Below are 57,671 nucleotides of genomic sequence, written 5' to 3' on the forward strand. Positions count from 1 at the left end.
GAATGCTTTACCTGACACAGAGGCATAAAGATCAACCAAGCCTTCTTTTGGTGTGCCTAAAAACTGATCTGCCCAACCATTGAATTTATGCAATGTTGCGAGTGGTGTTGAAAATCCAAACATTGAATCATCACTGCCCAAAACTTCTGCGCCTAATTTAAGGGTTATAGCATCAAAACTATATCCAGCTTGAATAGCCATATAACTTGCAGAATAGTCAGTGGCACCGCTTTCTGAATCTTGAGTAGCAAATTCTGCTGAATATGAAAACTTGTCTTTTTTACCGTTAAAACTCACCCCGAAAGTATCTAAGCTATTCGCTGTTCCTTCATCAACTTCTAAGAGATAGCTGTAAGCGGTTAGTTTGCCATAACTCGTTTTGTAGGCGAGGTTAAGTAAATGATCTTTTGCATCAAAATCTTTTTCATTTGAAAAAATACGATTACGTTTATTAATGTAGCTATAGCTCATTTTTAGATTGTCTAAGGCTGCATAAGTTAGGGTCGCTGCATCAAATGTTTGTCGATCTTGACGCCATCCCACATGGCCAACATAACGATGATTATCTAAGGTCAGTACTTGGCGACCTACTTTTGCGGTGAGTCCATCTTTTTTGTATTGCACATAAGCTTGGTCTACTTCAGTCGTTTCTGGATCGGCAATAACAGAATATTCCGTATTATTACCCACAGTATCGTTATAGTCGTCGACACCTAATTGGCGAGAGTCTTCTACTTCTAAAGCCGCTGAAAAACCGTTATAACTTGCACTGGTGTAATTTAGACGGGTTCTTAGCGTTAACGCTGAGGCATCTTTTTTTGCATTGTTTTGTTCAACTGCTTCATATCGCAGGTTTAAATCTATACTGGCTTTAGCTTTAGTCTCGCTATTTGCGGTTGCTGAAGTACTTGCACTGGCTAACAAAATCAGTGCAGTAATTTTTGAGAGTTTATGAACGGTTTGCATGGTTTATCCCTTAAAGTTTTTTAAATAATTTTTATAATTTTTTAATTTAGCCAAATGTATTAAGCAACACTGGACGTGTTTTGTTTTATTCCAGCTTTTTCAGTTGTTTTGGTTGATTCAGCTGTCGGAATCACTTCAACTTTTCTTTGTTTTTCATACAAAAAAGTTAAAACAGCTGAGCGCAAACGGTTATATTCAACATCTTCTGCTAGTGCTAAACGGTTTCTTGGATGAGGTAAGTTGACGTCTAATATTTCGCCTATTGTTGCGGCTGGCCCATTGGTCATCATGACAATGCGATCTGACAATAAAACAGCTTCATCTACGTCATGGGTGATCATTATTACGGTGTTGTTCAGCTTTTGCTGAATTTCCATTAATGAATCTTGCATATGAGCTCGCGTTAAAGCGTCGAGTGCACCAAAGGGTTCATCCATTAAAAGTACTTCGGGTTTCATTGCTAAGGCTCTGGCAATACCAATACGTTGTTTCATGCCACCTGAAATTTCATCAGGACGCTTGTCTTTTGCATGATCCATATGAACTAAACGTAAGTTATGCTCGATCCATTCTTTCATTTCGGCTGGAGACATCTTATTTTTAAAGACTTGCTTTACTGCTAACTCAATATTTTGATAGGCGGTTAACCAAGGTAATAATGAATGGTTTTGAAAAACAACCGCACGTTCAGGACCTGGCTCTGTTACTTCTTTGTTATTTAATAATACGCCGCCCAATGTTGCTCTGTGCAAGCAAGCAACAATATTTAATACGGTTGACTTACCACAACCTGAATGGCCGATAAGTGAAATGAATTCGCCTTTTTTAATTTGTAAGTCAACACCTTTTAACGCGGTAAAGTCGCCTTTAGGGGTTGGAAATACCATATCTACTTTGCTAATGTCTAAAATAATACTCATGTGATTTCCTTAATCCTATATTTGGCTAAAGTTGTGCGCTTGATTTGTCCCAAGACAATATTCTTTGAAGTTGCAGCATGGTTCTGTCAAGCAGGTAGCCAATAAGACCAATAGTTAACACTGCTGTCATAATGCGACTAAGTGATTGCGAGCTACCGTTTTGGAATTCATCCCAAACGAATTTCCCTAATCCTGGACTTTGTGACAGCATTTCAGCCGCAATAAGTACCATCCAAGCAATGCCTAATGACATTCTCATGCCAGTAAAAATCGCAGGAATTGAGGCGGGTAGAACAATCTTTTGAATATGTACGTGTTTAGGCAGGCTTAATACTTTACTAACATTCACCCAGTCTTGATTCATTGAAACCACACCAAAAGAGGTGTTGATAACCATGGGCCAAAGGCTACATAAGGTGACCGTGATTAATGAAGTGATAAATGATTTAGCAAACATAGGATCAGGAGATACATAAAGTGCACTGACGACCATGGTTACTATGGGTAACCAAGCCAAAGGAGATACGGGTTTGAAAATCTGTATTATGGGGTTAATTGCCGTGTTTAAAGTTTTACTTAAACCAATGGCAATACCTAATGGAATAGCAATAACAGCAGCCACTAAGAAGCCACTTATTACCGTCACTAAACTGGTCAATATCTGGTCTAAAAATGTTTCTTTACCGGTATAAATTCGTACTTTAGGTTGATAACTTGGATCTTTTGCCATGCGCACTTTATTTCGTTCGTCTTGGCGAATATAAAAAACGTCTGCTTTGTCGCGTTCGGCATTATGTTCATCAATTAAATTAACCACTTGAGTAGCTACTGCATGGGGTCCTGGGAACTTACCAAGTGAAGTATCAATGCTACTAGCCGTTAACGACCATAGCAGCATAAAACAGAAGATACCGGCCATAGGTAATATTAACGCTTGTACCTTTTCTGAAATAAAGGACATGATCATTTTGTTATTACTCATTGGCGCAATACCTAATGCTTTTTTACTAATTACAGCAGTCATTCTTTTCTCCTTGATACGCTACCTATCAATAGGCAGCGTATTACTACTTGCGAAAGTACGGGCTAAAATACGACAAGGTTCTAAAGTTTTTCACCGGCTTTTAGGCCAATTTTAAACTTGTTGATATAGGCGTTTGGCTCAGTACCGTCATAAACAATGTTGTCAATAAAGTGTTTTTGAGGAGCACGGAAACCGTCTTCACCAACTAAGTCTGAAAAGTCGCTTTTAGATAATATTTTGTCATCAACTAATGATTGCGCAGCAGCCATGTAAATATCAGGGCGATAAACTTTTGCAGCAATAGCTTTGTACCAACTATCAGGCATGTCATCGCTAATTTGTCCCCAACGACGCATTTGTGTTAAATACCAAATAGCATCTGAGTAGTATGGATAAGTGGCGTTGTAACGAAAAAATACATTGAAGTCAGGTACTGAACGCACATCGCCTTTTTCGTACTCGAAAGTCCCTGTCATACTATTTGCGATAACGTCGTAATCTGCTCCAACATAGTTCGATTGAGATAAAATTTTCACTGCTTCTGGACGGTTAGCATTATTGTTGTCGTCTAACCATTTAGCTGCACGAATTAGTGCGCGTGTTAAACGAATAGTGGTATTTGGGTATTTCTCAGCAAAGGCTTTAGTAATACCAAATACTTTTTCTGGGTTGTTCTTCCAAATTTCATAATCGGTAACAACTGGTACACCAATACCTTTAAATACCGCTTGTTGGTTCCAAGGTTCACCTACACAATAACCATAAATAGTGCCAGCTTCCATTGTGGCTGGCATTTGTGGCGGAGGCGTTACTGACAACAGCACTTGTGCGTCTATTTTTCCTGATGTATCACCTTTATGTGGGGCGTAGAATCCTGGGTGAATATCACCAGCCGCTAACCAATAACGTAACTCGTAGTTATGTGTCGACACTGGAAACACCATACCCATGTTGAAAGGTTTACCTTCATCAAGATACTTTTCTACCACAGGCTTTAAGGCATCAGCTTTAATCGGGTGAACAGGTCTTCCATCGGCTTGCTTAGGAATATTGACCTTCATTTGCTTCCAAATTTCATTAGAAACAGTAATCGCATTGCCATTTAAGTCCATTGAAAAAGGCGTGATAATTTCAGCTTTAGTCCCGTAACCAATAGTTGCTGCAATGGGTTGGCCAGCAAGCATGTGAGCACCATCTAATCGACCATCTATAACGCCATCAAGCAATACTTTCCAGTTAGCTTGTGATTCAATCGTGACGTATAAGCCTTCGTCTTCAAAAAAGCCTTTTTCATAAGCAATTGCTATAGGGGCCATATCAGTTAATTTAATAAAGCCAAATTTAAGTTCTTCTTTTTCTGGGTAGCCTAGCTCTGCTGCTTGTAAAGACGAAGTCAGTAGGGAGCCAGAAATACAGAGTCCTGCAATAACAGTACGGCATAATTTTTTACATTCATTTTTTAAAGTTGTTTTCAAAATACTTTTCTCCAAATAAAAAAGCCCACAGTACTTCGGATACACACCGAGTACTGTGGGCTTCAATGCCAAACTAACAATGACCACGTCGTTGCAGTGCGATTAGTTTTAACGAAATAAGTTTTTAGTCAATTCTCACTTTATGGTTAAAACAACCGCTGTTGATTGCATTAACATGAAAACGCTACTAACTGTAAAGCACAATTGATGCCATCTATTAATTACAATTAAAATCAGTGGCTTAACTTTTAATGTGTGTTTTTAATTAAATGATTTGCTCGATTTAATCAAAAATTGAGAAGTGTTTGCACTATTTTGGTGTCTCTATAGCGCTTTAATCAGATACTCCATTTTAGTGAAGGCTCTACTTATCCTTATATATTACAGCTTGATAAATATCTTCCCTATAGATCGAAGCAATGTCTACATCCGTCATTTGTTGTGTGTTGATGTGCCCATACGCTTGCATTAATTTGGTGATTTTTTCACCATAATGATGTGCTGGCCTATTAAATGTCGGATCACCTAAGGTCGCAAATTGTTGATAGCTTTTTACTTTACGTGGTGATGCATTGTTAAGGGTTAGGCAACTGCCCATTAATGAGGGCGCAATTACGTCGATATGTGTGTTTAAATACTTTGTATGACTCAAGAATCTCGCCGCTTCAAAGCGATTGGGAATACTTTCAAGCCATTGGCATGCTTCATATAAAGCAGATACTAAGGCGAATGTTGTTTCTGGGTGCTTAACTTGCCAATCAGACATTAACCCAAGCACCTTTTCAGGTGTGTCTTGCCATAAGTCAGAAGAAGTAACACCTGTGATGCCAACACCTTCTCGAACTGCTTTAGCATTCCAAGGGCTACCGACACAAAAGCCATCAAGATCGCCTGAATGCATAGATGGCACCATGTCTGAAGGAGGTACAATTAATAAATTAATATCTGATGGGCTGATACCACTATTTTTTAGCCACTCAATAAGTTGATAGTGGTGACAGCTATAAGGAAAAACGACAGCGAAGGTTAATTTTTTACCTTCTTTTTTTCGTTCATCTATTTCATGGCTAAGTATGTTGGCCGAAAACGGCATACTAATTTTATTCGTATCATGTTGTGATAATATTTTTTGATAGAGTTTAGTCGATAACGTGATGCCATTACCATTACGGCTCAATATCATTGGGGCAATCACGGTTGATTTTTGTCCGTGTAACCCTAAGTTACTGGCAATGGGCATAGGGGCTAACATTTGGGCGGCGTCAATAACTCCTGTATGCAATTTATCTCTTAATGTAGCCCAAGAGTTTTGTTTGGTTAGGTTAACGTTGAGTCCCCATTTTTCAAAAAATCCCATTTCATAAGCAATGACAAAGGGTGCACTATCTGTTAACGGCATATAGCCAAGGGTTATATTTTTTTTTTCAATATTAAACATGATTGATATTCTCTACTATTCTTTAAAACGCTTTTTAATTATCTAAAAAATGCTAGCAACAGAAAGGATGTTTTTGGCAACATCATCCATTTTCTGGCTATTATCCATCGCTACTTTTCGAATGAAGTGATAAGCGTCTATTTCAGAAAGCTGTTTTGTTTCCATTAACCAACGTTTAGCTTTATCGATGCTTTTCTGACTAGACAGTTTTTGTTTAGTCTCAGCAAGTTCTTGTTTTAGTGTCTGAAAAAGATCAAATCTAGCAATAGCAATATCAATAATTGATTTCACTCTTTTTTGGTTAACTTCCCCGACAACATAAGCACTAACCCCCGACCTTACCATCTGATTAATTGTAGTATTGGCACATTGTTGTTCTGAAAAAACTACGATAGGTTTTGGGGCGAATTGAGAAATTTTATTAAGATTTTCAAGCATATCTCTGTTTGGAGATTCTATATCAATAATGATAACGTCTGGGTTTAGCTGTTTAACATCTCTTAATAAAGGTACGCCAGAATGGGCAACATGATAGATATCATATTGCTCATTGATCAATACGTTCATTAATACCTTTGCTTTTGCATGGTTTATTTCGGCAAGCAATACTTTTAACCCTGAAGTACTATCTTGAGGTATCGTATTTTTATTAGGTAAAGACAAGGTGTTATTTTTCAATTTATTCAAATTAAAATCAATAATTAAGTATATTCACAATAGTAAAGCAGAATTCATACCAGTAATTTAATTATATTAACATCAAGTGTTTAGTTTTTTTTGTTTGGTTTTTTACACTTGTTTTATCAGTTTTTGATGCAGAGATGCACCAAAATAACATGTGTCAGGATTGAATTATTTTAAACACCTTAGTCTCTAGAATAGGGATAATTAACCTTCACGTATGCAGACTATTTCGTGGCACGTGCTAAGTTAGACATATTATGCTTAAATTTAACGATAGATAAATTGTAAAAATAAAATCCCAGCATAGTTACCTTAGCTAAGATTTTTATGAACATAAAGGGTTAAATACTTAACCAAATATTTCTAATTTACCGTCAGTAACACGTGTTTGATAAGTTTTAATGGCAAACGCATCATCATCTAAACATGCACCGGAATTTAAATAAAAACGTTGTTTTAATAAAGGTGATGCAACGTAAACCTCGCCCTTAGTTTCACCAATTAAACCGCGATATAAAACGTTGGCTTTACCAAAAGGGTCAAAGTTAGAAACAGCATAAATTTTGTCGTTACCTATTTGAAATAAAGCCACTTGCTCTTCGTTTGCTAACAAGGCACAAACACCTGAATTTTTAATTAAATCAGTGGTGGGGCAGATGGTTTGCCAGCTATTTTCTATTGTCATTTATTTCTCCTTCTTTATTCGTAAAGCTTGTTTATGCAGATGTTAAATCAACGGCTTGAATTTGAACGCCATATTTTTTCTCTTCACCCTGAGCTGGGCGGATTTGATCACGCTCAGTAACGAATTCTATGTTGTTATCGACGGTGTCAGAGTTAACAAACTGACGGAAACGTTTTAATTGGTCTTCACTTTCAATCGTTGTTTTCCACTCACATTGATAGGTATCAACGACATTTTGCATTTGGTTTTCTAATTCAGCATTAATTCCTAAGTGATCGTCTTTAACTATTTTTTCCATGTAGGCTAAACCGCCTTCTAGGTTTTCTAACCAGACAGAAGTACGGGTTAAACGATCCGCGGTACGGACATAAAACATTAAGTATCGATCAATATATTTCACTAAGGTTTGATCATCTAAATCAATAGCGAATAAGTCGCCATGGCGAGGCTTCATGCCGCCATTACCGCTGACGTATAAGTTCCAGCCGTTTTCAGTGGCGATAATACCAATGTCTTTACTTTGCGCTTCTGCACACTCGCGTGTACAGCCAGAGACAGCAAACTTAATTTTATGAGGAGAACGTAAACCTTTATAGCGATCTTCTAAGAAAATGGCCATTGCCATGCTGTCTTGTTGGCCATAACGACACCAAGTACTGCCGACACAAGATTTAACTGTTCGTAACGATTTACCGTAGGCGTGACCTGTTTCCATACCCGCATCAATTAAGCGTTTCCATATCGCCGGTAATTGGTCAACACGTGCGCCGAATAAATCGATACGTTGACCGCCAGTTACTTTGGTATATAGGTTATATTCTTTAGCGACTTCACCAATAACAATTAACTTATCTGGGGTTACTTCACCGCCGGGCATACGGGGAACGACAGAATAAGTACCATCTTTTTGCATATTACCTAAAAAGACATCGTTGGTGTCTTGTAGTGATACATGGTCGGGTTTTAATATGTAATCGTTCCACACCGAAGCGAGAATAGACGCGGTTGCCGGCTTACAAATTTCACAGCCTAAACCTGAACCATGTTTTTCTATTAACAGATCAAAGGTTTTAATTTGTTGTGCTTGCACAATGTGAAATAACTCAACCCGGCTGTAAGCAAAGTGTTCACAAAGGTCAGTGCTAATTTCAACACCGCGTTTTGCTAGTTCGTGATCTGTTACTTTTTTCAATAATGCCGCACAACCGCCACAACCGCTGCCGGCTTTTGTTGAAGACTTAACTTCACCGACATCAATTGCACCACAATCAAGAGCGGCAATAATGTCACCTTTAGTGACATTCAAACATGAACATATGGTTGCTGTATTGGGTAGGGCATCAACGCCTAAGGTGGGTTTTTCGCCTGAGCTGGGTAAAATTAAACCGTCGGGGTTTTCAGGTAACTCAATGCCATTGAGGGCGTATTGCAATAATGCATCATATTCGCTGGTATCACCGACTAACACCGCACCTAATAATTCTTTACCATTGGCACTGACGACTATTTTTTTATAAATTTGATCGGGTTGGTTTGAATAAACATAGCTTTTACAACCTTGAGTACGCGCATGCGCATCGCCAATTGACCCTACGTCTATGCCCATTAACTTCAATTTAGTGCTCATGTCAGCACCAGTAAATTGTTGCTCACCGCCAATAATATTATCGGCAGTCACCTTAGCCATAGTGTAACCTGGCGCGACTAAGCCGAAGATAAAGTTATTCCATAAAGCACACTCGCCAATAGCGTAAATGCTTTCGTCAGAGCTTTTACAATAGTTATCAATCACAATACCGCCACGTTCACCAAGCGCTAAATCAAATTCACGGGCTAAGTTATCATAGGGGCGAATACCTGCTGAGAATAAGATAACGTCAGTTTCTAAATGCGACCCGTCAGCAAAATTCATTCGGTGAACGCATTCTTCGCCGTCAACAATTTCGCTGGTAGCTTTTTGGGTATGTACTTGTACGCCAATGCCTTCGATCATTGAACGCAGTAAAGCGCCGCCGTCTTTGTCTAATTGCACACCCATCAATTGTGGCGCAAACTCAACCACGTGTGTTTCTAAGCCTAACTCTTTAAGTGCGTTAGCAGCCTCTAAACCAAGTAAACCACCACCGACCACAACCCCAACTTTACCAGTTTTGGCTGACGCTTGAATGTCTTCTAAATCTTGAATAGTACGGTAAACCAGACAATGGTCACGTTCTTTACCCGGAATAGGGGGAACAAAAGGGTATGAGCCTGTTGCCATGACTAACTTGTCGTAAGCGTATGTTTTTCCTGCTTCAGTGGTAACCACTTTCTTTGCTTTATCAATGTGAGTGACTTTTGCGTTAGTGAAAAATTTAACACCTATTTCGTTGTAGTATGCTGGCGTTGTCATTGCTAAATCATCAGCCGTTTTTCCAGAAAAATATTCTGATAAGTGAACACGGTCATAAGCTAAACGGTCTTCAGCTGATAATACTGTAATTTCATAGCCTGCATGTTTTGCCATTTCATCAACAAAGTGATGGCCAACCATGCCATTGCCAACGACAACGATTTTTTGAGCTTGTGTGTTCATTTATTACAATCCTACTTTTTTAAATTACCGCTGTACTAACGGAACTAGACAATAATTTTTTATTTGCAATAAATGAACCAGTTGATTTATATTAATAAATTCAGATAGATAGGGTTTAAGTCTTGGCTCGAAGTAGCATTTTTGCACTATGGTGAAGAGATTAGCGCACCAATGGTGTGCGCGATTATGATGTGCAGCAAGTTGGCGTACAAGATAAGTGACTGTCTACGAGTGCAGATCACTGAAAATAGCACAGGCTTAGATAACACACTTATATAATACTATGCTGAAAGAGACGGTTTACACTTTAGGAAAATTTTAGCTGTTTGACCACAATCCTATGAAGAAAATTGAATGACCTTAGGTAAAATTAGTGCCCTAATCAGAGTCATTAAAAAGGGGGCTTATTTGCACCTAGCTGTACAGATTTATATCACGCTTTGGGTGCAGAACAGAGGAAGACTAACGATAGATACAGATGAGTTGAGCCAAACCATCAAAATTGAAAATGAAATAAATGGCTATTTTAACGCCTAAATCAAGTGGGCTTCACCTATCTTAACAAGAAGATATACGGTCATTAACCAATGTCAGATGATGAAATACCCTATCGAGGCACTTTTTTATCTTGATATTATCGCTGCAAGTTTACTCTGCAACTTCACTCTTCAATTTCATAGTCATCATCATCGAAAACATCACGACACTTTTTATGCACTTTTTTACTTGCTTGCTTCTGATGGCCAGATGCATTTGTTCTGTCTCTAAAGTGTTTTGAATTAGCAAATTGACTTTGATGAGATAAATCAAATTCAGTTAATTCATTATTCAATGTGTTTTTATTACTCGATGGTGAAGTTGAGTAATTATTCATGATGTTCTCTTTTGTTGTTAACAAATACTATTGTTGGAATATTCGCTATTTTTATTAACAATTGATAGTTAAATATTTTTGTCAGTCTGATTACATAATTTTGTTAACCCATATTATTTTTATTACTTATTGATTTATATTCTTTTTATAATTATTGCTTGCAACAAATACTGGCATTCATTCCAAGTCATCAAATCGAATCGGCATATATTGGCAATTATTATGATTTTGAAACTTTTCATAAGGATGATCTAGATAAAAGCACTGCCCATCACCCAATGAGGGGCTTTTTTTCTATCTCATTGATATGTGGTAATAAGTACTAATGATATTTACCTGTTCATTGTTACTGATTACACAATAATATTTGTAGAAAGAGTTTGATTGGCATATCGGTGTATTAAATGGCAAAACAATATTTTCTTATCGTTGTTATAGAGTCAAACCATTGGTAAATATATCAGCATAATAAAAATAAAGTTGCTTCAGGCAGTGTTGAAACCTTAGCTACTGATGAAATGTATTAGCTCAAGCTTGAACTCTCACTCTTACCCTCACTTTGGCTTTATAGGTTTTTATCAAGACTGACAGCAGGAAAGCTACTAAAGCTGCCGTTCATCATAAAATTTATAATGCTAAATTTGTGCGCATACCAGCCACATTTAATTTACTACTGAACCCTTTTTGTAGGCAAGTTAGATACCTTTCACTGATAATTCAACAAACCTATGTGCGTTGGGTTTATGACTTGGCGAAACATACTGTCCACGTAGTTTCTTTGTTGTACGAGAGAAATTCAGGTTTTATAATCATTATTTATTAATCTGTTTTTATACGTCGCTATATTTAGAAAGTAAAATCAATATGTTGAATGTTAATGTTAATGTTAATATTAAGTTATTTATGTTAATTTAAATGAATATTCATTAGTTGGACATTCACCTTTGTTGAAAGTGGGACTTTATCCGTCTAATAAGCTAGGCCTACAAGGAGGGTTCAATTATGCCAAATAGAGCAATCATGGCTCCAAGAGACTTAATCTTGGATACTGTTGAAGCACAAAAAATAGCATTCTTTTTTGATCATATTCTTGTTTATGGCTTAGAGTGCGAAAAATTCACATCTGATCAATAGGCACAATTTGATAAAGATTTGGGCTGTCACAGAGAACAAGGCATTGCCTTAAACTGCGGTATATAAATACCTCAATTAATTAGCTTCCAAAATGCCGACGGCTAATCATGGAGACCACTTGGCGAACTTTCAAAAGATTGTTATTTATTTTTCCATTTCAAATGGGAATTAGCATCGCTAAAGAAGCTGAGAATGAAGCCCATGCAAATCAAATAGTCAGACATTATTCAAGCCAGATTATGTATAACGACACTCCAGTTGTAGCTCATGCAACACCCCTTAATTTAGAAAAAAGTGGACGCGGACCTAATACTATTGAACTTGTGCTTAAAAAGTGCCTTTATCACTGAAAAATTTACTTTGGGAATATTTTGTTCAATTTCGTAAGGATGAAGAAAATATGACGAAACTAAGAGGTTTAGGTTTATGGCTTCAAAATATTGTGAGTTCTGAGGATTCGGCAAGAATGATTTAAGTCGCTTGGTCGAACTATAAGTCGCTTAAAAGGACAAAAAACAGTTGGGTTTTGTTCCTTCGTCGCTTATTTTAGCCAACATTTTTTTGCCATTTAATGAGGCGTTATATTTGCCGACTAACTTAGCGTTATATTTATTAAGGATAGAGAAATGAAAGAAAAACCTATAATTTATGACAGATTTTCATGTGATAATTGTTCTAATAAAAGCAGTCTTGACTTCGATTTTACAATGGCTTTTCAGCCAATTATCAACTGTAAGACTAATCAAGTTTATGGGTATGAAGCATTGGTTCGTGGTTTAAATAATGAATCAGGACTTTCAATAATATCTAAAGTAAACGATGATAATCGTTATGTATTTGACCAACTTTGTCGAGTTAAGGCAATAGCTTTAGCATCCAAATTAAAACTTGAATCTATGCTTAGCATTAACTTTCTTCCAAATGCTATCTACAAACCCGAGCGTTGTATTCGTTCGACATTAGATGCAGCCAAGAAATACAATTTTCCAGTTGAAAGAATAATATTTGAGTTTACAGAAGTTGAAAAAATAGAAGATATTAATTTCGTTAAAAACATAGTCGAATATTATAATAAATTGGGATTTAAGACTGCAATTGATGATTTTGGCTCTGGTTACGCGGGCTTGGCGTTGTTAGCTGACTTCCAAACCAATATTGTAAAGCTTGATATGGAGCTTATTCGCAATATTGATACAGATTATGCTCGCCAATCAATAGTAAAAAACTGTTTAAATATGTTTTGTGATTTAAATATTACTCCACTAGCTGAGGGTATTGAGACTAAGGAAGAATTTATTTGCTTGCGAAATTTTGGTGTTGAATTAATGCAAGGTTATCTGTTTGCCAAACCTGGTTTTGAAAGACTGCCAAAAGTAAATTTTAATAAATTTTAATTTAGTGTATGAATTAGGCAAATATAAGTTGTTCAACCAGGACACATTACAGTTGGCCAGCTCCGTTGCTCGCAATTTTAACCAACAATTTATCGCCACTTAGTACAGGTTTGTTACCTGCTTCAACTAAACTTGTACCTAATATTGCACAAGTCACTGTTTGTCGTTAGACTTGTCTTATTAACTGTACAACTAGAAAAGAGGGTACTATGAGAATCGTATCTTTTACTGAAGCAAGAAATAGGCTTAAATCTGTACTTGATCATGTCGTAAACGACGCTGATTATACTGTCATTACACGTAGAGATTCTGAAGATGCTGTTGTTATGTCTATGGATCATTACAACAGCTTAATGGAAACTGTTCATTTATTAAAGTCACCGGCTAACGTAGCTCATCTAACTCGCTCTATTGAACAATTTAAATTAGCTCAAGTGATTGAGCGAGAAATATTAAATGACTAGGTTGTTAGCCTGGACTGATGATGCTTGGGCTGATTATGTGTATTGGCAAGGGCAAGATAAAAAAACGCTTAAAAGAATTAATAAGTTAATTACCGACACTAAGCGCTTTCCATTTGAGGGGATCGGAAAACCTGAACCGTTAAGAGAGAATTTATCAGGTTTTTGGTCTAGACGTGTGGATGAATCAAATCGTCTTGTATATGCCGCTAATGATAGTCACATTACCGTTATATCCTGCCGCTACCATTATTAATTATAACCAGCAGCTATTAGTTGCTTAAACGTAAAACGACAGTAGGCCATCGCTCCGTGATTATAGCCAACCATTATTTGCCTATTAATGGTCTATTATTTTAGCTTATGTTTAGCCGTCCAAATATGAGCTAACTCTAGAGCTATTGTTGCCGCGGCTAATGCGGTAACTTCACTATTATCATAGGCAGGAGCTACTTCAACCACATCCATACCAACCAGGTTAATACCCACTAAAGCGCGCAAAATTCTTAATACTTTATCTGTAGTTAAACCACCACATACCGGTGTACCTGTACCTGGGGCAAAGGCGGGATCTAAGCAGTCAATATCAAAGGTTAGGTAAACAGGCGTATTGCCCACTCTAGCTTTAATTAATGCTGTGATCTCCTCTACACTCATATCATTTGCCTGCATAGCATTAATCACAGAAAAACCATGGTCTTTCTCTTGGTAATTAGTGCGAATACCCACTTGAATAGATTTAGCTTTATCTATGAGTTTTTCTTTCGGCGCATGATAAAACATAGTGCCGTGATCATAACAGCTGCCATTGTTATAAGTATCCGTATGAGCATCAAAATGAATCAGTGCCAGCATGCCAAATTTTTTCGCATAGGCGCGTAGTATGGGCAGAGTAACAAAGTGATCTCCTCCTAACGATAAAACAGTTTTACCCGAGTCAAGTAACTGGCCTATAGCGGTTTCAACTTGCGCACAGAAGTGCGCAGAGTCTCCAGGAGAGAAAACCAAGTCGCCAGCATCCACTATGTTACAGTGTTTTAATAAGCTAAAAGGCCAAGGAAATCTCTTACCTTCCCAAGCTAAATTAACTGAAGCTTGTCTAATGGCAGTAGGGCCCATTCGAGCGCCTGAACGCCCGGTGGAGGCCATGTCATAAGGTAAGCCTAAAACAACAATATCAGCAGCTGACTCGACAGGGTTTTGCACTAAAGGCTGGCGTAAAAATGTCATGGCATTTGAATAAATAGACTCATCTACTTGATTGAAAATATTTTTCATTACACTGACTCTCTATAAATCTTCAAGATAGGTATAACCCTTTAAGCCGACTTCTAATTCATTAAAAATTTGTTCACCTTCAGTTGATGATAATCTAGCCTCGATAAGCTCAGAATAAGTTCGTTTAAATAATTCTGGGTCTAAATGGACATAACGCAACATATCTTCAACCGTATCACCTTCATTAATTTCAGTGATTTCTGCTACACCGTCGTCATTAATGAAGACAACAGCGCTGTGTGTGTCACCAAATAGATTATGCATATCACCTAAAATTTCTTGATAAGCACCGACTAAAAAGAAACCCAGTAAATAAGGTTCATCTTCTGTCCATGCCGGTACAGGTAATGTGCTTTCAATTCCTTGGCCGTCAACATAATGGTCAATAGCGCCATCTGAATCACAAGTAATGTCTAATAACACGGCTCTTTTTTCATGTGATTTCTCTAAGTTATTTAACGGTAAAACAGGAAAAACCTGATCTATGCCCCATGCATCGGGTAATGATTGAAATAAAGAAAAGTTAACAAAAAATTTATCTGCAAGCTTTTCAGTTAATCCATCAATTATCGGGCGATGGAAACGGTTTTTAGCATCCATTAATTTATTTAGTTCATAACAAATACGCAAGTTAGTTTGTTCTGCCCAAGCTCGCTGGGTTAAGTTTAATAATCCCATCGAAAATTGGCTGTGTACTTCAGCTAAATCACTTTGCGTGTCGTGATAAATCTCAATCAGTGCGCGATCATCATTACGGTCATTTAATTGCTTTAACGAACGCCACATATTATTTAACAAGATAGACTCGTCAAGTATAGGCGCTTTTATCTCTTCTGGTTCATAAGATTCCGCGCCAATGACATTAGAAATTAAGACCGCATGATGCGCGGTTAATGCTCTACCTGATTCTGAAATGATCATCGGCATAGGTTGCTGATAACTATTACAAATATCGCCAATGGTATGGACAATATTATTAGCATATTCGGCAACACTATAGTTCATTGAGTTATGTGATTGGCTGCGTGTACCATCATAGTCAATGGCCAAACCACCACCCACATCCATGCATAAAAGCCCAGCACCAAGATGACGAAGCTCACAATAAAAACGCGCAGCCTCACTAACACCTAATCTAACATCTCTTATATTGGCTATTTGCGAGCCTAAGTGAAAGTGAACCAGTTTTAACGCATCAAGCATGTTTTCTGCTTTAAGTATTTTAACCACGTTAAGTACTTGTGAAGCTGACAAACCAAACTTTGATTTTTCACCGCCACTGGCTTGCCACTTACCTTTACCTTGAGACGCTAAGCGAACGCGTATGCCCAATCTAGGTTCTACATTCAGTTTTTTCGCTTCGGCTAAAATCATCTCCAGTTCAGACATTTTCTCTAAAACAATATGAACTTTATGGCCTAACTTTTCGCCGATTAATGCCAAACGCACATACTCTCGGTCTTTGTAACCATTACAAACAATAACCGATGAAACTTTTTGAGCCATGGCCAAAACAGCCAACAGTTCTGCTTTACTACCTGCTTCAAGTCCTAATTGTGTGAATTCCTTGTTATTTTGGCTAGCCAAAATCTCATCAACCACTTCACGCTGTTGATTAACTTTAATAGGATAAACTAATAAATATTTTTGCTGATAATCATAGTCTTCTATTGCTTTATTAAAGGCTTCACACAAGCTGTGAATACGATGATGGATTATTTGTGGAAATCGCACTAAAGCAGGTAGCGTTAAGCCCTTACTTTCAATCATTTTGGCAATAGTACTTAATTCTACCGTATGATCTTGATGGTCAACTTTCGGCGCAACATATACATTTCCAGCATCATTTATACCGAAATAGCCCTGACTCCAATGACGCACGTTATAGTGTGTACGTGCGTGATCAAGATTATCTTTATTCATTCGTTCGTCTTCCTTTAGCCATCTTATTTAATAAGAAAATGGTAATTCATCATAGGTAATTTGCGCGAATTAGAATTTATGAGCAGTTTAATGTCCAACAAAAAAAATCGTTACAGATGAAAAATATTATTGATTAGTGACTTTTAACTAGGTTTTCAAGGCTACTCGAAGCGTTAGCGCTATAAAGTTAAGGTATATTTAGTCGATTTAAATCCAGTGTTTGAGCATGCGTAGCAATAGACTGGCGATATTAAGAGTAGTTTCTAATATTTTATTGCCGATAATTTAATCAAACTGATCTTGATTTATTAACCATACGTAACTTTAATGTAACAAACGCGTAGTCAAACCAGTAATCACTAAATAGGAAATATCATGTTAAATAAATTTATTGCAGTATTATCACTTATGGTTGCCAGCTTAGCTTTTATGCCTGCTGCTTTTGCAGGTCATCATAATGAAGGTGATCACGGTATGAAAAAAGACATTGTTGATGTGGCAGCTGAAAATGGTTCTTTCAACACCTTAGTTGCAGCAATTAAAGCGGCGGGGCTAGTCGACACGCTTAAAGGTGAAGGCCCTTTTACAGTATTTGCACCAACAGATGAAGCTTTTGCAAAGTTACCTGAAGGTACCCTTGAAATGCTGTTAGAACCAGAAAACAAAGATAAACTTGCTTCAATTTTGACTTACCATGTAGTTTCTGGAAAAGTCATGTCAACAGATGTCGTGAAAATAGACAGTGCAACTACTGTTCAAGGTCAAATGTTGATGGTTGAAGTTGCTGATGAAAATGTAATGATAAATAACGCAAAAGTTATCATGGCAGATGTAAAAGCAAGTAATGGCGTGATACATGTTATTGACACAGTATTAATGCCTAAGTAAACATAATTCTGCAGAGTATTAATTAATTTTTATATCTTGATACTCTGCAACCTCGCATAATTTTTAGCTATGATTACTTTAATTTTTCAAGGTGTTCATAATACAACAACTCTAGAACAATCGCTTGCAGAGCTTGAAAATCAACATTATACTAAAAATACGACTAATCAGTTACTAATCAGTGGCTTATAAATTAAAGTTCCATGTTTTTAGTACGCTTTTTAGTAGCCATTTTTTATAAACGCCAAGTGTTATTGAGTAATAAATATACCCCTTGGTATTAGAGGACTAAAGCGCTATGGTGCATTATATTGGTGCGTCGATATAGACATGTCTGTGTTATTCTGTCTTACTCTGTTGCAAAGTTTAATGTAAGCAGGTGCTTAAGTGTACAAGCCATTGATAACTGAGGTTAGTATTTTAGTGGTACATACTTTGCTTTGTTCTAATAAATAATGGTATTCGAGAAAAATAATGAAAAGTTTTGAAGTAAATTTTGATGGTTTAGTTGGCCCTACGCACAATTATGCTGGCTTATCTGAGGGCAATGTAGCTTCTTTATCGAATGCTACTGAGAGTTCAAACCCTAAAAGTGCTGCATTACAGGGTTTAAAAAAGATGAAAGCCTTGCATGATATGGGACTACATCAAGGCGTATTTGCCCCGCAAGAACGCCCTGATATTTACACCTTAAAAAGGCTAGGTTTTCAGGGTACAGACGCCCAAATTTTGGCAGCAGCATACAAGGCATCACCCACGCTACTCGCTGCTTGTTGCTCAGCATCAAGCATGTGGACGGCGAATGCGGCAACCGTATCTCCTTCGGCAGATACCTTGGATCAAAAACTACATTTTACCGCCGCTAATTTAGCCAATAAATTTCATCGCTCGTTAGAGCCCGAAACAACCAGCAATATCCTCAAAGCCATGTTCGTTGATGATAAGTACTTTCAGCATCACCAACACCTAAATGACAATGAACATTTTGGTGATGAAGGCGCAGCTAATCATACGCGTTTATGTCAGGGCTATGGTGAACAAGGCCTCGAAATATTTACCTATGGCCGTTCAGCCTTTAATCGTAACAAACCGGCACCTGCAAAGTTTCCTGCACGGCAAACCTTAGAAGCTAGTCAGGCAATAGCTAGATTACATGGCTTGTCGGCTGAGAATACCGTTTTTGTGCAGCAAAATCCTGAGGTAATCGATCAGGGCGTATTTCATAATGATGTGATTGCAGTAGGTAATCAAAATGTTTTTCTTTACCATGAGCAAGCCTATCTTAATACGGCGTTATTTAAAGAAGAGGTCATGGGTAAATTTGCTGGTGACAAGCTGCATTTCTTGGAAGTTTCTACAGAACAAGTTTCAATTAAAGACGCGGTAAATAGCTATCTTTTTAATACGCAAATAGTGACACTAAAAGATAATTCAATGGCTATTATTGCGCCAAAACATTGCCGTGATAATACCAGTGTTTATGATTATTTACAGTCTTTAACTAGGGGTGATAATCCGGTCAACCATGTTGAATTTTTTGACGTTAATGAAAGTATGAAAAATGGTGGTGGCCCTGCATGTTTACGTTTGAGAGTTGCCATGACAGAGCAGGAGCTAGGTGCGGTTAACCCCGACTGTTTGTTAACTAATGACTTGTATACGAAGCTAGTTGCTTGGGTCAATACTCATTATCGCGATAAATTGCTGATAGATGATTTAAGAGACCCACAATTGCTTATTGAGTCACGAACGGCATTAGATGAGCTTTCTCAGATATTATCGCTAGGATCAGTTTATCGTTTTCAACAATAAATAATGCCTGACAAAGTAAAGATCAAAAAGCCAGAAGGGCTATCCTCTTAGCCCAATCAACCACTACACTTTGTGGTTCCTTTCTTTTGTCATTTAGGTCTTTTTGGTACGTTTAGCTGAAGCTACAGCATCGTTATACCTAAGGTCCGCTGTAAGTTCATTGGCGACAGTGGAGTTCAAATTTTGGCTGTTAACTTTGATGCTGTATCTTACATTCTTCCATCATGTTTGTTTGAAACGCCAAAGCGGACATTCAAACAACCGAGATCAACACAAATTTAGAGTATGCAATCTATTGTTTTTCGTCCCACCCCTCAAAAAAAGAAAATTTTCTAATCAAAATATAGTTAAAGGTATGTCCAAATTAACTGTCCCACTACAATTGTCTTAGGTTTGAAATTCTAAGTATAACTCTCATAAAAATAATATAGACATGTACGGTGTTAAGAATAATATACTGTGCGATTGCGCCCTTCTTCTTTTGCTCGATAAAGCGCAATATCTGCTTGTTTTATTATCTCATCAATATTTTTACTTTCAGGGATAATATCGGTGCAGCCAATACTTACACTTAATGATAAACTCTCGCCAGTTGATAAAATAATCGATATAGATTCAATGCTATGACGAATAGTGTCTAAACGCTTTATGCCGTTTTCTTTCGTCACATTTTTCAATATTAAAGCAAACTCTTCACCGCCTACTCTGCCTAAAATATCGGTCTCTCGGGTGTTATTATTCATCAATCTCGCTATCTTCACTAACACTTCATCACCCATATCATGGCCGTAGGTGTCGTTGACTTTTTTAAAGTAATCAATATCTATAACAGCTAAAAAAAACGATGATTTCTGCTTGATTACCTCATAGAGTGCAAGCTTTGCTTTACTGTAAAACGAGCGACGATTAGCAAGTCCAGTTAAAGTGTCAGTCATTGCCATTTCAGTGAGGTTTTGTTCGTGATCTTTTCTTTCTGTAATATTACGTTCGATAGCGGCAAAGTGCGTAACTTTGCCATATGAGTTCTTTAATGGCACGATATTTAGTTCGATCCAATACTCGTTACCATGTTTATCGTAGTTATAGATTTCATCTACCACTTGTTCACCTTTACAAAGATGCTGATAGATTTTTTCTCTCATTTCACTGCTGGTTTTGGACCTTGTAACATCCGTGGTGTATTCCCCAAAGCCTCTTCTTCACTAAACTTAGTTAATGTAGAAAATGCCTTATTCACATAAATAATCTCTGGGCCACCATTACGAAGTTGTTCTGCTTTAGTGACCACGACAATATCATTAGCATTGTGAACAATTTGCTCAAACGGAATGACTTCTTTCTGATTACTAACGTTGGTAAAAGTCACAATAATTTGTGTAACCTCTCCATGTTTATTTAGATCAGGATATGCGTTACTGAGTAACCATGTGTAATCGTTTTTCTCTGGATTGTAAATACCAAATTCAAAGTTATCAATGGCAGTTTTGTTATGCAGCACTTGTACTGCTGGATATTTTTCAAGAGGAAGTGGTTCGTGAAAAATATCCACTAATAGCCATTGTGGATCAGAGACTAATTTCCCAATCGTTTGATGCTCTTTTAATCCCATAATTTTTAGCGCCAACGGATTAGCATACTCAATTTCTAAGTTTGGATTTAACACCGTTATACCAATAGGAAGTTTATCAAGCAATAACATAGTATTTAAGGTGTCGTTTACCATAGAAAACCTCTAGAAATAATTTATTTATCTTAAGTTAAAAGTTAACCTTAACACAATAAGAAACATTAACTGATCTATTGAGAGACCTTAGTAAGTTTCGACGATTGTTGTTATTTTTGTTGTAAATTGTAGTGATTAGACTATTCGGCAATAGTGGTTAAGCGGACTATTTATTAAGAGAGATTTGTGTCTAAATTAGGTCAGCTTGGTGGCATAAGTGATCGAAGAGGTTAAATCTAGTAAACACAACATTTAGTGGTCGGTTGGGCTAAGTGGATAGCTCTTAAAGCCAGCCGCTTTTTTGCGGATATATTGTTGGGCTTATGAGTCGACTATGAATTAACTTGATATTGTATTCTTAGGGCTAGTGATGATTTTAAAGTTGTCACTAGCGCAGGATAAACCTGATGAACATTGAAATAACTGCCCATCATTTTTTAGGTTTATACATGATGTTTTTAAATTAAGGTATCACTTTGTCTAGATAGCTAAATATTGGTATAAGGTCGTTTTTTAACGCTACTTGTATTTATGTAATATCTGCTTAGGAATATGACAATAATCATTGGGAAAGCGAGTTAATCTTTCTTGGTGTTCTTCATCGCTTTTCACATAATTAAGCAGCGGCAAAACTTCAACCACCATCTTATCGCTATCCTCATGGCGGGCAATATACTCGATAGCCATTTTGAGGTGACTAGTGTGTTGACTGTATATACCGGTGCGGTATTTTTTGCCAATATCTTTGCCTTGCTTATTGACGCTGTAAGGGTCAATAATTTCAAAAAAGTAACCTATTAACTCATCAAGATTAACAGCACTTGGGTAGAAGGTTACTTTCACACATTCTGCATAGCCATCATAACGACTTTTGGTGCAATTGGTTAAGCCATTAGCTCGACCTGCTTCTGTGGTAAAAATCCCAGGTAAGTGCTTCATAAATTCCTGCACACCCCAAAGGCAACCGCCGGCGAAATAAATAATTTCTTGCGTCCTGTTAGCCTGCTTATTATGTTGTTGTGTTTTTATCACTTGTTGGCCTTTATGAGCGGTGAATTAAGTTTTACGCGTTATGTTATTGATTATGGCAATAGCGAGTAAACTGTTATTACTTTTTTTAGTAGTATTTTTTTGAGCAATATATTTTCACTGCGCTGTTTGTTATGCATCCAGTTGTAAACCTTTATCAGTTGAGCATGGTTACCATGTGTAATATTTTATCCGCTAAGATATAATACTGATTCACGTAACGATTACTACCTTTCAAATAAACTCCAACTTTATCTTACGATATTTTCGTTTGGTTGTTCCCATATGTTTAATTCCATTGTTAGTACGAAGATGAGCAATGGCTCTTTCTGCTACTGGATTATATGGTTGGGTGAGTTGGGGAATACAAAAAAATCGTTTTTACTCATAGATCAAACAGTGTAAATAGAGAAGATTAACATGATTCGAGTTGTACCAATTGCTTTGCCCGTTTTATTATTTAGCCTATCAAGCTTTTCATCAGCAGCCGACGATACTCATGATTTAACTCATGATGTAAGTAATGACTTAAGCAACGATGCAAGTAAAAAAGTCAGTCATAATATTGAGCGAATTACGATTGAGGCTTCAACCACGGCTAATACTCAACCTGTGGGCACCTTTGGTTCGCCAGTTTCAAACCTAGAATATGATCCGCGCGTTGACCTACAGTCGCGCAATATGGCAGAAGCTCAAGCCGATGTAACTATTCGTGGTGGTATTTTCGAAAACACTGGCTTTAGGGTCGGCAGTGCGACCTTACTTGATCCGCAAACCGGACATTACTTTGCTGAAATTCCTATTGCTCAGGAAATGTTATCTAAGGCTAATATACTGACCGGTGCAGACAATGCTCTACTCGGTGTTAACAGCTCGGTAGGCACGGTTTCTCGCGACTGGACAGTCATAAAAACCGCAGGTAGTGCTTCAATTGGCGCAGGTAATAATAACTTCAATCTACAACGCGTACACAGTGGCGTTAGTATGGCATTGGCTGATTATACCGATTGGACTATCGGTGCTGAAGCTGAATATTCTCGCTCTGAAAGTGACGGTACAATAGAGAATGGCGACCACGACTTTCAACGTGCTTCTGGTCGTATTCAGTTAGTTGGACCATCATCACAGACTGATCTATTTTTTGGCTCTCAAGAAAAGTTCTTTGGCTGGCCAAATATGTACACGCCATTTAATGTTAATGAAACTGAAGACATTAAAACGCGATTATTAATACTTAATCATCAACAGCAGTATGCACAAGACAGCAGCTTTGAAATTTCCACTTATTTTCGTCGTAACAATGACCATTATGTTTTTTCGCGTGAAAACCCTGATGTATTTCAAGCCTTTCATGAAACTGAGGTTAAATCGATAGCAGTTTCTGGTCGCCATGCACAAACAGCATCATTTGCCCTGAATTACTCAAGCCAATTTATAGCAGACAGCATTGAATCAACTACGCTTGAAAATAACTTTACCTCTCGTCATTATTACAAACTCAGTATTTTGCCTGAATATCGAATGGATCTACAAGAGGATCAACAGTTAACTTTTCGTCTTGGTGCTGCTTTTGACGACACTAACCGCGACGATTCACAAGTGTCACTAATTGGTGATATAACCTGGAATATCATCAATGCGGATGACAGCTCACAAACACTTTATTTCTCTTATGCAGAAGCGAGTCAAGTGGCCGGTTATACTGCTATAGGGGGCAGTAATAAAGGTGGATTATTCAGAAGTAATTATGATCTTGAGCGAGAAACCACTAAAAACATTGAATTAGGTTTGGCATTAGATCGAGAAACTTGGCGTCTTGATGCGGCTATTTTTTATCGACAAGATGATGATTTAACCGATTGGACTTATAGCTTGAGTTCAAGCTCTGCACGTTCTGCAAATCCGGTCGATATCGATACGCTAGGTTTAGAGCTACTGGCGGTAAAGCGTTTCGATCATGCAGAAATTATCACTAGCTATACCTTCTTTGATAAATCTGAAAATTATGGTGCTGCGGATATCGATGCTAGCTTTTATGCCTTGAACTACCCAGATCACAGGGTAACCTTAGGGCTTATTTGGCACCCAACTAACATCGTTGAAGTTCGCGTTGATAACGAGTGGCGTAAACAAGAAGAAAATATTCTTAGAAACGGTGACGACGACGCTTTATTTACCCACCTAACGGTAAAGATTTCTCCTACGCAGTTTGACGGTTTAGATATTGTGCTTGCAGCAGATAATCTTTGGGATGAATCTTTTGAAGAAGTACCAGGTACGCCTGGACGCGGAGAACAATACACGCTTAGTGCTACTTACCACTGGTAACATGGTTAAATGTACTTGCATCGGCCCCAGCTAATTGGCTGGGGTCAAATTATTACTCAGTAGCATTTTAACAATAGTTAACTATTACAAAAGTTATTGAATAAACTAACCTTAATTATTAGAGACCTTGAATGATTTATCTCGTGATACCTACGCTGATTTGGGCTTTTTCTTTTGGTCTTATAGGCAACACACTCAAAGGTCTTGACCCACTGCAAATAGCAGATACCCGACTACTATTTGCGTTGATTGCTTTTCTACCCTTTATAAAACTAGCGAACACCAACCGGCAGGAAAAATGGCAACTGATAATGCTTGGCGCATTGCAATACGGTGTTATGTATACCTGTTATCTTTCCGCTTTTCGTTATATACCATCGCATTTAGTGGCGCTATTTAGCGTGTTTACACCACTTTATATCGTTATTATCAACGATCTTCGACAGCGTTGTTTTACACCTTGGTATTTAGTGGCGACACTACTTTCCGTTTTTGGCGCCGCGGTTATAAAAATGGACGATATAGACTCAAGCGAAATTTGGTTAGGCTTTTGCCTGATGCAAATAGCCAATATGGCTTTTGCTTTTGGCCAAGTTTATTATCGCGATTGGAAACAAGACAGACCAGATATTAGTGACAGCTCTGTATTTGGATTTTTATACCTAGGTGCGGCGGTTTTTACTAGCATAGCGACACTGTTAATTTCTTCGCAGCCTCCTATTCCATTAGACGCAACACCAACGCAGTGGTTGGTTTTAGTTTATATGGGCTTCATTGCCTCTGGGCTTGGTTTCTTCTTTTGGAATAAAGGCGCAACCCAAACCAGTGTCGGGGTATTAGCCACGTTTAACAATGCGGTTGTGCCACTGGCTATGTTTGCCTCCTTATTTATTTTTGGTGAAGCCAAGGGCGGATCACCAGAAGAACTGCTCAGGCTTGCCATAGGATCACTGTTAATTGTGGCAGCACTCTTGATCGCAAAACGAAAATAAATGCTAAATTCTAGGTGCTAGGTGCTAGGTGCTAGGTGCTAGGTGTTTGTGGGATATTTATCGCTAAGCTGCTTGAATATCCGTGCATCCTTCTATTATTGGGGGGTAAGTGATATGAGTTGTGTGAAAATAAGCATGAAATTAAGTATGAAATCAAGCCAACACTCACTGATAAAACCGCTAGGTTGTTAGCGCAAATTTAGGGTGAGTGTCAGAGTAAATTTTCAACTATCGCCCATCTATGCGTTAGGCTAAATTCGGCTGTTTTGTCGAAAAATTTGCCAACAAAATAATCGCTATATTTCAAATTAGCACCTGAAGCGTTAGATTCGATTTCAGGTGCTTTGAACCGACAGATTTTCAAGTAGTTAATGTATGCTATCGATAACCCACTGACCGGCTAAGCTTTGTTATGCTCGGTAATGCTATATAAATCATGACGTCTATCTCGCATAGTATGTACAGAGCCATGGCTATGTAACTGTTTTAACAGATCTAAATTTACGTCGACGATAACGGTCATTTCTGAATTGGGTGTTGCTTCCGCTTTAATACCTGTAGTGGGGAAAGCAAAGTCAGACGGGGTAAAGACGGCAGATTGCGCATATTGAATATCCATATTATTCACTTTTGGTAAATTACCTACTGCGCCAGCAATGGCGACATAGCACTCATTTTCAATCGCTCTTGCCATCGCACAGTGACGTACTCGGGTGTAACCATTTTGGGTGTCGGTTAAGAAGGGCACAAACAAAATATTCATCCCTTGATCGGCCAGTATTCTCGAGTACTCTGGAAATTCAACATCATAACAAATCATGATACCAATTTTGCCACAGTCAGTATCAAACACCTTAAGGTTTTTACCACCCACCATAGACCAGCTACGGACTTCTGCTGGCGTTAAATGAATTTTATCGTAACGTTCCCATGAGCCATCACGACGACACAAAAAACCTGAGTTATAAAGATTGCCGTCAACAAAAAACGGCATACTACCGGTAATAATATTAATATTGTAACTAATGGCAAATTCGATAAATTTATCGCGAATTTGTTCAGTATATTCTGCTAACCGGCGAATACTTTCAGTTAAGCGTAAGTGATTAAATTCAGCCATCAAAGGCGCATTAAACAATTCAGGAAACAAGACAAAATCACTTTTGTAATCTGAGACCGCATCGACATAAAATTCCATTTGTTCAAATAAATCATCAATGCTTTTCGTGGAACGCATTTGCCATTGCACTAAACCTAAACGCACTTCTGAGCGCGGGGCATTGATCAGTTTTACCGATTTAGTATAAAAAATATTGGGCCATTCCAGTAACGTGGCATATTCCATTGATTCCTTATCACCTGATAAGTAACCGGTGAGTAACTTGCGGACATAAAAGTCATTGGCAAGCTGAAAACTTAATACGGGATCATATAATTCTTTAATTTTAACTTTTTCAATGTACTGCTTTGCACTCATTTTGTCAGCATGTTGAGCATAGTTAGGCATACGCCCGCCCGCTACAATGGCGCGCAAATTCAAGTTTTCGCAAAGTTCTTTACGCGCGTCGTACAAGCGTCTAGCCAAGCGTAAACCACGATAACTAGGGTGAATAAAAACCTCAATACCATACAAAGAGTCACCTTTGGGATCATGATTATCAAAGGTCATGTCGCTGGTGATTTCAGCATAAGTATGGTCATCACCAAAATCAGCATATTCGATGATTAATGAAAAGGCGCAACCGACTACAATGCCATCAACAACCACACAGATTTGCCCATCTGGAAATTTAGTTAATAAGGCTTTAACCGTAGATTCATTCCAGGTGGCTAATGCTTTATTAAGGTAAACTGATTCACTCGCTTGTCGCAGCTCTGTCATATCTTGCAGAGTTAAATGACGGACGGTAACGCTATTTGCTTCCATTTATATTCCTAATCGATATTGGTCATAATCATTCCTTTCTCTCATCGTAGAGTGCAAAAAGACGATTATTTTGATTTTTATACCAAAAAACCAACTTATACAAGCATATTATAAAATATGTAGCACAGCCAAACATTAGCCCTGATAGCACTTAGTCACTTCTCAGGCCAACCATAATAACTTGTGCCTATTTACCGCAATTTTATATGTCCGTTCTTTCTGATAAATGTCAGGTTTTTCTGACTTGAATGTTTGATAAAATTCCACTGTACTAAAAAAACAAAAGGATTGTCACCGCATTTCAATAAACGCTGTGTGAGTACATATAAACTGTATTTTAGTTTTCAAAAGTTGGTAGCAATGACTCTTAGACACTTTGTTCACGGAGAATTATTATGACCACCAAGAAAAAAATAGAGACTACAAAAGGAACTGTCGACAATAAAACAATAGAAAAAGAACGAGTTGTTTCGATGATGTCTACACGCTTGACCCCTCACGGGAAAGTTAAGATAAATAATGGTACTCGTTCTCTAACGCTGAACGGTAAAGGAACCGCTACCATCACCCCAGATAAAACCATTACCTGCGACGAAGATTTTACTGTAGAGGCCGTGATCACACCTACTAACCTAAAAAAAAATCAATATCTGGTGGACTCTGAAAACCCACCTTTTAGACTTGAAATTAAAGCTGGTGGCGAAGTTACTGGCAGCATACACACTAACGAGGGTTGGAAATCGGTTAGTTCGGCTGATCGAAAAATTGGTCTAAATGAAACAGCGTCAATTCGTTTAATTCGAGAAAATGAAGGCATTTTGGCATTAGAGATCAACGATCGGCGTGCTAATCAAATTAGTACGAGTAAAGAATTAAAAGAAATAGGTGATAGAGATACCTCTATCGGCGGTGATATCAGTGGAAAGAAATTTCTCTTCAACGGTGAGATAGCAGGAGTAAAAATTCGTAAGGGCGCTGTCCGCGCTGTCACCCTAGATGGATATCGTGCACGTGCGTCAACGCTAGAAGTTCAGCTAAAAAACAAGTTACAGTATGGCGGTAGATTAGAGGTGTTTGTTGATCCCGATATGGTTGATAATCGGTTCGATGAAGTAAAAGCTATTTTACTTGCCGCGGGTGTTGATGATGTTTCTGCTTTAGCAACACTAAAAATTGACCAGCCGATAACTATTCAAAAGAACCAAATAATGGTGGCTCCGCTAAAAATCACCCATACTATTTCTTGGCCGGAGATAGCTGGCACTTTAGCGCACGCGGAACCAAGTAAAGCGATTGAACTAATGGCGACTTTAATGGCTAACCGGAACAGTAAAGCCACTTTGCAAAAATTAACATCATCGGATACCGCTGCAAAAACTTATGACAAAACTGAAAGGGAGTTACCGAAGACAAAAGATATACAAGGATTAATGAATGAAATTATCAGAAAAGAAACGTTAACTAAAACGAACCTATCTTTGTCGTTACATAAATCGCTCGGCCGGAATACAAAATTAGCTCAGGCTTATAATCGACCTTTAATGCAAGATATTATCAAAACGGCAAAGGGCATCGAGTTTACCGATCCTGATATTATTAATGATTTAGACAACAATCTACCAGACGCGTGGCCAGTATTTCAGTCACCACTGTATTTTTTAAATACTATTACTACAATTCCAGTAGATACGTCAGTGATTATAGCTGGCGTGCTTGACCTAACCAATCAAACGCTAACTATCGAACCCGATGTCAAAAAACTGTATATTATTGCCGAAAAAATTATTGGTGATATCCAAGCCAAAATAACCTGGCGAAGACCTGGAGGTTCTACTCCTGCACGACTAAATGATCCCAATAAGAACGGTCGTTCCTATAGCGGTGTGCATACGGCTAGTGGCAGCCGTAACGGTCTACCTGGAGGAGATGGCCAATCTGGTATAGCAGGTATAGCTGGTGCAAGTGGCTTGGATGCTCCTGATCTTGAAGTCTGGGTAAAAGAATTAACCGCCATGCCTGATATAGACTTAGAAGGCGAACAAGGTATCAAAGGTGGTCGTGGTCAACAAGGCGGACGCGGTGGCAACGGTGCCAGAGGCGCTGGCGGTGAGTGGGCGTGGTTTTTTGGCGCTCACTGTTGGAAAAGTCCAGGGCACGGTGGCAATGGAGGCGATGGAGGTGATGGTGGACGAGGGGGCTATGGCGGAGATGGTAGCCGTGGTGGCTACATTTCTATTGGCGTTTTAGAAGGTACATTAGCTTCTTCTGTTGAAGCGCGAGCATTCAAGATAAACAATGACGGAGGTAATGTCGGGCGTGGTGGAGACGGGGGTTCTGGAGGATACGGCGGCAATGGTGGCACTCATGGCAACGATTACGTTGACGGAAAAGAAGTTTGTAAGAATGGCGTTGATGGCACGCATGGCGCACAAGGACAGCCCGGTGCTATCGGAATTGATGGTCGCGAAGGCGTTAGTGGCGCCATGAGATTTTTTGAATTTACTGAAGAAAGCTGGGACGAGCAACTAACCAAACCTTGGCTATTTGCAATGACGCCTACTCATGTTTTCCCTGGTGATACGGTGAATATCACTGGGACTCGCTTTACTTCAAGTGATCGCGTTATTGTCGATGCTTTAAGTTTACGGCCTACAATCGAATTAGATGAGAGTATCACAGTAACCATTCCCAATAACGTGAGCGGTGGTGAAAAAAACCTATTTGTACGGCGCTTTGATGGTGACCAAAGTAATCACCTTCGAATATGGGTGAAACCGCGCCTAGATCTATTGCCAACTGAATTAGCGCCAGAAATGTTGGTGACGCTATCGGGTCGAGCATTTTTGGTTGGTGCCAAAGTGCTTTACAACGGCTTAGCGTTGGATGCCGATGTTATTTCTGCAACAGAACTAACGTTTTATGTGCCAGGTACTGGCGGTGTCAATGTTGTAGAAACGGATATTACTGTTGCTGTTCGTAATCCTGATGGTGAAGTTAGCAATACTCGCAACGCAACGGTCGCAGGTACCCTTGATACTGGCATGCGTATTGGTGTCCACGATTTTCCATTTGATAATTTTGCCGCAGGAACGCCCTCATGGGGAACTTACGAAGACACCTTTGGCTCATTTGAAATATGGCATGAGTTACTCGATCCAATTTTTGGTCATCCTATACTGACAGCCGCATTTTATGGTTTCTATCATCACTACTTAAAAGGGGTCGATAATGGTGGTTTGGCAACCGGGTTCTGTACTTCTATGTCAACGGTTATGCTTGATGAATATTATACTGGCAGCACAGACACACACACGCGTTATTCTCTTGACTCGGCAACAAGAGAAAGGCTTACCGCCATTCATGGTCGCCTGTTAAGTCGCGAAAGCCTGATTGATTTTCATGATCAAGGCAGCCGTGGAAATGCTAATGTAGAAACCGTTTATCGTCGTTTCGAAAATAGCATGCTCAATGGCGCGGATCGCGAATCTGCTATGATGCTATTTTTTGTTCCTGCTGGCACTATTTGGGATGAGGGTTACTTTGACATGTTAGGGGACAGCCATTGTATTGTTCCTATTCGTATTGTTTATCCTGTCGGACACTATGGGTCTAGCATCAACGGTGTGACGATGTATTGCTGGGATTGCAATCATCCCATTGAAGAAGGTACAGAAATTGCTCATAACTGCCGTGTGGAGTTTCGTTTAACCGATGGCGAAATACGATTTGACTATTTTGATGGTACAAGTACCACACCGCATTTTTGCTCTGAAGACGGTATAACTTTGGCGAGCATGAGTAACGGAAAATACTTACTATCCGATCATGATCTACCTTTTAGTGGTCCCTTTGGTGTTACTCGGTTTGTTATTGACTTCTTATTATCCCCTGCGGACTTGTTAATTGAAGATGGTAGTGCCCGTCAAACAGGACTGCATGCTGGAAATATTGTTGCCGAAATTCCAGACTCTCATCCTGCATATCTCGCAAAAAATCTGTATATGTTACCAGTAGATACCGCGTTAACACGTCATATAAAAGGCAACGCATCGGGTAACTATGCTTACCATAGCATCGCGCCAAACGGCACTTCTATTTCTTTAGAAAATGTAGCGACGGTAGACGGTGAAGAAGATGTACTCGCGGTTAATGCGGATTGCTCACAAATTCGGTTTACACCTGCGGCAAGTAAAACTTTTCGTTTTAACCTTGCACGGGAGTTTGGAGATCAGGTGCGGGCAATATCTATAGAAGGATGTGGGGCTGGTTCTGTAACGGAAATGGATATAACGATAAGCCCTGATCTTTCTGTGGTCCGCATGGGCAATCGCGAATCGTCTCGTAATGTCGACGTTAGAGTCACCGCTTATAATACCGATAATGGCGTGAACTCTACCAACGATACCAATAGCGTGAGTCTGTCTACAAACCACGATCTACTGGTTTCAATTACCGACTGGAGTAACCTGGATGTAACGGTTAGAAGTTTGCCTTTTGATGGAGAATAGAGGCTATCCCGAACCGAGCTTAGGGCTTGATGCTTACGGCGAAGGCATGGTGCCGTCTACCTTGCTTATTTGAACTACTTATTCAATCAGTGTAAGTTTATTTTAGGCAATAAAAAAGCCTCAACATTGCTGTTGAGGCTTCGTTATGAATGGTGCCGACTGCCGGAGTCGAACTGGCGACCTACTGATTACAAGTCAGTTGCTCTACCAACTGAGCTAAGTCGGCACACGAAGACGTGTGCGATAATTATATTCTATTGAATTAACTATCTTGGCACCGAATCAACATCGGAACTTGTTGATTCTACATTTAACTTAATAAAAAGCTAAAAGTGTAAATGGTGCCTCGACCCGGAATCGAACCAGGGACACGAGGATTTTCAATCCTCTGCTCTACCGACTGAGCTATCGAGGCACATTAACAATCATAATAATTGCTCTGTACATAGTCTTCTCGGCTGTGCCTTGAAGACGGGGCGTATTAAACTGTTTTTCGTTTACCCCGTCAACCCTTTTTTTTAAATAAATGTTTGTTTGCCGTTTTTTTCAACGTATTGTGCTTTTATGGAGCAGTTTAGGCTAAATATTGCTATTTATAATCGGTAATATCGTCATCAATTTGTTTATGCAGTGTCATGGGTAATCAGGATAAATGCTGTTCAGGTGTGATAAAAAAATTGTTTATCAATATAAATGGCTAAATAGGCTAGGGGATTATTAAGCAGTAAATTAAAAAATATAAGTAATAAATCAAAAAATACATTAACAGTGGCGGTAACCATTAACTTTGTGGCGAAAATTGGCATTAAAAAATTTATCAGTAAGGTGTTAAATAAAAACCGGCAGAAAAAAAAGGGGATATATTTTAACTTATCCCCTTATTAGATCATTATTTTTAGGTAATTATTTTTTCTCTGGTGTGAAGCCTTCGATTTCAGGCTCTTTACCTTCAAAGAGATAGGCGACCATAGCTGATTCTAAAAATGCGCGGTCATCAGGGTCCATCATATTCATTTTCTTTTCGTTAATTAGCATGGTTTGCTTTTTTTGCCAGTGACCCCATGCTTCTTTACAAATGTTATCAAAAATACGTTTGCCTATTTCGCCTGGATAAAGTTGAAAGCCAAGGCCTTCGGCTTCTTTTTGTAAATTTTGGCAAAAAACGGTACGGCTCATAATAAGGTCTCTTTTTGTCTAAGGGATGAATAAATGTATATATAAATTAAACAGGAAGCTGTTCAAGCTGTTTAATTAATTTTTGTGTCGATGCGGCTAAACCAACTGATGCGACTGTGGCTAAATTGTACCATTGCAATGTGCTATTTTCGCTAATTTCTTTTGCCGGTAACATTTCACAATCTATTACTATGGCTTCTATGTCGAGATGAAAGTGGCTAAAGGTATGGCGAAACTTATCTAAGGCAAATGTTGCTGTTTGTTTGAGGTTTAACTCGGCTAATAAGTACGGCAGCTGGTCAAGGTCTGATAACTCTAAGAAGCACCATAAGCCACCCCAAATTCCTGCGGGAGGGCGTTTTTCCATCAACACTTGCTGAGCAATACGTGGTATCACCATAATAGTGTGTTTTTCTGGTATGGTTTTTTTCGGTTTCTTTTGCGGATAATTTGCTTGTTCACCACTAGCGTGAGCTAAACAACTACTTTTTAGCGGACAAATGTCACACTTGGGCTTAGAACGTGTGCAAACCATGGCGCCTAAATCCATCATGGCTTGGTTAAACTGCGCCACACCAAGTTTTGGCGTTAATGCATCGGTAATGGGCCATAAGGTTTTTTCATAAATGGCTTGGCCAGTATGTCCTTGTACTTTATAGCAGCGGGCCAAAACCCGTTTTACATTGCCGTCTAAAATCGCGTGATGTTTGTTTAAGGCTAAGCTTAATACTGCGCCTGCAGTAGAGCGTCCGATGCCAGGAAGCGCGATTACTTCATCAATATTTTCAGGGAAATTCCCTTGGTATTCGTCACGAATTTTTTTTGCTGTTTTGTGTAAGTTTCGTGCTCGTGCATAGTAGCCAAGCCCGGTCCAGTGATGTAGCACGCTATCTTCATCGGCATTGGCTAAATCAATAATGTTAGGAAAGCTTTCCATAAATCTTAAATAGTATGGGATCACGGTGGCTACTTGCGTTTGCTGCAGCATAATTTCTGAAATCCAAACTCGATAAGCTGTTTTGTCTTGCTGCCACGGCAAGTGTTTTCTGCCTTGCAACTGAAACCATGATAATACTTGGTCGCTAAATTGTTGCGCAGACTTGGCTGATATAGTAGTTTTATTTGTCATATTGGCGACAGTGTAGCGAATAAAGCTGAAATTTTCATTGCAAAAATTTCTATTGCCTCTATCCTCTCGCAGTTAGTTAATATATACCCGCTCCACTTCCAGATGTAGATTTCAGCAAATCGAGAAAGCCAGTTCAGCGTTGCACTACTTGATAAGGGAATAACCATTATCTTCATAGCGCGCCTTAAGCTGATTTCCTAGCTAGCTATTGAACTGCACCTTAAAGTGATACGAGTATCGTGTTTGCTTTAAACCTAACTGTAAGGAATAAAAGATGAAAATAGATGCAAAAAATCGTAGTGATCGTTTACGTAAAAAATTACGTGTTGATGAGTACCAAGAACTAGGTTTTGATATTGCTTGGCAACTAGATGACGGCGCTGACAATGAAGCAGTTGATGCATTTTTAACTAAATTTTTCGATGAAACCATAGATCCAAACGGCTTAGGTTTTGGCGGTGAAGGTGATACTTTGTGGCATGGTTTAATTTGTACTCAAAAACTGGGTAAATGTACTGAAGCACATCGCCAATTAGTAGAAAAGTGGTTAACAGATAATGGCGCAAGCTCAGTGACTGTTGGCCCATTATACGACGTTTGGTGGGCAGAGTAGTCCTTAACAAACGATATTAACCCGAACTAAGGTTAAATAACTTTACGGGCGTACAATTAGATCTTGATAAGCATTATACGGTGATTGAATTTTAATTATTAAACAAGGATAATATGCGCCCCAATTTTGATGACGCAATTAAATAATAGATAGCATTATGATAGACAGAAGCCATAAAACCGTTGAACAAGCAGAACAAGAAGGCAAGTACATTAGAAAAGTACGTAGCTTTGTTAAGCGCGAAGGCCGCCTTACTAATGGCCAAGCAAAAGCGTTAGAGCAGTTTTGGGATACGATGGGATTGAAACATCAAGACGGATTGATCGATCCTAAAGTTTTGTTTGGTAATGACAACCCTATTGTGCTCGAAATTGGCTTTGGCATGGGTAAATCTTTAGTTGAAATGGCTAAAAATGCCCCTGATCTTAACTTTATTGGTGTTGAAGTTCACCGTCCAGGTGTTGGCGCTTGTATCGGCTTAGCCCAAGAAGAGGGTGTTAATAACCTAAAAGTTTACGAGCACGATGCTATCGAAGTTTTAGCCGATTGTATTCCTATTGAGTCGTTAACGACCGTGCAATTATTTTTCCCTGATCCTTGGCATAAGAAAAAGCATCACAAACGCCGTATTGTGCAAGCAAGTTTTGTTGACGCTATTCGTCAAAAGCTGAAAGTCGGTGGTGTGTTTCACATGGCAACTGACTGGGAAAATTACGCACAGTGCATGTTAGAAGATATGACATCTTCGCCGGGCTTTAAAAACTTATCAGTGAACAATGACTATGTACCACGGCCAGATTCTCGTCCGTTAACTAAGTTTGAAAACCGCGGTCAAGATCTAGGCCATGGTGTTTGGGATCTACAATTTACCAAACTTGATTAATTTTGATGAGTTGGTTACTACACTGAGTTAGTGATGACTTCGAGTTAGTGAGAATACCGTTAGTGAAAAAAGAGCGAATACGCTCTTTTTTTGTTGGTGATCTATAAAGTTCAATTTGGCTGAGATTTAAGGCTGATGGACTAAAGTCCATCCTACATGGAGCCTACGGGTGATAATGTAATTTTGGGCAGTTTTGTAGGTCAGACTTTAGTCCGATAACCCTACCGCACACGCATAACGTGATATTACAAAAAGTAGCAGAGAGGTATCTTTAACTGAAAGCTATGTTCTAGCGGTGTAGTTTATCTTGTTCAATATGAAATAAATGCTGACTGTTACGCAAATTACCGGTTTCAATTAACCATTGCTCGTTAATAATTTCTCGCATTAATGCCGCTTGTAATACTCTGCCGGCTGAGGCGCTCCAATAACTAATAGTTGCTACTTGATGGGCTGTGGTATTAGGATGTAGCTCTGAACGTGTTTCAGCCATTTCCTCAATAATATTGGCAATAACTTTTGGTTTTAGCTCTTGTATTATTTGACGTTTAAATTTGGTGAAGTGCTTAGCCCGCCGAAGCTGCCAAATTAGCCAAGCTAAAAATAAAACCGCGATAAGTGCAATTATTTCCAAAACTATACTCTAGTATCTCTGTTAAATATCAACGACATCATAACAGTAAATTGGCTCATGGTTAAATTTTTAATAGCGCTATTTCTTCCGCTGTTTATTTAACAAAAAAGCTATAAATTACGCTGACGCTTTTAGTATTTTTAATATGAAAAAATAAAGATAGCAAGCGGTTAAACTTCCTATCTTTATCTACAGTATGTCGGTTATGTCGCGATCATATGGATGGGAAGGAGCCGTAATTTGATAATCGTTAGAGCTTACTTTAATGCTATTGGTGCTCTGCTATTGCTTTAATCAAAGCATCAGCTGCCGTGCTTAATTGATTTGCAGGGTTAGATGTTTTATCTTCGGCCTTTACTATTTTACTTAGCGCTTTATCAGCCATAGCTTCAATTAACTCAACGTCTTTTAAAATCAGCCACGTTGGCTTTTTGAAAGTCCAGTCAAGCAAGTCGACTGGCAAAAATCACCTAGGATTATAATGATGATTACTAGTTTAATTTTAATTAATAAGGAAACAAAATGAAGTCATTAATTAGCGCAAACATTGCGAATCTAGATAGTTTTTTGTTAACCATGCCTTATAGCATTGAAGGTGACTATGTTTGTCATACCAGTTGGCCTAATAAATATTGGCAAGCTGGATTTAGTGCTACTGCTGAGCATACTCCTAATCAGCTAGGTAAAAAAGTATGGCTCAGTATTGATGATATTAAAACAGAGCATTTTACTCGTTCTCACCTAACATTGATGAATTTAAAGTTAGATACTATGTTAACTGCTAGTTTATCGCCACGGGTAGCGCTTGAAACTGATTTTACTCGCTGGGCTTTTGCTTGTGGATTGGGTTTTGATTATGAGATTGATGCTAATGTGATCAAAATATTGGCTGAAAATGTAAATAATACTCTGCTGTCGCTAAAAATTGGCCAAGACATTGCCGTGACTGCCATTCTACACAAAACCGGTGATACCATTGGCTTGCATCAAATGACAACGCTACCTGCTTTTCGTGCTCAAGGTTTAGCGAAGGAGATGATGCAGCACCTGATTGCCTATGCTAAGCAAAGCGGTGCGCACTTTTGCAGCTTACAAGCTTCTCAGGCGGGCTTACCTTTATATGAAAAGTTAGGGTTTAAAGCTGGGATTCCTTTGTATATGTATCGTAAAAAAGATTAAATTGTTAATTAGTATCAAACCTTAAATTGCGCCCCTTCATGCATTAATAACTTTGCCTTTAATGCCAAACCACCGGCATAACCAGTCAATTTTCCGTTGCTACCAATAACACGATGACAGGGCACAATTAATGCAATGGGATTTGCGCCATTTGCGCTACCCACCGCACGAACCGCTTTTTCATTATTAATACGCTTGGCAATCCAGCCATAACTTTTGGTTTTGCCACAGGGTATTTGAATTAAAGCTTGCCAAACTTGCTGTTGAAAATTGGTGCCACTAGGCGCTAGTGGGAGATCAAAGTGTTTTCTGTCACTGTCAAAGTATTCAGTTAGTTGTTGGATGACTTGCTTGAATTTACTTTTATCTTCAGTCAAACCGGCCAGTGTAATTGGTGACTTACCGGTTTGAAAAGCCAGTGCGCTTAAGCCATTGTCGTTTGCCGTTAAGGCAATTTCACCTAAGGGTGATTGATAAGTACAGTAATACATCTAAAGTTTCCTCAGTGTTAATGCTGACATTTAGGGCTAATGTTTAGTCATGATATTGAGTGATGAAATGGTGTCATTAGCTTTGAGTTGCCAGCGACTGCCATAAATATATTGCCGCATAAGCGCGCCAAGGCCGCCGACTTTCAGCTAAGGTCAATATGTCTTTATTTTTTGGTTTTATTTCCTCAGCAGTCAAGGCTTTAATGATGCCTAAATCTGCACTTGGAAAGGCATCAGGGTCACTTAAACCCCGCATGCCAATATAATTTACTGTCCACGGGCCAATGCCTTTTAGTTTTGTTAATTCAGCTTCTAATTCTTCAATAGTTAGGCCTTTGGTGAAAATGCTGTCATGGTTTTCAAAGTAGGCGACCCAAGTTTGCAAGGTTGCGATACGAGCGCGGGTTAATCCTATATCTTGGTAATTAAGGTTGATTAACGCGGCGACATTAGGGAAGTATTTTGTCACCTTGATATTTCCAGGCTGCTCAATATCAAGGGCATTATCGCCATACTTTTCTACAATGCGTTGTGCCAGTGTGGTCGCGCCTTTGACTGAAATTTGCTGGCCTAATATGGCTCGAATTGAAAATTCAAAAATATCCCAACAACCGGGTAAGCGTAAGCCGGGAAATTGTTCGATAACTGACGCCAATTTTGGCTGTTTTATTAACTGTTGATGAATTAATTGCATATCGGCGTCTAAGTCGAACATACGACGAACGCGGGTAATTATTTGATGCAAATAGCTATAATCACTTAACTTAACCGTTAAATTTAACGCGATTTTTTCTTGATGATGAGTGACTTTTATCCAGCCACGGCAATCGTCAAGTTCGATCGTGCGAAAATAATGTTCCGTACTAATATCTTCAATATTAGTCATTTTTCTAGAGTGGAAAAAGCTCAACATTAATGGCCAATCAAAAGGGGCTTTATAAGGTAATAAAATGGTGACTGGCTGCTCAGATAAGCTTGTTTTTTTGCCTCGAATATCACTGGGCGTGGTTTGATAGTTTTGCATGATGACTTGATTAAAACGGCGTATGCTATTAAAACCAGCGGCAAAGGCCACATTAGTGATGCTTAATGAGGTTGAAACCAGTAGTTTATGCGCGAGTAATAAGCGTTGCTGATGAAAAAACTCACTTGGCGGTAAACCATAATCTTGTATAAACAAGCGCCGTATTTGTCGGTCACTGATATCGAGTTGTTTCGTACATTTTTGCAAACTATAATCATTTTCGTAGTAGGCCTGGGTAATTTGCTTTATTTTTCTGGGTAAAGGCAGGTTGGGTGCTAATTGAGGGAAGCAGCGTTTACACGGACGAAAACCTGATTGTTGAGCTAGTTCAGCACTGGCATAATAAGTGACGTTCTCAGGCTTCGGTGCTCTGGCAGGACATATGGGGCGACAGAAGATACCTGTGGTGATAACCGCAGTAAAAAATCGGCCATCAAAGCGTACATCACGACTTAAGCGCGCACTTTCGCATACCTCAATACTTAACATATTTGTCCTATTACTCTGGTTACACTGGTGAGTGATATTTTTTGATAATACGCTAGCTAAGGTAAATCACTGGCGGTAATCGGACAAGACCTAAAATAAAAGTAGTGATAAAATTGGGGGGGGCTTATGTTAAAAAAAGTTAGCAATAGGACAATTTATTTAATGTTATTAGTTCAGCTTAAAGCAACTTAAATAGCTCAGGTTTAGGCTGCTTTTAGTGCCAAAGGCTAGCCCATTAGTCTTCAGCTAATAAAGTCAGTACCATGTTGGTATAATTGACTAAGCCAAGTATTTGCTGGTCTTTAATGACAGGAGCGGTATTAATACCAAAATTCTCAAATAGGCGTGCACAATAACGCACGTCCATATCGGGTGAAACTGACAGTAATGGCTTAGCCATAATTTCGTATAAATTTACCCGCTCAGGTGACCTATCTTTTGCGATAACTTGCTTAGCAATATCTGACAATAACACTAAGCCATATTCGTCATTCTCATGGCGTTTGTTAATAATTAACGCGGACACATGATGTGTTTTTGCCAGTTTTATTCCTTCGGCTACTGTGACCATGCCATCGGTAAAGTGATAACTGTCAGTGGTCATCGCGTCTTTTACTTGCACTAATTTAGTGTTCATAGTTCTTCCTCAATTTTACCTTTTAAACGCTCAACTTGGTGGGCAACCCCTACGGCATCCTCAATATCAATTTGTATGGCAATACCTTTACCGGGTTCTTCATCAAAACCTGCGACGTTAGCGATACGCTCTAAAATTTTTCGAGACAAATGCTCTTCAACAACAAATAATAATACATCGCGTTGGGACTCTAGTTGCAGGCCAAAAAATGTTCTTTGGCGGTTAATACCTTCTCCACGGGCATGATTAATTATTGTGGCACCCGTAGCACCAGCCATACGAGCTTCTTTCATTACCTTTTCGGTAACGTCATCTTCAATGAATGCAATGATCAATTTAAAGTGCATTACTATTCTCACTTTCAGTTAGTTTTTTGGTTTGTAGTTGGCTAATTTGTGCATAGGCCATGACCGCAATGATTGGAAATAAGCTGGCAAAGGCAATCAGGCCAAAACCATCTATTAAAGGGCTTCTGCCGGGTATGGTACTCGCTAAACCTAAGCCTAAAGCTGCGACTAGTGGCACGGTAACGGTCGATGTAGTGACGCCACCCGAGTCATATGCTAAGGGCACAATTATTTTTGGACAGAAAAATGTTTGAATAACCACCAGGATATAACCCGATATAATGTAGTAATGTATGGGGTGCCCAACAACAATGCGATAGCTACCTAAAGCGATACCAATGGCAACACCTATAGCCACCGCAATACGTAAGCTGTTAGCTCGAATGCCGCCACCAGAGACTTCTTCTGCTTTTAATGCTACGGCAATCAGTGAGGGCTCGGCAATGGTGGTACTAAAACCTATTGCAGCGGCAAAAATGTATACCCAAGTATAGTCAGTCCAACTGATGACAGCGCCCGCATTAATAAATTCGCTAGCGGTTAATTGCTCAGCCATTATTTTTCCTAGTGGAAACAAAGCTTTTTCTAAGCCTAATAAGAAAAATGCTAAGCCAATTAAGACGTAGAAAAAGCCAAAGCCAACTTGTTTTATGTCAGGAATAGGGCGGCGTATCACCAATAATTGAAAAATCACAATAATCGATAAAATAGGTAATACGTCAATGACGGTTGATTTTAATATGCCGAAAAACTCTATTAGCAAATTCAAGCTAGTGTGCTCCGAGCTGAAGCAATAAATTTATTGCGCTCATTAGCTTAATACCATGCCGTATAACATGACAAAAATCATTGGGGTAAGTGAGGCAAAGGCAATTAAACCAAAACCGTCTATCATAGGGTTTCTGCCTTTAATTGCTGATGCTAAGCCGACACCCAGTGCGGTGACTAAAGGGACGGTAATGGTTGAGGTTGTGACACCGCCTGAGTCATAGGCAATGCCGATGATCCAGGTTGGTGCAAATGAGGTCATGATAACCACTACGATATAGCCACCTAAAATAAGGTACTGTATTGGCCAACCACGAAGAATACGTAAAACCCCCATAACAATGGCTAAGCCAACAGCAAAGGCTACGGTATAACGCAGACCATTAGCGTATTCGTTTTGTGCAATGTCTGTTGCGCCAATAATACCGCCACTAGCAGCAACAGTGGCTGCTTCACTGGCAACAGCAATCAGGGCGGGCTCGGCAACTGTGGTGCCAAAGCCTAAACAAAAAGCAAATATTAGCAGCCAAGTTGTACTGCCTTTTTGTGCAAACGCTTTTGCCATAGACTCGCCAATAGGAAATAAGCCCATCTCTAAACCGTAAATGAAAAAGGTTAAACCCAGTATCACTAAAATCAAACCAACAAAAATATCACTGAGGTTTGGCATAGGTTGTTGTAAAACGGCAAATTGAAAAAATGCAATAACTAGCATTATGGGCAGTAAGTCTTTACAGCTACCAAAAAGTGCTTTGAGGAAAATCATTAACTGTTGTTTCATATCACTATAAAAAATGCCAAGGGAAAACTTTATTATACTGAGCGTGATTAAACAGAGTTTGATCCAAAACAAGCTAGCAGCTCATTGTTAAGCAACTGCGGTTTAAATCAACAGCTTTGCACAACTGAATTTGTATGATATTGATTAAAATGTGATTTTTCTGGGTATGAAAGTATTAGGGTATTGGGGGAATAAAGGCAAGGGTAGCAAGTAATAATAAGTTATTACTTGCTACCCACAAGACTGATATAGGCTAATGGTCTGCGCTGTTAGATAACGTAGCTTATTCGCAGTTCAGCTTAAATCAAAAGTGACCTAGACAATTCAGTTTTTTTGCTAAGACAAACGGCGTTATTATTATTTTTGCAATAGCAAATAAACTTAAGCTATAAGTAATGCTCCATGAGCAATGACCTATGAGTAATAACTTGTGATATGACTAATACCTTATCCACAGAATATTAATCAGGCGAAAAAATAAGCGGTTAGGGTCCATAGCACTCCTGCTAATGATGCCGCAAGTGTTGCGGGGACTAATTGCGACTTTACATGGTCCATTAAATCACAGCCTGTGGTCATGGCACTGAGAATAGTGGTATCAGAAATTGGCGAACATTGATCGCCAAAAACACTGCCATTGAGCACAGAGGCAAAACAGAGCATCATAAATAGCTCAGGATCAGCTACCCCTTGGCTCTGACAAATGGCCCAAGCTAATGGCATAGCTAAAGGAAATGCGATGGCATAAGTGCCCCAACTTGTGCCAGTAGAAAAAGCAATGATCATAGTCATCAGTTGCAAAATTACGGGTAAACACCAAAAAGGCAGTTGCTCGCCAAGTAAAGACACCAAAAATAAGCCACCACCGGTTTCTTTACTGATACTGCCAATAATCACCGCTAACATTAAAATGACCGATGCGAACACTACGCCCTTTAATCCGTTGCCAAAACCATCAACCACATGATTTAACGACATCCCTTTTATTAAGGCAATAACCGCAGAAAGTACTAAAGCCGCACCAAAAGCCCAATTAATTTTAGGTGAGCCCAGCATAACAAAACTGCCAATGGCAATTGTTGTTAAGGTGACTAAAGGTAAAATAAACTCAAGGACGTGAGGTTTATAACCCTCAGGGATGTCAGTACTTTGTAATTCTTTGGCACTTAAAGGCTTGGCAGTAGGGGCATCTAGTTGATGGGTTGTTTCAGCACGTAGCTTTGCTGCTCGTATACGTTTGCCAGAAAAAGTGGTGATATTAAGACTTAAAAGCAAAGTCCCAGCAACCGCAAACATACTGTAGAAGCTAAAGGGAATACTTTGAAAGAAAAAACTGATCCGGTCAGCTTCGGTGGCTAAAAAAGAAACACCAGGAATAAATATCAAAGCTTGAACATACGCAGGCCATGCATTGAAGGCTAATATGGAGGCAATAGGTGATGCGGTGGAATCAACAATGTAACTCATTTCTTCGTGACTAACTTTCGCCTTGTCTGCTAAAGGTCTGACGGTAGTGCCAACTAACACAGTACTCATAGTGCCACCTTGGAAAAATAATATACCCAATAACCATGAAACTAGTTTTGCTGATTTTTTGCCTTTAACAAAATGTTTGGTCATATAATTGGCAAAAGCTTGTGCTGCCCCAGTTTTAGACCAGATACCTAATAAACCACCCAACAGCCATAAATACAGTAATAGCAGTGCGGCAGTGCCTTCTTTAGCAAGATTAGGAATAATAACTTTGTCGGTTAAGTCGTAGCGCCCTAACATAATGGCACCAACGACTACGCCGCCGAGTAATGCCGTGAGGGGCTCACGGGTTAATAAGCACAATGCAATGGTTATAAAGGCAGGCAGGAGTGACCAAAAACCAAAATGAAAGGCTGGTTTGAGTAATTTTAATTGCTGCTTTTTATCTCGAACCCATTGTTGCTCAAGCGCGGGTGAGTTTGCTGAATTACTCAGGTTACTCAGGTTACTCAGGTTACTTAGATTGCTTAGGTTACTTTGGTTAAGTGGCGAACTTTGATAATCAACAACCTGTTCAATAATAACTTTTTGACCTTTATAAATATAACTCGAGACACCGTTATTGTTGGTACTGACATCATACACATAACTTTGTTCTACCCAGTGTGGCGCGATAATTTGTTTAATATAAATTGCGGATAAAATGGCAAAAATAAAGGCCACTAAGGCGATGCTATTGTTTTTTGGCATACAGGTACTCTTTTATTTTTATTGTTATTTGTATGAGACTTTTTGTTTTTACTTACCTTAGCCAAAGGCAATAGCAAGTGAGCTCAAGGGTCATAATGTCGAGTTTACGATAACAGAATTTTTAGGGTATAAAAGAAAATTAAGTGCAAAATTAACCGAGTAATGAATCAAAGCACTCATGATATTTAATTTACTGCCAATTTAATGCGCTACAAGCGTATTTGAAGCAAAAAAAAAGTATTTAATAGACTAGATATTGCGCTATTATTTTGTTTTTAACCTGCGGAACCCTATAATAGCGGTAATATTTTTAGGAAGCCCAATATGAGCATTGTATATAAAACTAGAACTCAATTAATTGTCGAAACATTAAGAGAAAAAATATTAAGTGGCGAGATTAAAGCGGGTCAGCCTTTAAGACAAGCCGCGCTTGCCGCTGAATTAAATGTCAGTCGAATCCCCGTTAGAGAAGCATTGCTGCAGCTAGAAGGTGAAGGCTTAGTTGATTTTGAGCCTCATAAAGGTGCCACAGCAACTGAGCTCAATGCCAATCAAGTCGATGAGCTTTTTGAATTACGAGCCATGTTAGAGGCTGATTTACTAGCTTATTCGTTACCACAGATTAGTAATGAAAAGCTGGAAGAGGCGACACAGTTATTGAATAAACTCAATAAGGCCCTAGGTAAAGAGAACGCGGTTAATACTTGGAGTAAGCTCAATTCTGATTATCATCATTGCTTATACTCTGGAGCTGAACGCCCACAAACACAAGCTTTGGTTAGTACCCTAAACAAAAATGCTGACCGTTATATTCGTATGCACTTGCTTTGGGCCGGTGGTATTTCTAAAGCAGAATCTGAACACAATGAAATTTTAGCGCTCTGTAAAGCCCGTAACGTTGAAAAAGCAGTAGCATTATTAAAGCAACATATTCTCGGTTCTCGTGATGAGATCAAAGCTTTTTTAAATGAACGTGAAGCGATAATTAACGGTTAACTATCGTTGTTAAATCTTGCATAAAACAACGCTTTTAAATTTGCGAACGACTGGTTGATTTTGATGTATTTTTGAGCGAATATTGACTTTTCATAGATATATCTATAGTATACCCGCGCCTTCAAACCCCAAAAAATAGCGATTTTCGTATAGTTTTCGCTTGAATTGCCGACCATTAAGGCATTTTGGGGAAACCAAAGTATTTAAATACAAGCTAATTTTGAAAACCAAGCTGGATTGTAAAATTACGCTTGTATTTTTGATGTTCTAATCAAAGTAGAGAAAATAATGTTTGAACTACACGCCAGTAAAGTGGCAAATTTAAAAAATGATGTTTTATCAGGCTTAACGGTATCTTTAGCCTTAGTACCTGAAGCCGTAGCATTTGCCTTTGTTGCCGGTGTTGGCCCCCTTGTTGGTCTATATGCCGCCTTTATAGTGGGTTTGATCACGGCTATATTCGGTGGTCGTCCAGGGATGATCTCGGGTGCTACCGGCGCAATGGCCGTTGTGATGGTAAGCTTAGTCGCGATTCATGGTGTCGAATATTTATTTGCCACGGTAGTGTTAACCGGGGTGCTGCAAATACTTGCGGGCCTATTTAAGCTAGGTAAATTTATTCGTTTAGTGCCGCATCCGGTTATGCTTGGCTTTGTTAATGGCTTAGCTATTGTGATTTTTCTTGCTCAGTTAGGGCAATTTAAGGTCACTAACGAAGCGGGTGTTTTAGCCTGGATGCAAGGCAGCCAATTGTTAGTTATGTTTGGCCTAATCTTGTTAACTATGGCGATTATTCACTTTTTACCTAAGTTGACTAAAGCCATACCGTCATCACTGGTGGCTATTGTTGTGGTCACACTTTTAGCGCAAAGTCTTGATTTAGATGCTCGAACAGTAGTCGATTTTGTTCGTGATATGACCAATGATCCTGCGGCTTCTATTGCCGGCGGTCTGCCACAATTTAGTATTCCAAGCGTGCCATTTAGTTTTGAAACTTTCCAAATAATTTTACCTTTTGCGCTGATTTTAGCGGCTATTGGTTTAATCGAATCATTACTAACGTTAACGCTAATTGATGAATTAACCGGTACGCGTGGCCATGGTAATAAAGAATGTATTGCACAAGGCGCAGCAAATACCGTTACTGGCTTTTTTGGTGGCATGGGTGGTTGTGCGATGATTGGTCAATCTATGATCAACGTTAATTCAGGCGGTCGTGGTCGTATGTCGGGTGTTACAGCGGCACTTGCGCTACTGGGCTTTATCTTATTTGGCTCGAGTTTAATTGAACAAATTCCATTAGCAGCGCTTGTTGGTGTCATGTTTATTGTCGTCATTGGTACCTTTGAATGGTCGAGTATTCGTATTTTAGGTAAAGTGCCAAAAGCTGATGCTTTCATTATTATCTTAGTGTCTGGGGTGACTGTTGCCACTGATTTAGCGATAGCTGTTGTGGTGGGTGTTATTGTTTCCGCCTTGGTCTTTGCTTGGGAACACGCCAAACATGTAGTTGTTCACCGTTCAATAAATGACAAGGGTTCAACGGTTTATGATGTTTCTGGGCCGTTATTTTTTGGTTCTGTTTCTGGCTTTTTAGAGCAATTTGACTTGGAAGGTGATAGTGACGACGTTATTGTTGATTTTAAAGATTCACGTGTTGCTGACCATTCAGCCATTGAAGCTATTGATACTTTAGCCGATCGTTATATTAGTCATGGCAAGCAAATGCATTTAAGACATTTAAGTAGAGAATGCACGCAACTGTTAACTAAAGCCGGTAGCTTAGTAGAAATCAACGTGATTGAAGATCCTGAGTACTATATCGCTACTGACAAACTGGGTTAAATCAGCGTTTAGGTTTACATTAAGTAGATACTTAGTAGTATCTACTTAATGGTATCTGCCCAATGGCCAAATTTAATTGGTATTACACAAAGTATAATTAGATGCAGTTAGAATTTTTTGATGTCCCTAGCCCTTGTATCGGTGTTTGTCAGTCTGATGACAAAGGCCAATGTTTGGGCTGTTTTCGTACCCGGGACGAACGCTTAAATTGGCTTTCATTAACTGCCAACCAGCGTCAAAAAGTTATAAAACGTTGCTTACAGCGTAAAAATCGTAAAACCAAGCCAGCAAAAAGTAAAGTAGCCGAAGTGATTGTTGAAAATAAGCAAGCTTCGCTATTTGAAGCCCCAAGTCAGTCTAATATCGACAACAGCAGCGATGTAGACTTTGGCGATTTTGAACTTTAAATAGTTACTAGCGCCCATTTATCGCAGATAGTTGGCAGTTCAACGCAATTGCTCAACTCCCCTATATGTCTGACTTGTTGTCGAAGACAATTCATCATATTGTAGCTAATAATATTGTGCTAACGCGCGGTAGTTAACCTCATATTTACGTTAAATCGCTTAGATTAAATTATAATAAGCTCATACAAACTCGGTTGAATAATATAATGTTTTTCTGCGGTTTCTTGAGCAAAACAGGATACATTTATGCAAAAATTTCTACCATCGCTAGTGATGGCAGCACTTTCTGTTGCCTTGACCGGTTGTTTGCAAAGCGAACAGCAAGACGAAAAAGTTGTTATTAATAAAAACCCATATCCAAGCACCTATAAAGCATTACCGTTACAAACCACGCTGATTAAAAACGCGACGGTATTAACGGGTACAGGTAGCCGTATGGAAAATGCCGATGTCTTAATGATAGACGGTAAAATTAACAAAATTGGTAACAACTTATCTGCCGAGGGCGCGGTTGAAATTGACGCTGATGGCAAATGGATAACCCCAGGTATTATTGATGTACATTCACACTTAGGGGTATATCCAAGCCCATCGGTTGAGTCGCATTCTGACGGGAATGAAATGAGTTCGCCTAATACTTCTGAAGTATGGGCTGAGCACAGCATTTGGCCGCAAGACCCTGGCTTTCAAAAAGCGCGCGCTGGCGGTATTACCACCTTACAAATTTTACCAGGTTCAGCCAATTTATTTGGTGGCCGTGGTGTTACATTGCGCAACGTCCCTAGTCAGACTATGCAAGGTATGAAATTTCCAGCGGCACCTTATGGCTTAAAAATGGCCTGTGGTGAGAACCCTAAGCGGGTTTACGGTGCGCGTAAAGTATTGCCTTCTACGCGTATGGGCAATATGGCCGGTTACCGCATGGCTTGGGCAGAAGCAACCGAATACAAACGTGCGTGGGAGAAATATGACACTGATTATGCTGCCGGTAAAAACCCTGCCGCCCCTAAGCGTGATATTGAGTTAGATACCTTAAAAGGTGTACTCGATGGTGATATTTTAATTCATAATCATTGCTATAAAGCTGAAGAAATGGCGATGATGATCGATCTTGGTAAAGAGTTTAATTATAAGTCAGGTACTTTTCATCACGCTATTGAAGCTTATAAAATAGCGGATACGCTAGCTGAAAATGGTAACTGTGCAGCAATGTGGCCAGATTGGTGGGGTTTTAAAATGGAAGCCTATGATATGGTGCAGGAAAATGTAGCTATTGTTGATGCTGTAAAAAACTCTTGCGCAATAGTACATTCTGATTCAGCTAATACCATTCAACGTTTGAACCAAGAAGCTGGTAAAGTTATGTATCGTGCCAACGAAAACGGTTTTGATATAGCGCCAGAATTGGCGATAACCTGGATCACGGCGAATGCAGCACAATCTTTGGGTTTAGCGGATAAAACTGGCAGCTTAGAAATGGGTAAAAATGCTGATGTAGTGATTTGGAATCAAAACCCATTTAGTGTTTATGCACAAGCCGAACAGGTATTTGTTGACGGTGCAAAAGTATATGACCGTTTTGATGAAAAATACCAAGCGAAAAGTGATTTTATGTTGGGTCAAAGATAAGGTGAATAAAATGAAACAGTTAACATTATTTAAATCATCGCTAATTGCTTTGGCACTAGCGAGTTCAAGCGCAAGTTTTGCACAAAGCTTTGCTATTACTCATGCCACAGTACACACAGTAACAGAGCAAGGTGTACTTGAAAACGCCACAGTAGTAGTTGAAAATGGCAAAGTGATTGCTATCAACCCTGAGACAATTAACGCCGATAGTATTATTGATGCGAAAGGAAAAGTTTTAACACCAGGTTTAATTGGCTCAATGAACCAATTAGGCTTAGTGGAAGTTAGCGCGGTTTCACGTAGTCGCGATGCTAGCGATAAAAAAGCCAATATAACCTTTGATGCAAGTTTAGCCTTTAATCCACGTTCTACGGTTATTCCTTATAGCCGTAAAGGTGGCATTACCAGTAATGTTGTTGCGCCTCGCGGTGGTGACGATATGTTTAAAGGCCAAACTTTTGTTGCCGACCTTTCTGGAGAGTTTGATAGTGTTCGGATGAATAACAATAGTGTGGTGATTGACCTAGGCGCGAAAAGTAAAGGTTCGCGCGCGTTAAGCTTACAAAATTTACAATTTAAATTTGAAGATGCGGTTAAAGAATTAGCGAAAGCAAACAAGAAAACTACAAACACGAAAGATCAAAAAGAAGCAAAAGAGCCAAGTCGTGAAGCGCAAGTTATTAATGCGCTACTCGCAGGTGAAAAAGCCTTGGTCGCTTATGCTGATCGTGCCACCGATCTTTTGGCTTTATTAAAAATGAAAGAGCAATTTTCACTAGATTTAGTGCTAGTGGGTGCAGCTGATGCAGTATTAATTGCTGATAAAATTGCTGATGCTAAAGTGCCTGTTGTGATGACAGCGTTAGATAACTTACCGGGCAGTTTTGATGCTTTACATGTGTCACTTGAAAATGCGGCTAAGTTAACGCAAGCTGGCGTGAGTGTGGCCTTGACAGTAAATGGTGATACGCACAAACTTTATCAATTGCGCTTTCATGTCGGTAATGCTATTGCCAATGGCTTATCACGTGACACTGCACTGGCGTCGGTAACCGCTAATGTTGCCAAGGCTTTTAATCTTGATAGTGGTACTATTGCTGTTGGGAAAACTGCTGATTTAGTTTTATGGAGTGCTGATCCATTCGAACTAAGTACCAAGGTTAGTCAGATGTGGATTAATGGGCAAGAGTATTCGACTCACAGCCGCCAAGATGCCTTGCGCGATCGCTATACAACGCCAAGCGATATGCCGAAAGCTTACATAAAATAATTTGAGTATATAATGTGAACTATCAAAGCCACGTTAATACGTGGCTTTTTTTTGCGTAATTTATGCTTTACTACTGAACAGTTGATCTGCACTATTGAACTAAGCCATTGAAAGTCGATCGGAATACTTTAACGCTTTCCACCATCTTTTTAATTGTCTAAAATACTCATTATTTAAATTGCAATAATAAATTTTTGTGTTTATGACTCGTATCAGTCAGTCAGTCAGTCAGTTAGTTTCAATAGCTAATGCTCAGCTTTAGTTGAGTATTTATGCGGTTAGTTTTGGGTTAACTGACACTTCCCTGAACAAGTACTGCAGAAAAATAGGTCATAGCCAAGTAAATGGCGAACATGTAAACCATAGACATATAAATTTTAGAGATAAAAAATGCGAGAAGTATTGTTAGAAAATGAATTTGGTCATATTGAGTTGTATGAGTTGGCAAAAGGCTTACAAGCGCTGCGCTTTGTTCATCAAAAGGGTCAAGGCTCGGTAAGTTTGTATGGTGGCCAAGTGCTAAGTTGGCAACCCCACGGCCAACAACCGGTGTTTTGGCTGAGTGAGACTAGTGACTATCGTTTAGGCAAAGCCATTCGTGGTGGTGTGCCACTATGCTGGCCATGGTTTGGTGGAGAGGTTAAATTACCTAATGGTGAGTTAAATAAAGTCAGTAATCATGGCTTTGCTAGGCAAAGCCAATGGCAAGTCGCTGATATTAAAATGTTAATTTCTGGCCTTGAAATAACATTATCACTCACCGGCGAGCAACTTTCACCCCATTGGCCAGGCGCTTTTGAATTAACACAAACACTGGTGTTTGATGAATCGTTTATGCAAACTTTAACCATGAAAAATTTATCTCAGCAAACGGTAGAATATACCGGAGCATTGCATAGCTATTTTTGTGTTGGCAATGCACAGGAGACACAAATTCCAGCGTTAAATGATGTGGTTTATGATGACAAACTAAGTGGCAGCGATCGCCAACAATCAGCGTTAAAAAATTGTCTTGGCCCAACTGACCGTATTTATCACAGTAACAATAGCATGGTTATTGTTGACCAAAAGTGGCAACGAGAGATTGAAGTATCGAGTCAAGGTTGTCAGCAGTGGGTATTATGGAATCCGGGCGAAGAGACTAAAACCATGGCTGATTTACATGCTCATGGTGAAAATGAATTTATTTGCCTAGAAGCCGCAAATACTCACTGGCAAGCAATAGCTAGTCAAACTAGTGTCAGCATCAGCCAAACCATTAAATTAAAGGCGATAGGATAACTTTTTCTACACTTTTATCTACATTATCGTATCGCTGTGTGACGAACTCAAGCTGAGGTTTTAATCAGTGCTTTTGAAACCAATACACTTTATTTTTTATTAGGTAATTTATTGTTGTTAAAAGTTTACCTAGCCATAGATTCAGTTTTATTAGTAAAAATAACACTTTTATTTCGCCCATTATTTTTAGCTTGATATAACGCTTGATCGGCACTTTCAATATAATCTTTGATGGTTTTATTTTTCACCGGTAATTCACAAATACCGAAGCTAACTGTGCTGGTAAATGAACTGCCAGTTGTTGATATAGGAAAAGAAATATCAGCGATATTTTTTCTAATGCGTTCAACAATAATATGTGCCTGTTTGGCGGTTGTTTCAGGTAACAACATCATAAACTCTTCGCCGCCCCAGCGGCCTACCACGTCAACTTTTCGTATGGTTTGGGATAATTGCTCAGCAATAATTCGCAATACATCATCACCAACTAAATGTCCGTAGGTGTCATTAATATTTTTGAAGTTATCAATATCAGCTAACACTAGGCAAAGGTTTTGATTGGTTTTAACAATATGATTAAACCGCCAATGAATATGGCTGCGGTTTGGCAGTTGGGTTAGATGGTCAGTTTCTGCCTGCTTAATTAATCGTGATTTGAAATAACTTATACTATATAAAAGCATCATATAAAAAAGAATGGCGACTATGAAAAAAAGCAGAAAGCGTCCAATAAATATTTCCCAATATTCGCTTTGCCGATCAGCGGGCGGCGACACAATAAACATGCGCCAATTAAGCTCTTTTATCGGCATTTGAGAAATTAACAAACCTTCATCAGTGGTATAGATGAGTTCTGTGCTTAAGTTTATATCCGTAGCATTATTCTTAAGTAGCGATTGGTGCCAAGGCAAATCATTTAATCGCGTCATTAAGTCTTGGCGATGATGGCTTTTTGATTCCAAAATTTTATTGGAGGATAAGGTAATAATGTTATTACTATCAACAAAGAATAATTCAAAACCAAAGCGATCACTGTATTCTTGAAATTTAATGGAAAAATAATTCAGGTCAATGGCTACGCCGGTAAAGCCAATAAACTCACCGTCGATATTGCGAATTTTATTATCAAAGTATAAATGTGGCTCTTCAGAATTACCTATGTCAGTAAATTGCTCGCCTGGTAATTCTTTGAGGCGACTATACCATTCAGTTTCGTCACTGTTTAACATGGATTCTCGACCATCAGAGTCGAGCATCAAGTTATGTTTTTCCAAGGCAATAAATGCAACCATATTATATGAATTGGCAATTTTTTCTAGATAAGAAGTAAGGTAGTCTTTTTCTATTTTTTCTTGATTGGCATAATCAATAATAAAATGATTATTCGCCATAAAGTTTGCCACATTTAACGGGCGAAGTATTTCACTAGCGATTAAAGAAAACAGTGGCGTTATAGCACTTTGCACTTGTTTATTGTGGTTATTTATAACGTCTTTTAAGGTGAAATAAGAGGTTAAAATAGCAGTAGTGATTGTAACGAAAAATATTACAGCTACGTAGCGATCAAATTTATTATTGAGCTTCATTGCGCAGATATTAGTGCCGAGTGTTAATGTTTGAGTATTTATAACGTGGTTAGTCAATTTTAGCTACGAATTTTACAATTTAGTGAGCATACAATCGTGTTAGCGATGAGCTTATGCCTAATAAATGCCTAATGAATAGCTAGTTAATACGTAAGTACTTATTTAATAGCGCCTGCGTAAAGCTTGTTTTTAAATAAAAGCCACGAGGTAAGGTTGTAAAGGGTTGACCAAGACGATTAAATGCTTGGGTTTTCGCCTGGCTATTTGCCGCTTTTGGTCGCAATTGCAAAACTTGCCCATGCTTACCATGAATATTTTCCACATCCCCCAGCACTATCATATCAGTGAGTTCTTGCCAGTCGAGGGCGAGTAGGTGTTCTTCTTCTGGTGAAGGCGACCAAATAAAGGCTGTGCCAACAATACGATCAGCGATTGCTATGCTAGGTTCAGAGATAACAGGTACCCACAACACCCGCGCGATTTTATTACGAATATGACTTGTTTGCCATTGGGCGCCGACTAAACCTGTTAACGGGGCAACGCAGACAAAGGTAGTTTCTAAAGGCTTACCTTGATAATTAATCGGTAATGATTTTAGCTCAATACCTAAATGTGGAAAGTCGGGCTCTGGTCGTGAACCAGCACTAGCGCCTAATACTTGCTCTAGCAATAAGCCTATCCAGCCTTTATCACGTTTTAGGTCTTTAGGCACAACAACGTTAATCAATTTTGCAATTTCTCCTAGCGACATACCAGCAAGGTTTTGTGCTCGTATGAGTAACTCTGCTTCGTTTTTAGGGCTTTTATTGCTATTCAAGGCTGGCTCTGTGTTAAGGCTCTTTGGCTCATTATCATTTAGTTTTGAGTCTTTGAGCAAGGCAATTATTTTTTGTTACATGTTAAACATGTAAAATGTTATGAACAAGCAAAGGTTAATACCGGCATATTGTGGTGCTTTGTGTTAATAAGTGTTTGCCCAAAAGTGCAGAATGTGGAAGAATCAAAGCATTATTAAATGCTGTCAGGAGTTCCTTTGATAGATGCCGAAGGCTATCGAGCCAACGTTGGCATAGTAATAATCAATGACAGAGGACAAGTATTTTGGGCAAGGCGTTTTGGTCAGCATTCTTGGCAATATCCACAAGGTGGCGTTGATGAGGGTGAATCTGCAGAGCAAACTATGTACCGGGAATTAGACGAAGAAGTCGGTTTAAAACCTGAACATGTTAAAATTGTAGCGACCACTAAGAATTGGTTAAGATATAAATTACCAAAAAGATTAATTAGGCACGAAAGTTTACCGGTATGTATTGGTCAAAAGCAGAAGTGGTTTTTACTGCAATTGACCGCACCAGAATCAGCGGTTGATTTATTGCATTCAAATCATCCTGAGTTTGACGATTGGCGTTGGGTTTCTTACTGGTATCCCGTTAGGCAAGTTGTGTCATTTAAACGTGAGGTTTATCGCAAGGTGATGAAAGAATTTGCCTTAGCGGCAATGCCTAGTCATCGTCAAGAGCGTCGTCGACGTCGTGCTTGATTATTGTTCAACCTAGATTATTATTATGTTTTGTAAAATAGCTCACTTCGGTGAGCTATTTAGTTTAAAATTATTGAATTATTGAATGAGTTATGAGTATGGATGACATAACAGACTTCATTAATAGCTGCTAACTTAGCATAGGTCACTTCAATCAGGCTGCTTTGTCTCTTAGTCGTATTGAAGAGTCCAAAACAACTTATCTAAAGGGATGGTAATGCTTACTATTTTGCGTCGAATTGTTCTAGAGTTTAGTCAGGCTTCAGAGCTTGACCAAGCGTTATTACGTTTAGTTAGTCAGGTTAAAAACGCACTCTCCACCCAATGTTGTTCAGTATATTTAGCGGATCATGAGAAGCAGCATTTCATTTTAATGGCCTCTAATGGCCTAGCCGAAAATGCTTTTGGCCGAACTTGTATTGGTTTTACCGAAGGATTGGTGGGCTTAGTCGGGCAACGTGAAGAGCCAATTAATATTGCCAACGCTCAGCAACACCCAGATTTTATTCATGCGCCAGAAGTCGAAGAAGAGCATTTTAAAGCTTTTTTAGGTACGCCAATTATTCACCAGCGCAAAGTCTTGGGCATATTAACCGTACAACAAGAACAGGCACGTTTTTTTAACGAGAATGAAGAAGCATTTTTGGTCACGCTATCGGCACAACTTGCCACCGCATTAGCCAGTGTTGAAGCGCAAGGTATGATTGAATTAAGTTATAGCCAAAATATGGCTAAAAACCTTGCGGGTATAGGCGGCTCACCAGGCGTGGCTATTGGTAAAATGATTGTGGTGCACCCTAAAGCTGACTTATCTAAAATAGCGCTTAACAAAGTCAGTGATAATCATCAGCAACTAATAATTTTTAATGATGCAGCAAGTCGCACATTTGCTGAGTTTTCTCAAATGAGTGAAAAATTAAAAGCGATAATTTCAGATAACAGTCTCGATATTTTTGATGTTTACAAGCAGTTGCTTCAAAGTGATAATTTTAAAGCTGAAGTTATTGCTAAAATTAAACTGGCTTGGAATGCACAAAGTGCTTTAAAATTGGTTGTTGATAGCTATGTTATGCAGTTTGAAAGTTTGGAAGATGAGTATTTGCGAGAGCGTGCCTACGATATTAAAGATTTAGGTAATCGATTATTAAATAATATTCAAAACTTGGCAGAAGAGGATCAGCAATTACCTGAGAAATTTATACTTGTTGCAGAAGATGTTAGTGCAGCCATGCTCGCTGAATACCAACATCTTGGGCTGTTGGGCATTGTTTCAATCACCGGCTCAAATAATTCTCATACGGCTATTTTAGCGAAAGCTTTGAATATTCCAGCAATTATGGGCGTTGATTATCTTGCTATTCGTCAGCTGCATAAAAAACAGGCTATTTTAGACGGTTATGGTTGCCAGCTGTATGTTACTCCCGCAGATGCCCTGATTAATGAGTATCGACATATTGTAGCGGCAGAAAATAAATTATACGCGCAAGTAAAAGAGGAAGAACATTTACCGGCATCGACCCAAGATGGTCATCATGTCAGTTTGTTGATTAATGCTGGTTTATCAGCAGGGTTTGAATACTCACAAAACGTTGGTGCTGATGGTGTGGGTTTATATCGTACTGAAATTCCCTTTATGAATCGGAGTTGTTTTCCCTCTGAGTCAGAGCAAACCGAGTTATATCAGCAAGTTTTAGCATCATTCCCAGATAAGCCTGTCACCATGCGAACTTTAGACGTTGGTGGTGATAAATCGCTACCTTATTTCCCCATTATTGAAGCTAACCCTTTTTTAGGTTGGCGTGGTATTCGAATTACTTTAGATCATCCTGAAATATTTTTAGTGCAAGTGCGAGCAATGATGAAGGCAAATTATGGGTTGGGTAACTTAGCTATAATGTTACCTATGATTTCTAGTATCACTGAAGTTGATGAAGCCAATAGGCTGATTAATCAAGCGTATTATGAGCTTACATCAGAATTGTTTTGTAATGAAAATGACGTTTTAGAACGGCCACAAGTGGGTGTGATGATTGAAGTGCCGGGCATTATTTTTCAGCTAGAAGATTTAGCAGATAAAGTTGATTTTTTCTCTGTTGGCAGTAATGACTTAACTCAATATTTATTGGCTGTTGATCGCAACAATAGCCGGGTAGCGAGTTTATATGATTTTTATCACCCTGCGGTTTTACGTGCGCTGCACTATATCGCAGAAAAAAGCCAACATCGAGATGTGCCATTAAGTATCTGTGGAGAATTAGCCAATGAGCCAACCGGTGTGCTTTTATTAATCGCCATGGGTTATAAAAATTTGAGCATGAGCGCTCATAGTCTTGCGAAAGTGAAATGGGTTATTCGTCATGTTGACTATCAGCAGTTAAAACAAATTTTAGTTCGAGTATTGAGCTTTACCAATACCAGTGATGTACATAGTTATATGCATGAGCAATTAGTTAAATTAGGTTTAGGGGACTTTGTGCATGCCAGATTACAATAAGCGTTTTTTAATGCTGTTATTACGCCACTCTAAAGTAAGTGATTGTGATGTTTATTAGCGTATTTCTAGCCTGTGCTTTGCTGGGTGCTGTGGTGGGTTTTTTTGCTGGTTTACTCGGTATTGGTGGTGGGCTTATTATTGTGCCGGTGTTGGTGTATTTATTACCGTTATTGGGCATAAGCGCAGAGCTTGCCTTTCCTATGGCACTTGC

General features: G+C 38.9%; 50 protein-coding genes and 2 tRNA genes (2 of these 52 only partly in view). 22 read left to right on the top strand and 30 right to left on the bottom strand.

Annotated elements, in window-relative coordinates; translation table 11 throughout:
* The 8 genes from H4J46_RS03705 to nirB all read right to left on the bottom strand — a co-directional run.
* Positions 1 to 966 carry the 5' portion of an alginate export family protein gene (locus H4J46_RS03705; RefSeq protein WP_182232198.1) on the bottom strand. Its footprint begins 216 nt before the window's first position, so only the first 966 of its 1,182 coding nucleotides appear in the window; it begins with the start codon at positions 964 to 966; the stop codon falls past the left edge of the window.
* 59 nt (positions 967 to 1,025) lie between these two features.
* Positions 1,026 to 1,886, bottom strand: a complete 861-nt coding sequence (locus tag H4J46_RS03710; protein WP_182232199.1) for an ABC transporter ATP-binding protein — start codon at positions 1,884 to 1,886, stop codon at positions 1,026 to 1,028.
* A gap of 25 nt (positions 1,887 to 1,911) precedes the next feature.
* Positions 1,912 to 2,868, bottom strand: coding sequence for an ABC transporter permease (locus H4J46_RS03715; protein ID WP_259365693.1), 957 nt, complete (start codon positions 2,866 to 2,868; stop codon positions 1,912 to 1,914).
* A gap of 122 nt (positions 2,869 to 2,990) precedes the next feature.
* Positions 2,991 to 4,388 carry a CmpA/NrtA family ABC transporter substrate-binding protein gene (locus H4J46_RS03720; protein WP_404851678.1) on the bottom strand — a complete coding sequence of 466 codons (1,398 nt, stop codon included), beginning with the start codon at positions 4,386 to 4,388 and terminating at the stop codon, positions 2,991 to 2,993.
* A 361-nt stretch (positions 4,389 to 4,749) separates the two neighbouring features.
* Positions 4,750 to 5,823, bottom strand: a complete 1,074-nt coding sequence (locus tag H4J46_RS03725; RefSeq protein WP_182232201.1) for a CmpA/NrtA family ABC transporter substrate-binding protein — start codon at positions 5,821 to 5,823, stop codon at positions 4,750 to 4,752.
* 42 nt (positions 5,824 to 5,865) lie between these two features.
* Entirely contained in the window at positions 5,866 to 6,510 is a 645-nt protein-coding gene (locus H4J46_RS03730) for an ANTAR domain-containing response regulator (protein WP_259365671.1), read from the bottom strand.
* A 346-nt stretch (positions 6,511 to 6,856) separates the two neighbouring features.
* Positions 6,857 to 7,192 carry a nitrite reductase small subunit NirD gene (gene nirD / locus H4J46_RS03735; protein WP_182232202.1) on the bottom strand — a complete coding sequence of 112 codons (336 nt, stop codon included), beginning with the start codon at positions 7,190 to 7,192 and terminating at the stop codon, positions 6,857 to 6,859.
* Between the two features lie 31 nt (positions 7,193 to 7,223).
* Complete coding sequence (nirB, locus tag H4J46_RS03740; protein WP_182232203.1) at positions 7,224 to 9,767, bottom strand: nitrite reductase large subunit NirB; 2,544 nt, start codon at positions 9,765 to 9,767, stop codon at positions 7,224 to 7,226.
* Between the two features lie 354 nt (positions 9,768 to 10,121).
* Between nirB and H4J46_RS03745 the strand changes: the two genes are divergently transcribed.
* Complete coding sequence (locus tag H4J46_RS03745; protein WP_182232204.1) at positions 10,122 to 10,304, top strand: hypothetical protein; 183 nt, start codon at positions 10,122 to 10,124, stop codon at positions 10,302 to 10,304.
* A 124-nt stretch (positions 10,305 to 10,428) separates the two neighbouring features.
* On the opposite strand, the gene H4J46_RS03750 is transcribed toward H4J46_RS03745, so the two are convergent.
* Positions 10,429 to 10,641, bottom strand: a complete 213-nt coding sequence (locus H4J46_RS03750; RefSeq protein ID WP_182232205.1) for a hypothetical protein — start codon at positions 10,639 to 10,641, stop codon at positions 10,429 to 10,431.
* A gap of 1,002 nt (positions 10,642 to 11,643) precedes the next feature.
* Here H4J46_RS03750 and H4J46_RS17085 point away from each other — a divergent pair.
* From H4J46_RS17085 to H4J46_RS03765, 4 genes are all read left to right on the top strand, one after another.
* Entirely contained in the window at positions 11,644 to 11,775 is a 132-nt protein-coding gene (locus H4J46_RS17085) for a hypothetical protein (protein WP_259365672.1), read from the top strand.
* A 626-nt stretch (positions 11,776 to 12,401) separates the two neighbouring features.
* Entirely contained in the window at positions 12,402 to 13,169 is a 768-nt protein-coding gene (locus tag H4J46_RS03755; RefSeq protein ID WP_182232206.1) for an EAL domain-containing protein, read from the top strand.
* A 209-nt stretch (positions 13,170 to 13,378) separates the two neighbouring features.
* A complete protein-coding gene (locus tag H4J46_RS03760) occupies positions 13,379 to 13,633 on the top strand; it encodes a type II toxin-antitoxin system Phd/YefM family antitoxin (RefSeq protein WP_182232207.1) in 255 nt (84 codons plus the stop codon).
* A complete protein-coding gene (locus H4J46_RS03765; protein ID WP_182232208.1) occupies positions 13,626 to 13,886 on the top strand; it encodes a Txe/YoeB family addiction module toxin in 261 nt (86 codons plus the stop codon). The genes H4J46_RS03760 and H4J46_RS03765 overlap by 8 nt, the downstream gene beginning before the upstream one ends.
* 95 nt (positions 13,887 to 13,981) lie before the next feature.
* Here the strand turns inward: H4J46_RS03765 and speB are convergent, their stop codons facing one another.
* Both speB and speA read right to left on the bottom strand, forming a co-directional pair.
* The gene (gene speB, locus H4J46_RS03770; protein ID WP_182232209.1) at positions 13,982 to 14,908 is read right to left on the bottom strand and encodes an agmatinase; all 927 of its coding nucleotides are present in this window, start codon (positions 14,906 to 14,908) and stop codon (positions 13,982 to 13,984) included.
* A gap of 12 nt (positions 14,909 to 14,920) precedes the next feature.
* Positions 14,921 to 16,831 (bottom strand): biosynthetic arginine decarboxylase, encoded by a 1,911-nt coding sequence (gene speA / locus H4J46_RS03775; protein ID WP_182232210.1) that lies wholly within the window; start codon positions 16,829 to 16,831, stop codon positions 14,921 to 14,923.
* Between the two features lie 375 nt (positions 16,832 to 17,206).
* On the opposite strand from speA, the gene H4J46_RS03780 reads away from it, so the two are divergent.
* Together H4J46_RS03780 and astB are read left to right on the top strand one after the other, a co-directional pair.
* Positions 17,207 to 17,719, top strand: a complete 513-nt coding sequence (locus H4J46_RS03780) for a fasciclin domain-containing protein (protein ID WP_182232211.1) — start codon at positions 17,207 to 17,209, stop codon at positions 17,717 to 17,719.
* A gap of 474 nt (positions 17,720 to 18,193) precedes the next feature.
* On the top strand, positions 18,194 to 19,531 hold the full coding sequence (gene astB / locus H4J46_RS03785) for an N-succinylarginine dihydrolase (protein ID WP_182232212.1): 1,338 nt from the start codon (positions 18,194 to 18,196) through the stop codon (positions 19,529 to 19,531).
* A 443-nt stretch (positions 19,532 to 19,974) separates the two neighbouring features.
* Here astB and H4J46_RS03790 read toward each other — a convergent pair whose 3' ends face one another.
* The 3 genes from H4J46_RS03790 to H4J46_RS03800 form a co-directional block, all read right to left on the bottom strand.
* Entirely contained in the window at positions 19,975 to 20,673 is a 699-nt protein-coding gene (locus H4J46_RS03790) for a GGDEF domain-containing protein (RefSeq protein WP_182232213.1), read from the bottom strand.
* Entirely contained in the window at positions 20,670 to 21,254 is a 585-nt protein-coding gene (locus H4J46_RS03795) for a PAS domain-containing protein (RefSeq protein WP_182232214.1), read from the bottom strand. The genes H4J46_RS03790 and H4J46_RS03795 overlap by 4 nt, the downstream gene beginning before the upstream one ends.
* Positions 21,255 to 21,773: 519 nt before the next feature.
* Positions 21,774 to 22,283 carry a peptide-methionine (S)-S-oxide reductase gene (locus tag H4J46_RS03800; protein WP_182232504.1) on the bottom strand — a complete coding sequence of 170 codons (510 nt, stop codon included), beginning with the start codon at positions 22,281 to 22,283 and terminating at the stop codon, positions 21,774 to 21,776.
* Positions 22,284 to 22,703: 420 nt separating this feature from the next.
* Here H4J46_RS03800 and H4J46_RS03805 point away from each other — a divergent pair, with 420 nt between their 5' ends.
* A complete protein-coding gene (locus tag H4J46_RS03805) occupies positions 22,704 to 24,611 on the top strand; it encodes a TonB-dependent siderophore receptor (RefSeq protein ID WP_182232215.1) in 1,908 nt (635 codons plus the stop codon).
* A 131-nt stretch (positions 24,612 to 24,742) separates the two neighbouring features.
* On the top strand, positions 24,743 to 25,603 hold the full coding sequence (locus H4J46_RS03810) for an EamA family transporter (protein ID WP_182232216.1): 861 nt from the start codon (positions 24,743 to 24,745) through the stop codon (positions 25,601 to 25,603).
* A 400-nt stretch (positions 25,604 to 26,003) separates the two neighbouring features.
* Here H4J46_RS03810 and H4J46_RS03815 read toward each other — a convergent pair whose 3' ends face one another.
* Positions 26,004 to 27,530, bottom strand: a complete 1,527-nt coding sequence (locus H4J46_RS03815) for a carbon-nitrogen hydrolase family protein (protein ID WP_182232217.1) — start codon at positions 27,528 to 27,530, stop codon at positions 26,004 to 26,006.
* A 395-nt stretch (positions 27,531 to 27,925) separates the two neighbouring features.
* Between H4J46_RS03815 and H4J46_RS03820 the strand changes: the two genes are divergently transcribed.
* Entirely contained in the window at positions 27,926 to 32,038 is a 4,113-nt protein-coding gene (locus H4J46_RS03820) for a hypothetical protein (RefSeq protein ID WP_182232218.1), read from the top strand.
* Between the two features lie 150 nt (positions 32,039 to 32,188).
* On the opposite strand, the gene H4J46_RS03825 is transcribed toward H4J46_RS03820, so the two are convergent.
* The 4 genes from H4J46_RS03825 to mutY form a co-directional block, all read right to left on the bottom strand.
* A tRNA-Thr gene (locus tag H4J46_RS03825) sits at positions 32,189 to 32,264 on the bottom strand.
* A 113-nt stretch (positions 32,265 to 32,377) separates the two neighbouring features.
* Positions 32,378 to 32,453: transfer RNA gene (locus tag H4J46_RS03830), tRNA-Phe, on the bottom strand.
* A gap of 488 nt (positions 32,454 to 32,941) precedes the next feature.
* A complete protein-coding gene (locus H4J46_RS03835; protein WP_182189849.1) occupies positions 32,942 to 33,214 on the bottom strand; it encodes an oxidative damage protection protein in 273 nt (90 codons plus the stop codon).
* Positions 33,215 to 33,260: 46 nt separating this feature from the next.
* Positions 33,261 to 34,343 carry an A/G-specific adenine glycosylase gene (mutY, locus tag H4J46_RS03840; RefSeq protein ID WP_182232219.1) on the bottom strand — a complete coding sequence of 361 codons (1,083 nt, stop codon included), beginning with the start codon at positions 34,341 to 34,343 and terminating at the stop codon, positions 33,261 to 33,263.
* A gap of 274 nt (positions 34,344 to 34,617) precedes the next feature.
* Here mutY and H4J46_RS03845 point away from each other — a divergent pair, with 274 nt between their 5' ends.
* Together H4J46_RS03845 and trmB are read left to right on the top strand one after the other, a co-directional pair.
* On the top strand, positions 34,618 to 34,956 hold the full coding sequence (locus H4J46_RS03845; protein WP_182232220.1) for a YggL family protein: 339 nt from the start codon (positions 34,618 to 34,620) through the stop codon (positions 34,954 to 34,956).
* 157 nt (positions 34,957 to 35,113) lie between these two features.
* Positions 35,114 to 35,839: a tRNA (guanosine(46)-N7)-methyltransferase TrmB gene (gene trmB / locus H4J46_RS03850; protein ID WP_182232221.1), complete on the top strand. Its 726-nt coding sequence runs from the start codon at positions 35,114 to 35,116 to the stop codon at positions 35,837 to 35,839.
* A 289-nt stretch (positions 35,840 to 36,128) separates the two neighbouring features.
* On the opposite strand, the gene H4J46_RS03855 is transcribed toward trmB, so the two are convergent.
* Both H4J46_RS03855 and H4J46_RS03860 read right to left on the bottom strand, forming a co-directional pair.
* The gene (locus tag H4J46_RS03855; protein ID WP_182232222.1) at positions 36,129 to 36,473 is read right to left on the bottom strand and encodes a hypothetical protein; all 345 of its coding nucleotides are present in this window, start codon (positions 36,471 to 36,473) and stop codon (positions 36,129 to 36,131) included.
* A 268-nt stretch (positions 36,474 to 36,741) separates the two neighbouring features.
* Positions 36,742 to 36,936 (bottom strand): hypothetical protein, encoded by a 195-nt coding sequence (locus H4J46_RS03860; protein ID WP_182232223.1) that lies wholly within the window; start codon positions 36,934 to 36,936, stop codon positions 36,742 to 36,744.
* Between the two features lie 59 nt (positions 36,937 to 36,995).
* Here H4J46_RS03860 and H4J46_RS03865 point away from each other — a divergent pair, with 59 nt between their 5' ends.
* The gene (locus H4J46_RS03865) at positions 36,996 to 37,652 is read left to right on the top strand and encodes a GNAT family N-acetyltransferase (RefSeq protein WP_182232224.1); all 657 of its coding nucleotides are present in this window, start codon (positions 36,996 to 36,998) and stop codon (positions 37,650 to 37,652) included.
* A 14-nt stretch (positions 37,653 to 37,666) separates the two neighbouring features.
* Here the strand turns inward: H4J46_RS03865 and H4J46_RS03870 are convergent, their stop codons facing one another.
* From H4J46_RS03870 to H4J46_RS03900, 7 genes are all read right to left on the bottom strand, one after another.
* Complete coding sequence (locus H4J46_RS03870; protein ID WP_182232225.1) at positions 37,667 to 38,143, bottom strand: methylated-DNA--[protein]-cysteine S-methyltransferase; 477 nt, start codon at positions 38,141 to 38,143, stop codon at positions 37,667 to 37,669.
* A 76-nt stretch (positions 38,144 to 38,219) separates the two neighbouring features.
* Positions 38,220 to 39,656 carry a DNA-3-methyladenine glycosylase 2 family protein gene (locus H4J46_RS03875; RefSeq protein WP_182232226.1) on the bottom strand — a complete coding sequence of 479 codons (1,437 nt, stop codon included), beginning with the start codon at positions 39,654 to 39,656 and terminating at the stop codon, positions 38,220 to 38,222.
* A gap of 235 nt (positions 39,657 to 39,891) precedes the next feature.
* Positions 39,892 to 40,293 carry a CBS domain-containing protein gene (locus tag H4J46_RS03880; RefSeq protein ID WP_182232227.1) on the bottom strand — a complete coding sequence of 134 codons (402 nt, stop codon included), beginning with the start codon at positions 40,291 to 40,293 and terminating at the stop codon, positions 39,892 to 39,894.
* Entirely contained in the window at positions 40,290 to 40,640 is a 351-nt protein-coding gene (locus H4J46_RS03885; protein ID WP_182232228.1) for a P-II family nitrogen regulator, read from the bottom strand. The genes H4J46_RS03880 and H4J46_RS03885 overlap by 4 nt, the downstream gene beginning before the upstream one ends.
* The gene (locus H4J46_RS03890) at positions 40,630 to 41,409 is read right to left on the bottom strand and encodes a DUF1538 domain-containing protein (RefSeq protein WP_182232229.1); all 780 of its coding nucleotides are present in this window, start codon (positions 41,407 to 41,409) and stop codon (positions 40,630 to 40,632) included. The genes H4J46_RS03885 and H4J46_RS03890 overlap by 11 nt, the downstream gene beginning before the upstream one ends.
* A 42-nt stretch (positions 41,410 to 41,451) precedes the next feature.
* Positions 41,452 to 42,189, bottom strand: coding sequence for a DUF1538 domain-containing protein (locus H4J46_RS03895; RefSeq protein ID WP_220462919.1), 738 nt, complete (start codon positions 42,187 to 42,189; stop codon positions 41,452 to 41,454).
* Positions 42,190 to 42,654: 465 nt separating this feature from the next.
* Entirely contained in the window at positions 42,655 to 44,412 is a 1,758-nt protein-coding gene (locus tag H4J46_RS03900) for a Na+/H+ antiporter NhaC family protein (RefSeq protein WP_182232230.1), read from the bottom strand.
* Positions 44,413 to 44,736: 324 nt separating this feature from the next.
* Here H4J46_RS03900 and H4J46_RS03905 point away from each other — a divergent pair, with 324 nt between their 5' ends.
* From H4J46_RS03905 to H4J46_RS03930, 6 genes are all read left to right on the top strand, one after another.
* Positions 44,737 to 45,408 (top strand): GntR family transcriptional regulator, encoded by a 672-nt coding sequence (locus H4J46_RS03905; protein WP_182232231.1) that lies wholly within the window; start codon positions 44,737 to 44,739, stop codon positions 45,406 to 45,408.
* Between the two features lie 288 nt (positions 45,409 to 45,696).
* Entirely contained in the window at positions 45,697 to 47,253 is a 1,557-nt protein-coding gene (locus H4J46_RS03910) for a SulP family inorganic anion transporter (protein ID WP_182232232.1), read from the top strand.
* A 101-nt stretch (positions 47,254 to 47,354) separates the two neighbouring features.
* Positions 47,355 to 47,660 carry a DUF1289 domain-containing protein gene (locus H4J46_RS03915; protein ID WP_182232233.1) on the top strand — a complete coding sequence of 102 codons (306 nt, stop codon included), beginning with the start codon at positions 47,355 to 47,357 and terminating at the stop codon, positions 47,658 to 47,660.
* 246 nt (positions 47,661 to 47,906) lie between these two features.
* Positions 47,907 to 49,289 (top strand): amidohydrolase, encoded by a 1,383-nt coding sequence (locus H4J46_RS03920; RefSeq protein WP_182232234.1) that lies wholly within the window; start codon positions 47,907 to 47,909, stop codon positions 49,287 to 49,289.
* Between the two features lie 10 nt (positions 49,290 to 49,299).
* Positions 49,300 to 50,559 carry an amidohydrolase family protein gene (locus H4J46_RS03925; protein WP_182232235.1) on the top strand — a complete coding sequence of 420 codons (1,260 nt, stop codon included), beginning with the start codon at positions 49,300 to 49,302 and terminating at the stop codon, positions 50,557 to 50,559.
* Between the two features lie 390 nt (positions 50,560 to 50,949).
* The gene (locus H4J46_RS03930) at positions 50,950 to 51,840 is read left to right on the top strand and encodes a D-hexose-6-phosphate mutarotase (RefSeq protein ID WP_182232236.1); all 891 of its coding nucleotides are present in this window, start codon (positions 50,950 to 50,952) and stop codon (positions 51,838 to 51,840) included.
* A 125-nt stretch (positions 51,841 to 51,965) separates the two neighbouring features.
* Here the strand turns inward: H4J46_RS03930 and H4J46_RS03935 are convergent, their stop codons facing one another.
* Positions 51,966 to 53,483: a sensor domain-containing diguanylate cyclase gene (locus tag H4J46_RS03935; protein WP_182232237.1), complete on the bottom strand. Its 1,518-nt coding sequence runs from the start codon at positions 53,481 to 53,483 to the stop codon at positions 51,966 to 51,968.
* Positions 53,484 to 53,565: 82 nt separating this feature from the next.
* Entirely contained in the window at positions 53,566 to 54,243 is a 678-nt protein-coding gene (mutH, locus tag H4J46_RS03940) for a DNA mismatch repair endonuclease MutH (protein WP_182232238.1), read from the bottom strand.
* Between the two features lie 216 nt (positions 54,244 to 54,459).
* On the opposite strand from mutH, the gene rppH reads away from it, so the two are divergent.
* From rppH to H4J46_RS03955, 3 genes are all read left to right on the top strand, one after another.
* Complete coding sequence (rppH, locus tag H4J46_RS03945; protein ID WP_182189832.1) at positions 54,460 to 54,966, top strand: RNA pyrophosphohydrolase; 507 nt, start codon at positions 54,460 to 54,462, stop codon at positions 54,964 to 54,966.
* Positions 54,967 to 55,183: 217 nt separating this feature from the next.
* Entirely contained in the window at positions 55,184 to 57,460 is a 2,277-nt protein-coding gene (gene ptsP / locus H4J46_RS03950; RefSeq protein ID WP_182232239.1) for a phosphoenolpyruvate--protein phosphotransferase, read from the top strand.
* A 47-nt stretch (positions 57,461 to 57,507) separates the two neighbouring features.
* Positions 57,508 to 57,671 carry the beginning of a sulfite exporter TauE/SafE family protein gene (locus H4J46_RS03955; RefSeq protein WP_182232240.1) on the top strand. Its footprint extends 631 nt past the window's final position, so the window shows 164 of its 795 coding nt (coding positions 1–164); it begins with the start codon at positions 57,508 to 57,510; its stop codon lies off the right edge, out of view.

It is taken from the genome of Colwellia sp. MB02u-6 (genome assembly GCF_014077095.1).
Classification (GTDB): Bacteria; Pseudomonadota; Gammaproteobacteria; order Enterobacterales; family Alteromonadaceae; genus Cognaticolwellia.

Excerpts from the sequence above, each read along its gene's own strand:
- H4J46_RS03710 (WP_182232199.1), bottom strand. The coding sequence starts at position 1,886 with ATGAGTATTATTTTAGACATTAGCAAAGTAGATATGGTATTTCCAACC.
- H4J46_RS03715 (WP_259365693.1), bottom strand. The coding sequence starts at position 2,868 with ATGAGTAATAACAAAATGATCATGTCCTTTATTTCAGAAAAGGTACAA.
- H4J46_RS03725 (WP_182232201.1), bottom strand. The coding sequence starts at position 5,823 with ATGTTTAATATTGAAAAAAAAAATATAACCCTTGGCTATATGCCGTTA.
- nirD (WP_182232202.1), bottom strand. The coding sequence starts at position 7,192 with ATGACAATAGAAAATAGCTGGCAAACCATCTGCCCCACCACTGATTTA.
- nirB (WP_182232203.1), bottom strand. The coding sequence starts at position 9,767 with ATGAACACACAAGCTCAAAAAATCGTTGTCGTTGGCAATGGCATGGTT.
- H4J46_RS03745 (WP_182232204.1), top strand. The coding sequence starts at position 10,122 with ATGACCTTAGGTAAAATTAGTGCCCTAATCAGAGTCATTAAAAAGGGG.
- H4J46_RS03750 (WP_182232205.1), bottom strand. The coding sequence starts at position 10,641 with ATGAATAATTACTCAACTTCACCATCGAGTAATAAAAACACATTGAAT.
- H4J46_RS17085 (WP_259365672.1), top strand. The coding sequence starts at position 11,644 with ATGCCAAATAGAGCAATCATGGCTCCAAGAGACTTAATCTTGGATACT.
- H4J46_RS03755 (WP_182232206.1), top strand. The coding sequence starts at position 12,402 with ATGAAAGAAAAACCTATAATTTATGACAGATTTTCATGTGATAATTGT.
- H4J46_RS03760 (WP_182232207.1), top strand. The coding sequence starts at position 13,379 with ATGAGAATCGTATCTTTTACTGAAGCAAGAAATAGGCTTAAATCTGTA.
- H4J46_RS03765 (WP_182232208.1), top strand. The coding sequence starts at position 13,626 with ATGACTAGGTTGTTAGCCTGGACTGATGATGCTTGGGCTGATTATGTG.
- speB (WP_182232209.1), bottom strand. The coding sequence starts at position 14,908 with ATGAAAAATATTTTCAATCAAGTAGATGAGTCTATTTATTCAAATGCC.
- speA (WP_182232210.1), bottom strand. The coding sequence starts at position 16,831 with ATGAATAAAGATAATCTTGATCACGCACGTACACACTATAACGTGCGT.
- H4J46_RS03780 (WP_182232211.1), top strand. The coding sequence starts at position 17,207 with ATGTTAAATAAATTTATTGCAGTATTATCACTTATGGTTGCCAGCTTA.
- astB (WP_182232212.1), top strand. The coding sequence starts at position 18,194 with ATGAAAAGTTTTGAAGTAAATTTTGATGGTTTAGTTGGCCCTACGCAC.
- H4J46_RS03790 (WP_182232213.1), bottom strand. The coding sequence starts at position 20,673 with ATGAGAGAAAAAATCTATCAGCATCTTTGTAAAGGTGAACAAGTGGTA.
- H4J46_RS03795 (WP_182232214.1), bottom strand. The coding sequence starts at position 21,254 with ATGGTAAACGACACCTTAAATACTATGTTATTGCTTGATAAACTTCCT.
- H4J46_RS03805 (WP_182232215.1), top strand. The coding sequence starts at position 22,704 with ATGATTCGAGTTGTACCAATTGCTTTGCCCGTTTTATTATTTAGCCTA.
- H4J46_RS03810 (WP_182232216.1), top strand. The coding sequence starts at position 24,743 with ATGATTTATCTCGTGATACCTACGCTGATTTGGGCTTTTTCTTTTGGT.
- H4J46_RS03815 (WP_182232217.1), bottom strand. The coding sequence starts at position 27,530 with ATGGAAGCAAATAGCGTTACCGTCCGTCATTTAACTCTGCAAGATATG.
- H4J46_RS03820 (WP_182232218.1), top strand. The coding sequence starts at position 27,926 with ATGACCACCAAGAAAAAAATAGAGACTACAAAAGGAACTGTCGACAAT.
- H4J46_RS03835 (WP_182189849.1), bottom strand. The coding sequence starts at position 33,214 with ATGAGCCGTACCGTTTTTTGCCAAAATTTACAAAAAGAAGCCGAAGGC.
- mutY (WP_182232219.1), bottom strand. The coding sequence starts at position 34,343 with ATGACAAATAAAACTACTATATCAGCCAAGTCTGCGCAACAATTTAGC.
- H4J46_RS03845 (WP_182232220.1), top strand. The coding sequence starts at position 34,618 with ATGAAAATAGATGCAAAAAATCGTAGTGATCGTTTACGTAAAAAATTA.
- trmB (WP_182232221.1), top strand. The coding sequence starts at position 35,114 with ATGATAGACAGAAGCCATAAAACCGTTGAACAAGCAGAACAAGAAGGC.
- H4J46_RS03865 (WP_182232224.1), top strand. The coding sequence starts at position 36,996 with ATGAAGTCATTAATTAGCGCAAACATTGCGAATCTAGATAGTTTTTTG.
- H4J46_RS03870 (WP_182232225.1), bottom strand. The coding sequence starts at position 38,143 with ATGTATTACTGTACTTATCAATCACCCTTAGGTGAAATTGCCTTAACG.
- H4J46_RS03875 (WP_182232226.1), bottom strand. The coding sequence starts at position 39,656 with ATGTTAAGTATTGAGGTATGCGAAAGTGCGCGCTTAAGTCGTGATGTA.
- H4J46_RS03880 (WP_182232227.1), bottom strand. The coding sequence starts at position 40,293 with ATGAACACTAAATTAGTGCAAGTAAAAGACGCGATGACCACTGACAGT.
- H4J46_RS03885 (WP_182232228.1), bottom strand. The coding sequence starts at position 40,640 with ATGCACTTTAAATTGATCATTGCATTCATTGAAGATGACGTTACCGAA.
- H4J46_RS03895 (WP_220462919.1), bottom strand. The coding sequence starts at position 42,189 with ATGAAACAACAGTTAATGATTTTCCTCAAAGCACTTTTTGGTAGCTGT.
- H4J46_RS03900 (WP_182232230.1), bottom strand. The coding sequence starts at position 44,412 with ATGCCAAAAAACAATAGCATCGCCTTAGTGGCCTTTATTTTTGCCATT.
- H4J46_RS03905 (WP_182232231.1), top strand. The coding sequence starts at position 44,737 with ATGAGCATTGTATATAAAACTAGAACTCAATTAATTGTCGAAACATTA.
- H4J46_RS03910 (WP_182232232.1), top strand. The coding sequence starts at position 45,697 with ATGTTTGAACTACACGCCAGTAAAGTGGCAAATTTAAAAAATGATGTT.
- H4J46_RS03915 (WP_182232233.1), top strand. The coding sequence starts at position 47,355 with ATGCAGTTAGAATTTTTTGATGTCCCTAGCCCTTGTATCGGTGTTTGT.
- H4J46_RS03920 (WP_182232234.1), top strand. The coding sequence starts at position 47,907 with ATGCAAAAATTTCTACCATCGCTAGTGATGGCAGCACTTTCTGTTGCC.
- H4J46_RS03925 (WP_182232235.1), top strand. The coding sequence starts at position 49,300 with ATGAAACAGTTAACATTATTTAAATCATCGCTAATTGCTTTGGCACTA.
- H4J46_RS03930 (WP_182232236.1), top strand. The coding sequence starts at position 50,950 with ATGCGAGAAGTATTGTTAGAAAATGAATTTGGTCATATTGAGTTGTAT.
- ptsP (WP_182232239.1), top strand. The coding sequence starts at position 55,184 with ATGCTTACTATTTTGCGTCGAATTGTTCTAGAGTTTAGTCAGGCTTCA.